The following is a 54,647-nucleotide window of genomic DNA, read 5'->3' as shown; positions in this document are numbered from 1 at the left end:
GTTCCGAGGACCCCTGCTTCAGCCAAGAAGAAGGTCGACGGTGAGGCGGTGAGCCAGCGGCGGACCTCGACTCACAGCGCGGCGGACCGGGGGGTCCTCGGAACAAGTCCGAGGATGACGGTCCTTAGAAATGTTCAGCCTTGGGTGGGCTAAAAATCCACCGCCACGCCCTTGCGCTCCCAGTCGCCGAAGCGGGTCGGCTCGGGGCCGTCGCGGCCGCCTTCCTCGGTCGGAAGCGCGGCGGCGTGTTCGGCCGCGCGGCGGGCGGCGGCCTCCTCCAGGGCGCGGCGGGCGGCCGGGCTCAGCGGTTTGTCGGGGGCCGCGCCGGGCGGAAGGGCTGGGTCCTGGCTCATTCGCTCACCTGCCAAGGTTAACAAGATTTCATAAAACGACGATTGCTGAACGTGGTTTTGTCTATAAGACGTCCCGCCTTCGCGGCTCGCCCGCGAGGGGAACCACATTCAAGGGGGGACGTCATGCCTCGAGTGTCGTACGCGTTTTTTCTCAGCGCCATCGTCTATGGGATCTGCGGCATGGTGCTGGGCATGGTCATGGGCATCTCTCAGGACCATACCCTGATGCCCGTGCACGCTCACGTGAATCTGCTGGGCTGGGTCAGCCTGGCGATCATGGGCGGCTTTTACGCGCTGGCCGGCGACCGCCGTCCGCCGCGCCTGGCCTGGGTGAACTTCGCCCTGTCGAACATCGGCATCCTGCTGGTCGGCCCGCTGCTGGCCGTGCTGCTGGTGAAGGGCGACATGCGCGTCGTGCCGTTCATGGCGCTCGGCGAAGTCATGCTGGTGACCGGCATGGTGGTGTTCGGGATCGCGGTGCTGCGCACCGCCCGGACCGGTCCCCAAGCGACTTCGGGCTCCGTCGCCGCCTGATTTCCGCTTGCGCTCGCCGTCGCCTCGGGGCACGGCGAGCGGGTGACTCAGGAACTCAACGACGGCCTCCCCGCGCGGGAAGGCGCCCTTGCCCTCATCGACGCGGCCCTGTCGCGTCGCGGGGGCCTCGACGAGGCCGCTTCGGCCAACGCTTTCCGCTTTCTCGAACCGCGGGAGCGCGCCTTCGCGCGCGCCCTGGCCATGGCCGCCCTGCGCCACCTCGGCCCCATCGACCGCGCCCTGGCCGGCAAGCTGGCCAAGGAGCCGCCGCCGCGGGTGCGCAACCTGCTGCGCCTGGGCGCGACCCAGGCCTTCTTCCTGGAGGTTCCGGCCTTCGCCGCCGTGGCCACCAGCGTCGAACTGGCCGGCGCCAACAAGGCCAGCCGCCCGTTCAAGGGCCTGGTCAACGCCGTGCTGCGCGGCCTGCTGCGCGAGGGCGGGCTGTCGGACGCCGCCGAACATCTGGCCCCGCCGTGGCTCTACGCCCGCTGGGTCAGCGCTTATGGCAAGGACACCGCCGACGCGGTCGCCGCCCAGATCGGCTTCGAGCCGGCCACCGACCTGTCGCTGAAGCCCGACTTCGATGCGACCGCCCTGGCGGCCGAGCTGGAGGGCGAGATCCTGCCCGGCGGAACCCTGCGCACCGAACGGCGCGGCGACGTCTCGGCCTGGCCGGCGTTCGAGGACGGCGTCTGGTGGATCCAGGACGCCGCCGCCGCCATCCCCGCCCGCCTGTTGAACCTAAAGCCCGGCGAAACCGCCCTGGACCTCTGCGCCGCGCCCGGCGGCAAGACCATGCAGATGGTCGCGGCCGGGGCCCAGGTGGTCGCCGTCGACCGCTCGCCCGCCCGCCTGGGCCGCGTCACCGAGAACCTGGCCCGCATGAACATGCAGGCCGAGGTGATCGCCGCCGACGCCGGCGCGTGGGACGACGCCCGCACCTTCGACGCGGTGCTGCTGGACGCCCCCTGTTCGGCCACCGGCACCTTCCGCCGCCATCCCGACGTGCTGTGGGCCGCCCGCCCCGGCGACGTGGCCAGCCTGGCCGGCGTGCAGGGCAAGCTGCTCGACAGCGCGGCGGGCCGGCTCAAGCCCGGCGGCCGCCTGGTCTATTGCGTCTGCTCGTTGGAGCCCGAAGAGGGCGAGGCCCAGGTCGAGGCCTTCCTCGCCCGCCGTCCGGACATGGCGCTGGACCCGATCGCCGCGGAGGAGGGCGGCGCCCCCGCCGCCTGCCTGACCCGGCGCGGAACCCTGCGGATCCTGCCCCACCACCGCGAAGGCGGGCTGGACGGTTTCTTCGCGGCGCGGTTCGTAAAGCTCTGATCGCCAAGATTTGAGAGGCGAAAGACCTCGTAAACCCTACGCGACAACGGGCTCGCTTGTAGCGCGAGGCCAAGCCCGTTAAGCCATGGGCATGACCGCGCCGCTGATCGCCCCGTCCATTCTCGCCTCCGACTTCGCCAAGCTGGGCGAAGAGGTCTCCGCCATCGAGGCGGCCGGCGCCGACTGGGTGCATGTCGACGTGATGGACGGCCATTTCGTGCCCAACATCACGCTCGGTCCGGACATCGTCAAAGCGATTCGGCCGCACGCCAAGATCCCGTTCGACGTCCACCTGATGATCAGCCCGGCCGATCCGTACCTCGAGGCGTTCCGCGCCGCCGGGGCCGACCTGATCAGCATCCATCCGGAAGCCGGCCCGCACCTGCACCGCTCCCTCAAGCGCATCCGCGAGTTGGGGGCCAAGGCCGGGGTGGTGTTCAACCCCTCGACCTCCATCGATCACGTCGAATGGATCCTGGAGGACGTCGACCTGCTGCTGGTGATGTCGGTGAACCCCGGCTTCGGCGGCCAGAGCTTCATTCCCGGCCAGCTGCGCAAGGTCGAGGCCCTGCGCAGGATGGTCGACCAGCGGGGCCTGGACGTCATCATCGAGGTCGATGGCGGCGTCACCCCGGCCACCGCCCCGCAATGCGTGGCGGCGGGGGCCACGGCCCTGGTCGCCGGCTCCGCGGTGTTCAAGGGCGGTCCCTCCGCCTATGCCGACAATATCCGCGCCCTGAAGGGCGGCTGATCCAGCGGCATGGAGGGGGCTCCCGCGACAGGTTCCGCCCGTAAATCCTCCGCCCTCGCCGGCGGCCCCTCCGCTCGTGCTCTTGGGGCCCGTGGACGCGCCGCGCGCACCAAGGGCGTGGTCCTCAAGGCGCTGGGCGCGTCGATCAAGGGCAACCTCGAACGCGAATGGTTCGGCTCGCCGCCGCACCGCGCCGCCATCAGCCGACCGCGCCCGGTCGGCCTGGCCGCCCATCCCCACGATCCGCGTCCCGTCGATGTCGAGCGCGGCCGCCAACTTCTGGACGGCCTGCTCGTGCTGGACGGCGGCGCCGTGCGGCTGGGCGAGACCGGCGACCCCTTCGACCAGGCCAGCCCGACGCGCCAGTTCGCCACCGCCCTGCACGGTTTCGACTGGCTGCCGCACCTGATGGCGGCCGGGCCCGGCTCGGCCCGCCTGGCCCTGCGGCTGCTGCAGGATTGGCGTCGGGTGTTTGGGGTCTGGAACGCGTTCTCGTGGAGCGGCGAGCGGCTGGAGCGGCGCACCTTCCACCTGGCCTGCGCGGCTCGCGCCCTGTCGCCCGAAGCCTCCGACGCCGAGATCTCGGCCATGGCGCTGGACATCGCCCGCGGCGCCCGCCAACTGCTCAAGGCCTCGGACGCGCCGCACCGCCGGCTCGAGCGGGCCGTGGTCGTCACGATCGCCGGCTGCGCCCTGTCCGGCAAGGCCAGCGACCGGTTGATCACCCAGGGCCTCAAGCGGGTCAACGCGTTGCTGGACGCCGTGGTCCTGCCCGACGGCGGCCACGCCAGCCGTTCGCCCGAGGCGGGGCTGGAGCTGTTGTTCGACCTGCTGACCCTCGACGACGCCCTGGGCCAGCGCGGCCGGCCCCAGCCCGAGTCGCTGACCCGGGCCATCGACCGCCTGAGCTCGTCGGTGCGCTTCTTCACCCTGGCCGACGGCTGCCTGGCCGCCTTCCAGGGCGGCGAGGCGATCGAGCCGCGGCGGATCGCGGCGGCCCTGGCGCATGACGACCCCGGACCGCGCCCGCCCCAGACCGCGCCACATGTGGGCTACCAGAAGATGCAGGGCGGCAGCCTGCAGGTGATGGCCGACGCGGGAGCGCCGGCCGTCGGCGTGCTCAGCGTCACCGCCTGCGCCCAGCCGGCCGCCGTCGAGATCGTCTTCGGCAAGGACAGGCTGATCACCAGCTGCGGCTGGAGCCCGGAGGCTGTCGGCGCCAACGCCTTCCGGCTTTCCGGCGCCGCCTCGACCGTATCGGTGGGCGACGGCTCGGCCGGACGACCGCTTTCGGGCTGGCGCTCCGACGCCCTGGGCCCTTGGCTGGTCGACGGCGTCACCGAGGTCGAGGTCAAGCGCCACGACGCCGACGTCGGGGTGTGGCTGGACATCGTCCACGACGGCTGGCGACGCCTGGGCCTGACCCACGCTCGGCGGCTCTATCTCGACCTCAAGGCCGACGAGCTGCGCGGCGAGGACAGCCTGATCCCGATCGGTTCAGCCAACCCCGACGGCCCGCGCCGCTACCTGCCGTTCTCGGTCACCTTCCACCTGCATCCGGACGCCCGCGCCTCGCTGGCCCGCGACGGCAAGAGCGTGCTGATCAAGGGGCCGTCCAATGTCGGCTGGTGGCTGCGCAACGACGCGGTCGACGTGGCCATCACCCCCTCGGCCCATTTCGACCACGGCCAGTCGCGCCCCGCCGGCGCCATCCTGCTCAAGAGCCAGGTCCGCCCCGAGAAGGGCGCCAAGATTCGCTGGAAGCTGGCCCGGGCGGCGGATCACTAGGGGCTGTTGAGCGCCCCTCGCGGAGCTCGTCAGGCCGCCGGCGGCGTGCCCGTCGGCTGCACCAGGCTCGGCGCCAGGTTCACGCCGGTCTTGTTGAAGATCACCCAGCCGATCAGCTTGAACGTCGCGTCCAGCAGCTGCTGGGCCAGGACCAGGGTCATGAACTTGGTGAACTGCAGGGTCTGGTTGAAGGCCAGCTGCTGGTTGCGCATGATCATGTCGGCCGCCTCGGCCGGGATCTGGTTGTTGGCCAGGGCCAGCCGCGTCTGCATCGTCGCCTCGGCCAGGCTGCGCAGATAGCCGGCGACCACCGACTTGTTGGCGTTCCACCACTTGGTGGACACCCCGCCCAGCTCGTCCTCCAGCGCCGAGACTAGCTCGTCAACGTTGTCGATGTTCAGGTTCGCGAAGTCGACCATAGGTTCTCGCCCCTTAGTTCTTCATGGCGCCGACGGCCTTGGCCGCCTGGTCGCAGCTGACCATCATGGCCGTGGTCGCCCCGGTTCCGGGGACGACGCCGTAGGTCTTGTGCAGCGTCGCCAGGCCCGAGACCTGGGCGCTGCAGCCCTTGATGAAGCCAACTGTGGCGTCGCGCGCGTCCGCGGCCCGCTTGCCGGCCACCGGCGCCGAGGCGGCGCGCACGGCGACCACCGCCAGGGCTCCCTGGATGGTGGCGTAGGTGTCGACCGCGCCCGGATAGGTGGCCTTGTCCTGGTAGAGGCCCATCTCGGCCTGGGCCGCCAGCTTGGCCACGCTCTCGTAGGCGCTGGTGGTCTTTTCGTCGAGGGTGGCGTCATAGGGCGGGGCGAACAGCGCGCAGGCGCTCAGGACCAGCGCCAGGCCGGCGACGCTCGCGCCGCGGCCCATGGTGCGGATTGCGTGGACAAGGTTCATGTGATGTCTCCCCCGGGGCCAACCATGGGCTGTAATCGCGCCCAGCTCAAGCGGCCTTCGCTACTTGGCCTCGCCCGGCCGGTAGGCGCGCTCGACATGGCCCGTCAGCTGGTCGGGATAGAAGTACACCGTCCGCAGCTCGCCGTTCGCGTAGCGCTGGGTCTGGTCGGTGAAGTGCCTGGACGCCGGGTCGCCGCTTTCGCCGCCGGCCGACACCGCCAGGGCCTTCACCTTCGGCCCGAACTCGACCACGGCCACGAAGCTGTTGCCGCTGGTCCCGTAGTACTTCTTCGTGCCCGGCCAGCGCTTGGCCCCGAACGAGGCCAGCGAGCCCCACTGGCCCGAGGCGAAGGGCACCGGGATCGAGGGCTTCTCGTCATCGAAAGTCTGGACGATCGCGCCGTCGTTGCGCTGGAAGCGGTTGATCCGGCCCCAGGGCGTGCGCCAGTCGCCGAAGTCGGCGGTCAGCCGATCGGAAGCCTCGGCCAGGGCCTCCAGCTTCTGGGCGGGGGTCGTGGTCTCGGCCATGTACCTGTAGACCGACACGCCCTGCTTCTTGGCCTCGCCCGCGGACTTGGCCCACAGGGCCTCGCCCCAGAACACCGCCAGCGAGGTCTCGGTGGAGGCCGCCGACCACTTCAGGTCCCAGGCCTTCAGCGCCGCCATCTGGGGCGCGAGCCGCGCCTTGGCCGGGTCGCCGTCGGGCGTCTCGTCATAGGCTTTCGACAGGGTCGGGATCAGGTCGGCGAAGGCGGTCAGATAGGGGTCGTAGGCCGCCGCGATCAGGGTCGAGGGGGTGAAGTCCTTGCGCGCGCTCAGCACCCGCGTGGCGTGGATCCCGCGCGGCGTCTCGCCGACGCTGTCCATGTAGCGCGGGAAGTCGGCCTGTTTGGGGCTGTAGGGACCGGCCGCCGAATAGGGCCAGTTGTTGGTGTTCATCAGCCAGCCGTTGGGCGGGTTCTTCAGGTGGGGCGCCTCGGAAAGGGCGTGCAGGCCTTTCCAGTCGGTGGCTGGGTCCGAACCATCGACCGGCTTGGTGTAGTCGAAGCGATCGTCGCGCCGGGGGATGAACTGCGGGTGCAGATAGGCCACCTCGCCCTTGTCGTCGGCGAACAGGGTGTTGTTCGAGGAATTGGCCTTCAGCTCGGCCACCTTCAGGAAGCCGGCGTAGTCGACGGCCTTGGTGCGCAGGAACGACTGCTCCAGCGCCTCGACCGGCTTGTACATCATGGCGAAGGCCACCCACTTGCCGCCCCCTTGGCCGTCCGCGGCCCGAACGATCGGGCCGTGGTGGGTGCGGTAGACGGTGAAGGTCTTGCGGGCCAAGGCGCCGTCGGCGGCCTTGTAGGGAACCTCGACCGTCGAGACGGTCACCGGCCGCTCTTCGGTCCCGTACTTGTAGAACAGCTTGCCGTCCTTGCGGGTAATCGTCTCGGCGAACTCGTCGACGACGTCGACCGTGCTGGAGGTGTGCATCCAGCCGGCATGGGCGTTGAAGCCCTGATAGACGAAGAACTGCCCCCAGGTCGCCGCGCCATAGGCGTTCAGCCCCGCGTCGCTGGTCATCTGCAGCTCGGAGCGGAAGAAGAACGAGGTGTGCGGGTTGATCAGCAGCAGGGCGTGGCCGTCCTGGGTGTTGGACGGGGCGATGGCGAAGCCGTTCGAACCCGTCGGTTCGCGAAACGCGACGGCCTGGGCGAACTCGCGGGCCTTGACCTCGACTGAGGCCTGCATCTGCGGCTTGCCGTAGAACGCCTCCAGTTCGCCCAGCGAGATCCGCTCGACGTCGCCGCCGATGCTGCCCTCGGTGAAGCTCAGCGCCATCCAGGGTTCGAAGCGCGTGATGATCTTCGGCTTGGTCGCCGGATGGGTGGCCAGGTAGAAGTTCAGGCCGTCGGCCCAGGCGTCCATCAGGGTCTTCAGCCAGGCGGGGCTCTGGGCATAGCGGGCCTGAAGGTCGGCCGGATCGACGAACAGCTTCATCCGCAGGTCCTGCCAGACGGCCTTCTCGCCCTCAGCTTCCGCGGTACGCCCCAAGGCCGTCAGGTAATTGGCCTCCACCCGATTGAAGTCGTCCTCGGCCTGGGCGTAGACCATGCCGAACACAGCGTCGGCGTCGCTCTTGCCGTGGACGTGGGCGATGCCCCAGTCGTCGCGGACGATCTGGACGCGCGCCGCGGCGGCGCGCTGGCGGGCCAGGTCGGCGGCGGGCGAGGCGGCCAGGGCCGGCGCGGAAAGCGCCGCGCAGGCGGCCGACAGCAAAAGCAGGTTTCCGATACGCAAGACACGCCCTCCCGATCCAGGGAGCGGACCGTCGGGCGCCGCCGGCGCCTTGTCCAGACCCGCGCGAGCGCCAGACGCGATCAGGCGGACCTCGCGCGAAAAGCGGGCGCGGCGGCGGTCAATGGATGTCTGGAAGGTCCTTGGTGGAGCCGAGGGGAATCGAACCCCTGACCTCCTCATTGCGAACGAGGCGCTCTACCATCTGAGCTACGGCCCCAAGGAAGCGCGGAAATACGTTGGGGCGGCGGGCTCGTCAAGCGTCCGGTTGGCTCTATCGGCGGCCATTGCTTGCCAGCGCCGTCAAGGCGCGGCAAGAAGCGGTGCACTTGGACGGGAAGCTCATGGTCGACATCCTCAAATTCGTCTTCTTCATCCTGGATGCGCTGCTCGGCCTGCTGTGGTGGGCGATCATCATCTCGGCCGTGCTCAGCTGGCTGGTGGCCTTCGACATCATCAATCTGCGCAACCGGGTAGTCTATCAGATCAGCACCGTCCTCGACCGGGTGACGGCGCCGGTGTTGCGGCCCTTCCAACGGATCATTCCGCCACTGGGCGGCGTCGACATCAGCCCGATCATCGTGCTGCTGATCATCACCGGCGTGCGAGCCTTCCTGTTGCCGGGCCTGCTCCGGTTCCTGATCGGCCTGACCGGCGGCGGCTACTATTAAGCCATGCGCCTGGCGGTCCGCCTCACCCCGCGCGGCGGGCGCGAGGCGATCGACGGCTGGGCGGTCGACGGCGACGGCCGGCCCTATCTGAAGGTGCGGGTCGCCGCCCCGCCGGTCGAGGGCGCGGCCAACGCCGCTTTGCTGGCCCTGCTGGCCAAGACCCTGGGCGTGCCCAAGTCGTCCCTGTCCATCGTCTCGGGGGCCGGCGCCCGACTCAAGCTGGTCGATCTGGGCGGCTGCGACGCGTTGTCGCTGGCCCGCGCCCTGGGACCGCCCCCCGAGACCGCTTCGTGACCCGTCCAGACAAGGCGTGATCGTGAATCTCAACACGCCGCCGCCCGCGACCTGAAAATACCTGTTCCGATCGGGAACGGGGGCAGGTTCGATCCGTGGTCCGAGAAAAAGACGTCAACGAATCAGGTTTTTCACCCCCTCTTAGCGACACTGTTTCATGCTATGGGCTTCGGCGCGCGGTGGGGACCGCGCGGCACGGGGGGCTGTGTGGGCGACGTACGACATCAGTCGGGAGAGGTGAGGGCGGCGCTCGCGCGTCGCGGCAATCTCCATCTGCGCGTCCTCGCCACGGTGATGATCGCCCTGATGCTGCACGTCTTCATGGGCGCCGCCTGGACTTGGCTGTGGGCCGGGACCTATGCGGCCGCCCAGCTGCTGGAGCTGCTGCTGATCCGCCGGTTGCTGCGGCAGCCCCATCCCGGTCGCGCCCTGCGGTGGGCCGTGGCGGCCATGCCGGCGATCACCTCGATCATCTTCGGATCCCTGTCGCTGCCGCTGTTCGGCTCGGCCGTGCGCTTCGCGCCGACCCTGGGCGGCATGCTGCTGGCCGGCGCCCTGCTGAACGTCATCGTCGTCAATTCCAGCCTGAGGTCGGCGACGATCTCGGCCGCCGCCCCGCACGTCGTCTATCTGCTGATCGTGCCGTTCGTGGCCCGGGCGGCCAATCCGAACGCACCCCTGGCCAGCGCCCTGTGGTGCGGCGTGTTGCTGCTGATCGTCTCGGTGGCCGTGGCCGCCCGCACGCTGGAAAAGGCCCTGACCGCCGAGGCCGCCGCCAAGGAGGAGGCCGAGCGCCGCCGCCACGAGGCCGAGGAAGCCGTCGCCGCCAAGTCGGCCTTCGTGGCCATGATCAGCCATGAGCTGCGCACGCCCATCAGCGCCATCCTGGCCGGGGCGGCGCGCCTGCACAGCGACGTGCCCGACGCCGCCTCCAAGATCCACGCCCAGCTGATCGGCGACGCCGGCGCGATGATGCGCACCCTGCTCAACGATCTGCTGGACCTGTCACGCCTGGACGCCGGGCGGATGGCGGTCGAGCAGGCTCCGTTCGATCTGCGCCAGGCCATGGCCGACACCCTGCGTCTGTGGCGGCCAGACGCCAACAAGAAGGGCCTGCGCCTGCGGGTCGAGGGCGCGGCGCACCTTCCTCGGTGGGTTGCAGGCGATTCCATGCGCCTGCGCCAGGTGCTCAACAACCTGCTGTCCAACGCCATCAAGTTCACCGAGCGCGGCGCGGTCACCGTGCGGCTGTCGACGCGCGAGGCCGGCGACCACCTGGTGTTCGAGGCGATCGTCGCCGACACCGGGCGCGGCCTGGCCGAAGAGCAGCTGGCGCGGCTGTTCACGCCGTTCGACCAACTGGCCTCGAACGTGGCGCGCGAGCACGGCGGCTCGGGCCTGGGTCTGGTGATCAGCCGCGAACTGGCCCGGCTGATGGGCGGCGACCTGACGGTGACCAGCAAGCCCGGCAAGGGCGCGCGCTTCCGGCTGGAAGTCCGGGTCGAGGCCGCCGAAGCGCCGGACGCCCGAGCCGGCGGGGCCGTCATCGAGGGCGCGCGGGTCCTGGTGGTCGACGACCACGTGGTCAACCGCCGGGCCATCGAGCTGGTCCTGCAGTCGTTCGGCATCCAGCCCACCCTGGCCGAGTCCGGCGAGCGGGCCCTGGAGCTGCTGCATTCCGAGGTGTTCGACGTCATGCTGATGGACGTCTACATGCCGGGCATGGACGGCCGCGACGCCACGCGCCAGCTGCGCGCCGCCGACGGCCCCAATCGCGACATCCCGGTGATCGCCGTCACCGCCTCGGCCACCGCCAAGGACTGGGAGGCCTGCCACGCGGCCGGCATGAACGCCCACGTCGCCAAGCCGATCGATCCCAGCCAGCTGCACGCGGCGCTCAGCGAAGTGCTGCCGGCGGCGGCGGCGAGGGCGGCGGCTTAGGTCCTCCCCCCGTGGGGGAGGTGTCGGCGCAGCCGACGGAGGGGGGAGTAATGGGATCTTCCCGCCCGCAGGATCGAACGGCCTAAGACACCCCCCACCGGCCTTCGGCCGCCTCCCCCACAGGGGGAGGGCTGTCGAGCACCTTCGCCAGCCTCTCCTTCAGCGCCGCCTGATCCTTCATCTGACATTCCCACACCGTCTCCACCCGCCAGCCGGCGGCGGTGAGGTCGGCGAGGTTCCGCGCGTCCCGGGCCGTGTTGCGCGCCACCTTGGCCAGCCAGTAGTCGCGGTTGGCCTTGGGCACGCGGGAGCCGCGCGGGCAGTCGTGGCCGTGCCAGAAGCAGCCGTGCACGAAGATCGCCAGCCGCCGGCCCGGCATCGCCACGTCGGGCGAGCCGGGCAGGTCCTTGCGGTGCAGGCGGTAACGCGCGCCGAGATCGGTCAGCAGGCGGCGCAGCAACAGCTCGGGCTTGGTGTCCCGGCTCTTGATCCGGGCCATCACGGCCGAGCGCTTGGCGGGGTCGAAGACGTCGCTCATGGCGTCGTAACGTCCCCGCCGCCCAAAGGGGAGCAGGTCGGGATCAGAGCCCTTCGAACAGCGCCGTCGACAGATAGCGCTCGGCGAAGCTGGGGATGATCGCCACGATCAGCTTGCCGGCGTAGTCGTCGCGCATGGCCAGGTCGAAGGCCGCGGTCAGGGCCGCGCCCGAGCTGATGCCGACCGGTAGGCCCTCGGTCGAGGCCGCCTTTCGGGCCATGGCGAAGCTGTCGTCGTTCGACACCTGGATGATCTCGTCGATCACCCCGCGATCGAGGATGCCCGGCACGAAGCCGGCCCCGATGCCCTGGATCTTGTGCGGGCCCGGCGCGCCGCCCGACAGCACGGCCGAGGCCTCCGGCTCGACCGCGACCATCTTCACCGACGGCTTGCGGGCCTTCAGCACCTGGCCGACGCCCGAGATGGTGCCGCCGGTGCCGACGCCCGAGACCACGGCGTCCACGGCGCCGGCGGTGTCGTTCCAGATCTCCTCGGCCGTCGAGACGCGGTGGATCAGCGGGTTGGCGGTGTTCTCGAACTGCTGGGGCATCACCGCGCCGGGCGTGGCGTCGATGATCTCCTGGGCCCGGGCGACGGCGCCGCGCATGCCCTTCTCGGCCGGGGTCAGCTCCAGCTTGGCGCCCAGCAGCAGCAGCATCTTGCGACGCTCGATCGACATGCTCTCGGGCATGACCAGGGTCAGCTTGTAGCCCTTGGCGGCGGCCACGAAGGCCAGGGCGATGCCGGTGTTGCCGCTGGTCGGCTCGACGATCACGCCGCCCGGCTTCAGCAGGCCCTTGGCCTCCAGATATTCGATCATCGCCACGCCGATGCGGTCCTTGACCGAGGCCAGCGGGTTGAAGAACTCCAGCTTGGCCACGACCGTGCCCTTGGGCTTCAGTTCGGCGGTCAGGTTGGGCAGGCGGACCAGCGGCGTGTCGCCGACCGTGTCGAGGATCGAGTCGAAGATCTTGCCGCGCCCGGCGCGCTTGAACCGCGCGGCGTCGTAGATCGAGGAGGCGTCGTCCATGGGAAGTCTCGCTTGGCTGGATTGGTCGGCCCCCAAAAGGGGGGTTAGTTCGGGAAGCGCGATAACCGCCGAAACCGGCAACCACTTTCGGCTATCGCGCTTCCGAGTCTAATCCACCTTAGGCCGTGGGTTTTGGCGTGTCAGCGGCTCATTCGGCGGCGAGCGGCGCAGATTTCCTGAGGGCGAGCGGAGTCAGAAGCCGCTCCGACAGCCAGCGCACCACCGGCGCGGCCACCCCGTCGCCGATCACATGCAGGCCGGCGGTGGCGCTCCCGGGCAGACGATAGGCCTCGGGCAGACCCATCAGCCGAGCGCCCTCGCGGGGGCTGAGCAAGCGCGAGCGGACCTTGCCGTCGTCGATCACCAGCAGGGTCTGGCGCGAGGAGCCGCCGCGCGGGGTGCGCAGGCAGCCGGCCAGGCCGTCGAAGCGGATCTCCGCCCGCTGCTCGCCGCTGCGCATCCGCCGGAAGACCGCGCCGACCGCCCGCTCGCCGCTCTGGACGCGGGCCTCGACGGCGGCGCGGTGGGCGGGGGCCATCATGTCCAGCAGGGTCGTCGTCGCCTCGTCCGTCCGCCAGGTCATCTGGTCGTCGGGTTCGAGCAGGGCGGCCAGATCGGTGTTTCTGGCCGGCGGGGCGGGCAGGCCCCACCAGGTCCAGGCAGCCGCCAGCTCGGCGGGCAGGCGCGCGTGGGCCTCGCGCACGGCGCGGGTCTGGAACGGGCTGGTCCCCGTCAGGCCGTCGACCGGCAGGCGCGTGGCGATCACGAACACTCGGGGCCGCGACTGCGGGACAAAGCGGGCGGCGTCGATCTCCAGGGCGCCGAAGCGGTAGCCCTGGCCGGCCAGGGCGCGGCACAGGGCGGTGAAATCGGCGCCGCCGTGCGAGGTCAGCAGACCCACGACGTTCTCGACCACCACCGTGTCGGGGCCGCGGCCTTCGGCGGACAAGGCCTCCATCAGCTTCCAGAAGCCGAAGAAGGCCGAGGACCGGCCGCCTTGCAGGCCGGCCCGGGCCCCGGCCAGGCTGAAGTCCTGGCAGGGGCTGGAGGCCCAGGCCAGATCCGCCTGTCCGGGCAGGTCGGCGGGAGCGATCTTCCAGACGTCGCCCTGGTGGAAGTGAGACGCGGCGTCTTGGTGGTTGTCGCGATAGGTCGCGGCCTTGACCGGGTCGAAGTCGTTGGCGAAGGCGCAGGTCCAGGCCTCGCCCAGGCCGAGGCGCGCCATGCCGCCGCCGGCGAAGAACTCGTAGAAGACGGGAGGGGCGTTCCGATTCATCGCGCGGGAGTCTAGCGTGAGCCGCCCATCCGAGGATAGCGCCGCCATGCTTCGTCCCGCCGCCGCTCTTTGCCCGACCCTGGGCCTGACCCTGGGCCCGACCCTGGGCCTGATCCTGATGCTCGCCGGTTGCGGCGAGGCGCCGATGGGCGCGTCCGAGGGGGCCTCGACCGCCCCGGCCGACGCCCCGGCCTCGGCCCCGCCGGGACCGGACTTCTCCGGCGACTTCCGGCTGGTCGGGACCGAGCCGTTCTGGGGCGGGCGGATCCAGGACGACGGCCTGACGCTGTCGCGGGCCGGCCAGCCGGACGTCGGCGCGGCCAACACCGGCGTCCGGCTCGAGGGCGACGCCGGCGTCTGGGGCGTGGGCGGTCTGGTGTTCAAGCTGCGGCCCGAGCCCTGCTCGGACGGCATGTCGGACCGGCGGTACGGCTATCGCGCCGAGGTGACGATCAACGGCCAGGTGCTGAAGGGCTGCGCGGCGCGGCCAGCCGAGCTGGACGCCCAGCCGAGGCCGTAAAATTCCAACAATGCTTTGTCATCCCGGCCGTAGCGTAGCGAAGAGCCGGGACCGACGCGTGAGCGCCGCGCTTGCGGCGGTCCCGGATCTTCGCGCTGCGCGCTTGTCCGGGATGACAGGTCGCTAGTTCCCCACGTCCATCAGCTCGTAATGGCCGCGCGCGTCGAGGTTCTGGCGCACGGCGCCGGGGACGGGCAGCAGCAGGCCGATCGAGACGGCGGCGACGGTGGCGAGGGCGAAGAGGGCCTTGACGGGGGCGGCCATGACGGCGGGTCCTGTTGAACGATCTCCGCCGAGGAGCGGCTGATCAGCAACAAAGATGGTTGCGGTTCGTGGGCGTTCAAGAGGGCGCCGTCCCGCATCCCTGAAATTCGTTGATCACCGTTCTCGACCTTGCCGAATCCGGCCCCGCGCGCGAACCATGCTGGCGCTTCAGCTGGACCTTGGGGGGAGGGGACGTGACCGCCGAAGAGACGCTGCAAGCCGGAGCGCGGGGCGCGCGCCGCTTCCTTCGCAACCCCGTCGCCGGATGGATGGCCTTCGCCGGGCTCGGCGCCGCGTTCTGCGTCGGGGCCCTGGTCCTGGCCTCGCGGCTGACGGCGATCCCCTATTGGCAGATCCCCTTCATCACCTCGATCGCCCTGGTGATGGGCGCGCCGCGCTCCGAGCCGGCCAAGCCCAAGGCCCTGATCGGCGGACACCTGACCGCGGCCCTGGCCGGCTATCTGGTCCTGCTGGTCGGCGGCTCCTCGCCGACCCTGGCGGCGGTCGCGGTGGGGCTGGCGGTGATCGCCATGCTGCGGCTGAAGGTCTTCCACCCGCCGGCGGCGGTCGACGCCTTCCTGGTGGTGAATCTGGGCTTGAAGATCGGCTACCTGTTCAGCGTGATCCTGCTGGGCGCGATGCTGCTGGCTGGGTTTTCGTTCGTCTGGCGAAAGCTGACCGACCGGGTCGTTCCCCGGCCGGAACCCGAGCGCGAGCCTTAGTTTCCGACGTCCATCAGCTCGTAATGGCCGCGCGCGTCGAGGTCCTGACGCCCGGCGCCGGGGACGGGCAGCAGCAGGCCGATGACGACCGACAGGACGGCGGCGAGGGGGAAGAGGGCCTTGGCGGCCATGGTCTTGATCTTTGTCTGGCGGCGCGCTGGTGGGGGAGGCCGTGTTCCGGACGGCTTAAATAACGGCGTTCCGCGGGGGATCAACCGGGCTCATCATTAATTCGGCGCAACCTTCGGGCGGTCCGCAACCAGAACGATAACGCATCAAGCCGCTGAATTCGTGAAGAATTCAGCGGCTTGGCAAGTAAGTTTCGACTTAATCCGCGCGGTGGATGGGGACAGGCGCATGCGCCTGTCCCCAGCTGCTGTCAGAAGATCTCGAACAGACCCGCCGCGCCCATGCCGCCGCCGATGCACATGGTCACCACGCCCAGCTTGGCCTTGCGGCGCTTGCCTTCCAGCAGCAGGTGGCCGGCGCAGCGGGCGCCGGTCATGCCGAACGGGTGGCCGATGGCGATCGAGCCGCCGTTGACGTTGTACTTCTCCGGATCGATGCCCAGGCGGTCGCGGCTGTAGAGGCACTGCGAGGCGAAGGCCTCGTTCAGCTCCCACAGGTCGATGTCGTCGACCTTCAGGCCGTGGCGTTCCAGCAGGCGCGGCACGGCGAAGACCGGGCCGATGCCCATCTCGTCGGGCTCGCAGCCGGCGACGGCGAAGCCCTTGAACAGGCCCAGCGGCTCGAGGTTGCGGCGGGCGGCTTCCTTGGCGTCCATGATCACCACGGCGGCGGCGCCGTCCGACAGCTGGCTGGCGTTGCCGGCGGTGACGAAGTTGCCCGGGCCTTTGACGGGCTCCAGCTTGGCCAGGCCCTCAAGGGTGGTCTCCGGACGATTGCATTCGTCCTTGGAGACCACGTAGTCGACCAGGCTCTCTTCCTTGGTCTCCTTGTTGACCACCTTCATCTTGGTGGCCATCGGCACGATCTCGTTGTCAAACAGGCCGGCGGCCTGGGCGGCGGCGATCCGCTGCTGGCTGCGCAGCGAATACTCGTCCTGGTATTCGCGGCTGACGTTGTAGCGCTTGGCCACGATGTCGGCGGTGTCGATCATCGCCATCCACAGGGCCGGATGGGTCTTGAGCAGCTTTTCCTCGGTGATGTGGAAGCGGTTCATGTGGCCGCCGGCGTTCACCAGGGAGATCGACTCGACGCCGCCGCCGATGGCGACATTGGCGCCGTCGTTGCGGACATAGTTGGCCGCGGTGGCGATGGCCTGCAGGCCCGACGAGCAGAAGCGGTTGATGGTCTGGCCCGAGACGGTGATCGGCAGGCCGGCCCACATGGCGGCGTTGCGGGCGACGTTCATGCCGGTGGCGCCCTCGGGGCCGCCGCAGCCCAGGGCCACGTCTTCGACTTCGCCGCCTTCGAGGCCGGCGCGCGACACGGCGTGCTGGATGGCGTGGCCGGCCATGGCCGCGCCGTGGGTGTTGTTGAACCCGCCGCGGACGGACTTGGCCAGGCCGGTCCGGGCGTAAGAGACGATGACCGCTTCGCGCATTTGGGCGCACTCCCCTTTAAAACGTTAGTTTGAATTGGCGGCCACCCTAGACCGGGATTTCCCTCCGCGAAAGGTCACGCGCACGTAAAGCAGATCAGGTCGTGATAGCGGTAACATTCGCCAGGCAAAGCTTTAGAGCTTGACCATTGCGTTACGCTGTCACGAAGAGAACTCGGGACATTGTTGCCCGTAATCCACTCGTCCTCGGAAAGATCCGTGCATCCGCGCCACGGTTTAGTTTCGCGTTGACTTTCATTGATTCGAGCAAGAACGCTTAGGTTGTGGCCAATAACTATAATCAATGGCCGCTAAAAAACATAAGCGGGAGGAATTCATGCGCCCCACGACCCTTGGCTCAATCCATCGTCGGCACGCCTTGCTGGCCGCGACCGCCTTGGCGGCGTCGATCGCCCTGCCGGCGGTCGGCTTCGCCCAACAGTCCAACACCGTCGAGGAACTGATCGTCACCGCCACCAAGCGCGACGCGACGATCCTGGACGTGCCGTTCTCGATCAACGCCCAGACCGAGGCCGACATCCAGAAGTCGGGCGCGGTGACGCTTGAGGACCTGTCGCGCAACGTCGCCAGCCTGACGATCCAGAACCTCGGCCCGGGCCAGAGCCAGGTGTCGGTGCGCGGCGTCTCGGCCGGCCAGGTGGTCCGCGACCAGCCGGGCGTCAAGGAGCAGGTCGGGGTCTATCTCGACGAGTCGGTGATCTCGCTGTCGCTGTTCACGCCCGACGTCGACCTGTTCGACCTGAACCGCGTCGAGACCCTGCGCGGCCCGCAGGGCACGCTGTTCGGCTCCGGCTCGGTCGGCGGCACCATCCGCTACATCACCAACCAGCCCAAGCTGGGCGCCCAGGAGGGCGTGGTCGAGGCCAACTTCAACGTGCTGCAAAGCAGCGACGTCGGCGGCTACATCAAGGGCGCGGTCAACCTGCCGCTGTCGGACAAGGCGGCCCTGCGGGTGGTCGGCTACGACACCCAGTACGCCGGCTTCGTCGACGCCCTGGGCGAGGGCGGCACGCGCAAGAACAACGTCAACGACGGCTATCGCCGCGGCGGCCGGGTCTCGCTGCTGTTCCAGCCGACCGACGCCATCAGCATCACGCCGCGCCTAGTCTATCAGGAGATCCACGCCGGCGGCTTCAACCGCCAGGAGGCGTTCAACCTGTTCGCCAACCCGTTCACCACCACCCGTCCGGCCATCACGATGGGCGAGCGCGAGCAGTACCTGCTGCTGGACGAGAGCTTCGGCGACAAGACCTTCCTGGGCGACCTGACCGCCTCGTTCGGCTTCGACGCCGTCGAGCTGACCTCGGTCACCAGCTATATCGACCGCAAGATCGACGTGAATCGCGACGCCAGCGCCCTGACCGGCAGCGTGTCGGTGGACCTGGGCTTCCCGGACGCGGCCGTCACCCTGCCGTCCAAGCTGGTCGACACCACGGACCTCGAGCAGTTCACCCAGGAACTGCGCCTGAGCTCGGACAACGACAGCCCGTTCCAGTGGCTGGTCGGCGCGTTCTATTCGAAGGTCGACCGGGTCTATAACCAGCGGCTGCCGACGCCCGGCTACGACGCCTATACCGACGCGACCCTGGGGGCAGGCACCTCGGCGGCCGTGGCCAACGGCTTCCCGCTCAACTCGCCCTACAACGCCTCGCTGCCCTACGACATCGAGCAGAAGGCGGTCTTCGGCGAGGCCAGCTACGAGTATCAAAAGCTGACCGTGACGGCCGGCGGACGCTATTACGACTTCAACGAGGAGCGCCGTTTCACCTCCGGCGGCCTGTTCGCCAACGGCGACGACCAGGTCGACAACACCTCGTCCGACGGCTTCACCCCCCGCCTGCTGCTCAGCTACAAGGCCACCCCGGCCCTGACCTTCAACGCCCAGGCCTCCAAGGGCTTCCGGCTGGGCGGGGTCAACGACCCGCTGAACCTGCCGCTGTGCTCGCCGCAGGACGCGGCGATCTTCGGCGGCTTCCAGTCGTATGACGACGAGACGCTGTGGAACTACGAGGGCGGGGTGAAGTCGCGGTTCGGCGGCGTCACCTTCAACGGCGCGGTGTTCTACACCGACATCAAGAACCTGCAGACGACGCTGGACGCCGGCTCGTGCTCGTCGCGCGTGGTGTTCAACGTGCCCAAGGCCCACACCAAGGGGATCGAGGGCGAGCTGTCGGCCCGCCTGGCGCCCGGTTTCGACCTCAGCGTCTCGGGCAGCCTGCTGGAGGCCGAGTTCGACTCCACGGTGCGCGACGGAACAGGGACGGTGATCGGCGGCATCCGCGAAGGCAACCGCCTGCCCTCGGTGCCCAAGTTCCAGATCTCGATCAACGCCACCTATACGCGGACCCTGACCGACACGATGGACGGCTATGTCACCGCCTCATACCAGCATGTCGGCGACCGCTACACCCAGGCCAGCGACCAGGAGAACAACCCGCGCTCCTTCGTCTCGGGCCTGCCGTTCGGCGGGGCCTCGGGCAACGACGCCACCGTGCTGGACCTGCAACTGCCCAGCTACGACATCGTCAACTTCAGCGCCGGCCTGCAGATGGACAACGGGCTGGACCTGATCGCCTATGTCAACAACGCCTTCGACGAGAACCCGCTGTTGTCGTTCGACCGCGAGCGCGGCGGCCGGGCCCGACTGGGCTACACGATCGGCCAGCCCCGCACCGCCGGTCTGACGATCCGCAAGTCGTTCTAAGTGGAGCCGGGGACATGCCCTCGCGGCGTGTCCCCATTTCAGCCGCGGCGCTTGTTTTTGGGGACACGCCGCAAGGGCGTGTCCCCGATCCTACTTGGGCTCTGACAGGAAATCGGCGTGCCGGTGGATCATCTTCCAGTCGCGGTCCTCGCGCCGGAAGATCTCGGTGACGCGCAGGCTCATCCGCGCCGGTTCGTCCTTTCCCACGAAGCGGACGGACGCGTGTTGCAGGCCGGTCCAGTAGGCCAGGTCGCCGCTGGCCTGGCTGTGCAGGATCTCCAGCGTCGTCTCGCCGCCGGCCGCCATGCTTCGGGCGCCGCGGACGTTGACGGCGGTGACGTGGCCGGCGCCCTGCTCGCACCCGCCGCCGGGCGGGAAGAAGGTGGCCGGATTGGCTTGGGCGGCGATCTCGGTCAGCGGGTCGGCGTCGCCGTTGACATAGGCCCGCGCGACCTTCCGACGCTGGTCGAGGAAGGCGGTGAAGTCGTCTTGATCGGTCATCGAAACCTCCTGATCACCCGCCGAGAACGCGCGACGGCGCTGGAGGTTTGTTTCAGCGCGGCAGCACGGTCAGGCCGTCGGGCAGTTCGTTGGCGTCGTCGGGGCGCGGCGGGACGTGGGCGGCGAGGATGGCCCCGGTCCGGGCGATGGCGGCCACGAAGCCGTCGGCGATGCGGCCGTTCTTCAGTCCGGCCACCATGTCGGCCACCACCTCGTCCCAGACCGCCTTGGGCGCGGCGGCGTGGATGCCCTCGTCGGCGATCACCTCGACCCGGTGCTCGGCCAGGGCGGCGAAGATCAGCACGCCGGTGCGGTGGCGGGTCGTGTGCAGATCCTTGGCCAGGAAATAATCCAGGGCCGCCTGGCGCACCCGGGCCGTCTTGACGGCGCCGGGGATCAGCCCTCGGCGCACGGCGGGGATCCAGACCAGGGCGGCGACGACGGCGAAGATCGCCGCCTGCAGGCCGACATAGGTCAGCAGGGCCGAGAGGATGGCGACGTCCTGGGCGGCGGCGTGGCCGATGCTCCAGCCGCCGAACAGCCGGCTCAGCATCTCGGGCCGGAAGCCGGCCAGCAGGGCCAGGGCCGGGACCAGCAGCGCCGCGCTGGCCGCCCAGATCAGCGGAACCGAGCGGTCGTCGCCGACCTCGGGGGCTAGCACGCAATAGATCTCGCCGGCGGTGGTCTTCTCGGCGTCGGCCACGGCCTTGGCGATGCGGTCCTGGTCGGCTTGCGAAAGGCTTTTCATCACCAGCTCCCTGAAGATCCGCCGCCGCCGAACGAGCCGCCGCCGCCGGAGAAGCCGCCCCCTCCGCCGCCGCCCCCGTGGCGGCCGCCGCCGCCGCTGAGCATCCCGTTCAGGATGATCCAGGGCAGGGCCGAGCCCAGTCCGCCGCCGCCCCGCCGCCCGCGACGTCCGAACATCTGGCTCAGCACCACGATGACGACGAACAGGATCAGCAAGGCCAGGATCGGCGAGGGGCCGGTGTTGCGATCGGCCTCCTGCGAGACCTTGAACGCTTGGGCCGCCTTGGCCTTGGCCTCCTCGTCGGGCAGGGCCAGCTGCGCGATGACCGCGTCGGTCCCGGCCGTGACCCCGCCTTCGAGGTCGCCGGCCTTGAACTTCGGCAGCACGGTCGTCTGGATGATCAGGCTGGACAGGGCGTCGGTCAGAATCGGCTCCAGGCCGTAGCCGACCTCCAGGCGCACCTTGCGCTCGGTCGGGGCGACGATCAGCAGGGCGCCGGTGTTGGTCCCCTTCTGGCCGATGCCCCAGGTGCGGCCCAGCTGGTAGCCGTAGTCCTCGATCTCGTAGCCCTGCAGGTCGGGCACGGTGGCCACCACCAGCTGGCGGCCGGTGGTCTTCTCCAGGTTCTCCAGCTTGGTCGTCAGCTCGGCCTCGACCTGGGGCGACAGGATGTTGGCGTTGTCGACCACCCGGCCGGTCAGGGCCGGGAAGGCGGGGGCGGCGGCCAGGGCGGGGGTGGCGAAGAGCAGGATGAACGCCGCGAGCAGCCAACTCCTCACCCGTGAAACGGGGGAGGTGGCATGGCGCGGATACGCGACATGACGGAGGGGGCGTCGTGCGGTGACCGGAGCGCCCCCTCCGTCACGTCGCCGATGGCGACGCGCCACCTCCCCCGCCTCGCGGGGGAGGAGAAGGGAAAGAGCGGTCGCGCCCACCTAGTTCGCCGGGCCGGGCTGGGTGTTCGCCGCCGGGGCCGGCGGGGCGCTGAAGTCGATGCTGGGCGCCGACTGGGCGTTGGCCGTGGCCTGGAACAGCTGGGCCGGCTTCTGCGAGCCGTACAGCGTCTTGGCCCAGATGATGCTGGGGAAGGTCCGCAGCGTGGTGTTGTAGACCTGGGCGGTGTTGTTGTAGTCGCGCCGGGCGATCGAGATCCGGTTCTCGGTGCCTTCCAACTGGCTCTGCAGGGCCAGGAAGTTCTGGTTCGACTTCAGCTCCGGATAGCTCTCCTGGATCATCATCAGCCGACCCAACACGCCCGACAGCTTGTCCTGGGCGGCGGCGTACTGCTGGAACTGGGCCGGGTCGGTGATGGTCGAGGCGTCGACCTTGACCTGGGTGGCGCTGGCCCGGGCCTGGGTGACCTCGACCAGCACGCCCTTCTCCTGGGCCGCGTAGCCCTTCACCGTCGCCACCAGGTTGGGGATCAGGTCGGACCGCCGCTGATACTGGTTCTGCACCTCGGCCCAGGCTGTCTTGGTCGCCTCGTCCTGGGTGGGGATGGTGTTGATGCCGCAGCCGGCCAGGAACAGGCTCACGGCGATAACGGGGGCGAGACGGGTGAGGGTTCTGAGCATCCGCATGAGGAGTCCCTTCAGGCCTGATTGGATCCGGTGGATCGTTCTGACGGCGGGTGGTTCTATGGGTGGACGCACACTAGCGAGGAGCGTCCCGCCGATGCAAACGCGGTGACGACCTGAGCTTGCATTTTCGCGCAATGCGCGCGTTTGTCATCCCGGAAACGGCAGAGGTGTGGTCGGGGCCCTTGTCCGGTCCCAAGTCCAGCGCGAGTCAGGCCTCTTCCGCCGCGAACGCCGCCTTGCGCGGACCCATGTAGCCGAACAGCCAGGCCGCCACCTTGCGGATCTGGATCTCCTCGCTGCCTTCGGTGATCCGATAGCGGCGGTGGTGGCGATAGATGTGCTCGAACGGCTTGTGGCGCGAATAGCCCAGGCCGCCATGGATCTGCATGGCCCGGTCGGCGGCCTCGCAGACCAGGCGGTTGGACCAGTAGTTGCACATCGACACCTTGTCGGAGAGCCGCTTCTCGACCTCCGGCTTGGTCATCTGGTCCATCTCCCAGGCGGTCTTGCGGATCAGCAGGCGCAGCATCTCGGCCTGGGTCGACAGCTCGACGATCGGGAACTGGATGGCCTGGTTCTCGGCCAGGGCCTTGCCGAACGGCTTGCGCGTCCGCGCGTACCTGATGCTTTCCTCGATGCAGAAGGTCGCCGCGCCGAGGCTCGACGCCGCCTGGCGGATGCGGTTCTCGTGCACGAAGTGCTGGGCCAGGGCCAGGCCGCCGCCCTCCGGCCCGAACATCGCCTCGTCCGGAACCCACACCCCCGTGAAGCTGACCCGGGGGTGGTCGGTGGGCATGTTGAAGGTCCAGAGATACTCCTCGATCTTCACGCCGGGCGCGTGGGCGGGCACCAGGAAGCAGGTGATCCCCCTGGCCGAGCCGTCCTCGCCGCTGGTGCGGGCGAACAGGGCGCAGTGGGTGGCCGCGTGCATGCCCGTCGTCCACATCTTCTCGCCGTCGATCCGCCAGCCGCTCTGGCCGTGGTGCTCCGCGCGCACCGCCCGGGTCTCCATGAAGGTGGCGTCCGAGCCGTGGTTGGGCTCGGTCAGGCCAAAGGTCGGGCGGAAGGCGTGACGGTCCAGCATGTCGGGGATCAGGTGCTGCTGATCGGGCCGGCCGAAGTCGCGGATCATCAGCACGAACGGATTGTTGCCGACGATCGAGTGCTCGTTCTGCAGGTCGTTGAACAGGCCCAGGCCCTTGGCCGCCAGGTGCTCGCGGATCACCGCCATCCAGAGGTTGGAGCCGTCCTGGCCGCCGTACTCTTTAGGAAGGGCGAAGCGGTAGTGGCCGGCGGCGTCGGCGATGCCCCGGGCCTTGGCCAGCAGTTCCTCCCACTCGCGGCGCGGCAGGCCGCCGCCGTCCCAGTCGGTGCGGGCCCATTCGCGGCGGTGGTCGAAGAAGCGCTCGTTGTCGTGCTCGGCCTGCAGCGGCGCGATCTGGTCGGCGATGAACGCGTCGAGCGTCGCCAGATAGGCCGTCAGTTCCGGCGGCAGGTTGAAATCCATGGCCGCGTTCTCCCTATGGCTGGCCCCGTTCGGGCTCGTCTCAGGCGAATATGGACCGCCCTTCGGCCTCGCCAAGTCTGACGTGACGGAACGCGGGCCCAGCCTGCCTTCCAGGCGGGCAGGGCGGACGCGTCTCCGATCCCGTCGCGGCCATGGCTTGGCGCGGCGGAGCTCGGACCGCTAGGGTCCCGAGGCGATCATGACCCGGAGGAACGCGCGTGGGCGAGACGAGACTGAGCAACCGCCGCGCCGTGCTGGCGGGACTGGGCGGTCTGAGCGCGACCAGCCTGGCCGGATGCGTGACCCAGGGGGGAGCCTCCGGCCTGATCGCGCCATCCCGTCCGGCCTTCGTGGTCCCGCCGCTCGCCCCGCTGCGGATGAGCGCCGACCGCATCACCAAGATCACCGTCTGCCTGCGGCCGTTTCGCGCCGCGGGGCCCCGCCTCGACGTCGAAACCGTCGGCGACAAGCGGGTGGTGCACAACTACGGCCACGGCGGCAGCGGCTGGTCGCTGTCGTGGGGCTCCAGCACCATCGCCGCCGGCAAGGCGCTGGAGGGCGGAACCAAGGCGGTGGCGGTGATCGGCTGCGGCGCCCTGGGCCTGACCTCGGCCCTGCTGCTGCAGCGGGCCGGCGCCAAGGTGACGATCTACGCCAAGGAGCGCACGCCCCAGACGCGCTCGTTCCGCGCCACCGGCACCTGGTCGCCGGACTCGCGCGTCGCCGACGCCGACAAGGTCGCGCCCGGCTTTCCAGCCCTGTGGGAGGAGATGGCCCGCTCTTCCTACGCCACCTACCAGACCCTGCTGGGCCTGCCCGGCGAGCCGGTGTCGTGGAGCGACCGCTACACCCTGTTCGACGGCGCGGGCGGCGGTCCGCGCGGCTCCCATCCCGCCGGAGCGATCCACTTCGCGGAATACGGCGATCGCCTGCACGACATCGTGCCCGGCTTCCAGGACCTGCCCGCCGGCTCGCATCCGTTTCCCGTGAGCCGGGTGCGGCATGGGACCTCGATGCAGTTCAACGTCACCGACCTGGCCCACATGCTGACCAGCGACTTCCTGGCCGAGGGCGGCAAGATCGTGGCCATGACCTTCGACACCCCGGCCGACCTGGCGCGGCTGAGCGAGCCGGTGGTGGTCAACTGCACCGGCTATGGCGCGCGGGCGTTGTGGAAGGACGAAACCATCACCCCGGTGCGCGGCCAGATCGCCTGGCTGGCCCCGCAGCCCGAGGTTCGCTACGGACTCTATTACAAGCATGTCTCGGTCCTGCCGCGGCCCGACGGCATCGTCGTGCAGCAGGTGGGCGACAGCGACATGTGGGGCTACGGCGTCGACGTCGAGCAGCCGGACCGGGCGGAGGCGGAGAACGCGGTGGCGACGATCGCCGGACTCTACGCCAGGGCGTCCAGCGGGGGCTGACAACCGTCGCCTGAAACAAGCGTTTCATTAAAAAATGCTCATGCGAAATACTTTTCGCTTGCGATAATTCTGAACGCTGATATCTAAGCAGTGCTTAGTTCTGACCCGAAGCATCGGTGGGGATACCGATGCTGAACATCCCCCGGGTTTGAACGACCAGTACAGCTTTTCGCCGATCATCGATCATTCCCACTCCCTGAATTCGCTGGAGGGCTTTCCATGAAGCTCCAATCCCTGGCGGCTGTCGCCGCCCTGTCCGTCTCTCTGTTCGCCGGCTCGGCCTTCGCCGACGGCCGCATCGCGGTCGCCCTGGAAAACCCGGTCGCCGCCAAGACCAAGGTCGTCGCCGGCGGCGCGGTCTTCATCTGCGACGGCGCCGAGTGCGTCTCGACCGCCGCCCCGTCGCGGGCCCTGACCGCCGTGGCCTGCAAGGCGCTCGCCAAGGAAGTGGGCCCCGTGGCCGCCTTCGGCGGCGACGCCAAGTCGCTCGACGCCGACGACCTGACCCGCTGCAACGCCTCGGCCAAGGCCGGCGTGCAAACGGCCGCGAAGTAGGCGCGCCCTTTCAGTACCCGGACGCTTTTGGGGCTCCCCCGCCCCGTCCGGCTGTTTCCTCGAACATTCGCCTGATGGGGCGGCGGGCCGGTCCCGCCGCCTTTTTTCTTGGTCCCCATTATCATGGGGCCCCCTTTATTGTTGGGCGGGGTTCGGACTAAGGGACCTTCCATGACCTCCTCGACCGCCGCCCTGCTGGAAGCCGCCCTGCGCGAGATCGCCGGGCCCGACGCCGAACCCACCTCGATGACCGTCGACTACGGTCCGGTCGCCGAACCCGTTGCCGCCAAGGCCTGGATCGAGCGTTCGACCCGCAGCCTGGTCTTCGCCCAGGCCGAGGCCCGAACGACGGACGGCGCGATGGTCGCGGCGGCCTCGGCCGTGTTCCGCAGGGTCAGCCCGACCTAGCGGCCACGGTTTTCGCAAAACCCCGGCAAACCTTACGCATCGGCCTCGGTTGCGACTGCGAAGGACGCGTGTTATCAGGCACGCGGCTTCGGACGGGGCGGCGCGAGAGCGCCCGCCCTCCTTGCGCTTTTCTAGAGCGCGTTCAAGCCTTTAAGCCGGGATGAGAGTTAAACTTCTTGTCCGCGGCGATTGCAACGCACCGGGCGGAACAAGTGGCGGACGAAACCAAGGCGACGGATGCGGGACAGCGCTATGCGCAGTCCCTGTTCGAACTGACGATCGAAAATAACCAGCTGACCAAGGTCGAAGCCGATCTCAAATCGCTTCGCGCCATGGTCGCCGCCAGCACCGACCTGCGCCGCCTGCTCGATAGCCCGGCCTTCAGCGCCGAGGACAAGGCCAAGGGCCTGACCGCCGTCGCCGTCAAGGCCGGCTTCCAGCTGCTCACCGCCAAGTTCCTGGGCCTGGTGGCCAGCAACGGCCGCTCCGGCGACCTGATGGGCGCCATCACCGCCTTCATCGAAATGTCGGCCCAGCATCGCGGCGTCGTCACCGCCGAGGTGGTGACCGCCAGCGCCCTGAGCGCCGCCCAACTGAAGGGCGTCTCGGCCGCCGTGGCCTCGGCCCTGGGCAAGACCCCCGAAATCTCGACCCGCGTCGATCCGTCCATCCTGGGCGGCATCAAGGTGCGTGTCGGTTCCCGCCTGTTCGACGCTTCGCTCCGTTCGAAGCTCGATTCCCTGAAATTCGCCCTGAAGCGCGCCTAAGCGTATAAGCCGCCTCAAAGATAAAACGCAGAGAGCCCAAGACAGCCATGGACATCCGCGCCGCCGAGATTTCGGCCATCCTCAAGTCGCAGATCGCCAATTTCGGCGAAGAAGCCGCCGTCTCGGACGTCGGTCAGGTGCTGTCCGTCGGTGACGGCATCGCCCGCATCTACGGCTTGGACAACGTCCAGGCCGGCGAAATGGTCGAGTTCCCGAAGGCCGGCGTGAAGGGCATGGCCCTGAACCTCGAGCGCGACAACGTCGGCGCCGTGATCTTCGGCCAGGACCAGGCCATCAAGGAAGGCGACGAAGTCCGTCGTCTCGGCGAGATCGTCGACGTTCCGGTCGGCCGCGGTCTGCTGGGCCGCGTCGTCAACCCGCTGGGCGAGCCGATCGACGGCAAGGGCCCGATCGTCTCGACCGAGCGTCGCCGCGTCGACGTCAAGGCGCCGGGCATCATTCCGCGCAAGTCGGTGCACGAGCCCGTGCAGACCGGCCTGAAGTCGATCGACACCCTGATCCCCGTCGGCCGCGGCCAGCGCGAGCTGATCATCGGTGACCGTCAGACCGGCAAGACCGCCGTCGCCATCGACACCATCCTGAACCAGAAGGCCGCCAACGCCGGCAAGGACGAGAGCGCCAAGCTCTACTGCGTCTATGTCGCCATCGGCCAGAAGCGTTCGACCGTCGCCCAGATCGTCAAGACGCTCGAAGAGCACGGCGCCCTAGAATACACCATCGTCGTCGTGGCCTCGGCCTCCGAGCCGGCCCCGCTGCAGTACCTGGCTCCGTTCTCGGGCTGCGCCATGGGCGAGTGGTTCCGCGACAACGGCCTGCACGGCCTGATCATCTATGACGACCTTTCCAAGCAGGCCGTCGCCTATCGCCAGATGTCGCTGCTGCTGCGCCGCCCGCCGGGCCGCGAAGCCTATCCGGGCGACGTCTTCTATCTGCACTCGCGCCTGCTGGAACGCGCCGCCAAGCTGAACGAAGACAACGGTTCGGGCTCGCTGACGGCTCTGCCGATCATCGAAACCCAGGCCAACGACGTGTCGGCCTACATCCCGACCAACGTGATCTCGATCACCGACGGCCAGATCTTCCTGGAAACCGACCTGTTCTACCAGGGCATCCGCCCGGCCGTGAACGTCGGCATCTCGGTGTCGCGCGTCGGTTCGTCGGCCCAGATCAAGGCCATGAAGCAAGTCGCCGGCGCGATTAAGGGCGAGCTCGCCCAGTATCGCGAAATGGCCGCCTTCGCCAAGTTCGGCTCGGACCTGGACGCCTCGACCCAGAAGCTGCTGGCCCGCGGCGAGCGCCTGACCGAGCTGCTGAAGCAGCCGCAATACGCGCCGCAAGCCGTCGAAGAGCAGGTCTGCGTGATCTACGCCGGCACCCGCGGCTATCTGGACGGCATCCCGACCAGCAGCGTCCGCCGCTTCGAAAGCGAGCTGCTGGCCCGTCTGCACAGCCAGCACAAGGACCTGCTGGACAACATTCGCACCAAGAAGGCCCTCGACAAGGATCTGGAGAACACGCTGAAGAGCGTGCTCGACAGCTTCTCGGCGACCTTCGCCTAAGGCGATCGATGGCCAACGCACCCAAATCCTTGGACGCATGGTCCGGCGAATTTGGCGACCGCTACACGCAACGTAGCGGCGCCAGCGCCGAGGCTGTTCGCGGCCGCGCGCGGGTTTGGGGCGAGGTTCTTCGACGCATGACCGGCGACATGCCCAAGAGCGTCCTGGAGGTCGGCCCGAACGTGGGCCTCAACCTGCTGGGCATTCAGGCGCTGTCGGACATGGAGCAATGGGCCATCGAGCCCAATGCTTCAGCTCGAGCGAAGTTGGTCGAGAACGGCGTCCTGCCGACCGAGCGGTTGTTCGAGGGTTTCGGTCACAGCATCCCGCTGGCCGACGGCGCGGTGGACATGGCCTTCACGGCCGGCGTCCTGATCCACGTCGATCCCAGCCAGCTGGAGGCGACGATGCGCGAAGTGCACCGCGTGGCTTCCAAGTACGTCTTCTGCTCCGAGTATTTTTCGCCGAAGGCCGAAACGATTACCTACCGTGGCGAACAAGATCTTCTGTTCAAGAACGATTTTGGCTCGCTCTACATGGATATGTTCCCAGATCTGCAGTTGGTCGATTACGGGTTCTTCTGGAGAAGAACGACCGTGATGGACGACAGCACCTGGTGGTTGTTTAGGAAGGTCTGATAGGCGGATGGCAAGCCTAAAGGAAATGCGCAATCGGATCGCAAGCGTCAAGGCGACGCAGAAGATCACGAAGGCGATGCAGATGGTGGCGGCCGCGAAGCTGCGCCGGAGCCAGGACGCGGCCGAGGCCGCCCGTCCTTACGCCCGGCGTCTGGCGGCGGTGATCGCCAACCTGGCGGCCGGCGTGTCCGGCGACGGCGCGCCCGCGATGCTGGCCGGCACCGGCCGCGACGATCGTCACCTGATCATCGTCGCCGCCGCCGACCGCGGCCTGGCCGGCGGCTTCACCTCGTCGATCGTCCGCGCCGCGCGCGAGAGGATCGACAGCCTGGTCCGCGAGGGCAAGGACGTGAAGATCATTTGCATCGGCAAGAAGTCGACCGCCCAGCTGCGCCGCCTCTACAGCGACCGCATCGTCGAGAACTTCGACCTGTCGGCCTATCGCCAGTTCACCCTGACGGTCGCCCAGCCGATCGCCGACGTCGTCACCCAGCTCTACGAAGCCGGCGACGTCGACGTGGTCACCCTGTTCTACAGCCGCTTCAAGTCGGTGGTTCAGCAGATCCCGACCGCGCTGCAGCTGATCCCGGCGACGGTCGACGGCGGCGGCGCCCCGGCCGCGGCCCAAGGCGGCGCCCAGGCGGTCTACGAGTACGAGCCCTCGGAAGAGGCCATCCTCGAGACCCTGCTGCCGCGCAACCTGACGGTCCAGATCCTGTCGGCCCTGCTCGACAACATGGCCGGCTTCTACGCCAGCCAGATGACGGCGATGGACAACGCCACGCGCAACGCCGGCGACATGATCAAACGCTACACCCTCGAATATAACCGCTCACGTCAGGCCCAGATCACCAAGGAGCTGATCGAGATCATCTCCGGCGCCGAAGCCGTCTGATCCTGAACCTCACCATAAAACGCCCGCAGAAGACGCACGAAAGACACTGAACGCCATGGCCAAGACCCCCGCTAAGGCTCCCGCCGCTGCCAAGCCGGCCGCCGTGAAGACGCCCGCCGCTCCGAAGGCTGCCGCCGCTCCCAAGGCCGCCGCCGCGACCGCCGCCGCCAAGAAGCCCGCCGCCCCCAAGGCCGCACCCGCTTCGAAGGTCGCCGGAACCCGCGAAAAGCCCGACACCATCGGCGCCGGCACCGGCAAGCTGGTGCAGGTCATCGGCGCCGTCGTCGACGTCGAGTTCACCGGCGAGCTGCCGGCGATCCTCAACGCCCTGGAAACCGTCAACATCGCCTCGGGCCAGCGCCTGGTGTTCGAAGTCGCCCAGCACCTGGGTCAGAACACCGTCCGCGCCATCGCCATGGACGCCACCGAAGGTCTGGTCCGCGGCCAGGAAGTTCGCGACACCGGCGAGTCGATCCGCGTTCCGGTCGGTCCCGGCACCCTGGGCCGCATCATGAACGTCATCGGCGAGCCGATCGACGAGCAGGGCCCGATCAAGTCGGACATCTACCGCACCATTCACCGCGACGCCCCGTCCTTCGCCGAGCAGACCAACACGGCTGAAGTGCTGGTCACGGGCATCAAGGTCATCGACCTGATGTGCCCCTACACCAAGGGCGGCAAGATCGGCCTGTTCGGCGGCGCCGGCGTGGGCAAGACCGTGACCATGCAGGAACTGATCAACAACATCGCCAAGGCTTACGGCGGTTATTCGGTTCTGGCCGGCGTGGGCGAACGCACCCGCGAAGGCAACGACCTCTATCACGAGATGATCGAGTCCAACGTCAACGTGGACCCGAAGATCAACGGCTCGACCGAAGGCAGCCGCTGCGCCCTGGTCTACGGCCAGATGAACGAACCCCCGGGCGCCCGCGCCCGCGTGGCCCTGACCGGCCTCTCCATCGCCGAGTACTTCCGCGATGAAGAAGGCAAGGACGTGCTGCTGTTCGTCGACAACATCTTCCGCTTCACCCAGGCCGGCGCCGAAGTGTCGGCTCTGCTGGGCCGCATCCCCTCGGCCGTGGGCTATCAGCCCACCCTGGCCACCGAGATGGGCAACCTGCAGGAGCGCATCACCTCGACCAACAAGGGCTCGATCACCTCGGTCCAGGCCATCTACGTGCCCGCCGACGACCTGACCGACCCGGCGCCCGCCGCCTCGTTCGCCCACTTGGACGCCACCACCGTTCTGAGCCGCGACATCGCCGCCCAGGCCATCTTCCCCGCCGTCGATCCGCTGGACTCGACCTCGCGGATCATGGACCCGCTGATCATCGGCCAAGAGCACTACGACGTGGCCCGTTCGGTCCAGGAAGTGCTGCAGCAGTACAAGGCCCTGAAGGACATCATCGCCATCCTGGGCATGGACGAGCTGTCGGAAGAGGACAAGCTGACGGTCGCCCGCGCCCGCAAGATCCAGCGCTTCCTGTCCCAGCCGTTCCACGTCGCCGAGCAGTTCACCAACACGCCCGGCGCCTTCGTCCAGCTGAAGGACACCATCCGCTCGTTCAAGGGCATCGTGGACGGCGAGTACGACCACCTGCCGGAAGCCGCCTTCTACATGGTCGGCCCGATCGAGGAAGCGGTGGCCAAGGCTGAAAAGCTGGCTGGCGAAGCGTAATGACCGACGAACTCGAGCTGATCAACTTCTGCTGCGAAGAACTCGAGGATGCGGTGTCTTCGGATCCCGAAGCCTCGCTGATCGAGCATGACAGCGGTCTGATCCTGCTCAATCTGGGTCATCGGGAAGAGGATGGTGAAACCGGCGTCGTGCTGGCCACCATCCGCTTCTGCCCGTTCTGCGGGACCGAGATCCAGACCGACGAAGACATCGAGGCGGCGCTCGGCGCCGTGGAGATCGTGGAATAATGGCTAAGCTGCACTTCTCCCTCGTCGCGCCCGAGCGCGAACTGTTCTCGGCCGAGGTCGACCAGGTCGACGCCCCGGGCGCGGAAGGCGACTTCGGCGTCCTGCCGGGCCACGCCCCGTTCATGACCACCCTGCGCGAAGGCCGGGTCACGGTCCGCGACGGCGCCAAGGTCCGCCTGTTCGACATCCAGGGCGGGTTCGCGGACGTCGGTCCCGACGGCTTCACGATCCTGGCCGAACACGCGGTCGAGGCGGCTTAAGGCCGCGAAGACCCGCCTTCGGGCTCGAGACATGACGGCCCGGGCGTGAAAGCGTCCGGGCCGTTTTGTGTTTGGCGGCGCGGATATCGCCGACGGCCTCCGGGCCCTCTCAGGCCACCGGCGGCGTCGCGCGCTGGATGTCCAGGTACCGCGAGAGTTCGCCGACCAGCCGGCGCGAGGCGGCCAGGTCGGCGTCCTCGGCGGCCTGCTCGAGGCTCGCGCCGAAGTCGGTGATCGCCAGGAAGCCGAACGCGCCGCCGGACCCCCTCATGTTGTGCCCCAGAAGGATCACCGCCTCGAAGTCGTCGCGGTTCAGCGCGTCGCCCATGGCGACGACATGCTCGCGACAGCTCTCCAGATAGGCCGGAACGCGGGCCGCGAGCCGCGCGCTCGGCCGCCAGGGCTTGGGGGCCTCGACAACGTCCGTAGACGGATCGGCGCCTTGCGGGAGGGGCGGCGAGACGGCCGAATAGTCCTTGATCGCCTGCAGCAGCACGTCCTGCTTGATCGGCTTGGTCAGATAGGCCGTGCAGCCCGCCGCCAGGCAGGTCTCGCGGTCGCCCTTCAGGGCCGAGGCCGTGAGCGCGATGATGGGGGTGGGCTGACGGTCATGGGCCTTTTCCCAGGCGCGGATCGCCCGCGTCGCGGTCAGGCCGTCCATCACCGGCATTTGCCGGTCCATCAGCAGCAGGTCGTAGTGTCCGGCCTTGAACATCTCGCAGGCGATCAGCCCCGTCTCGGCCACGTCGATCAGGTAGGGCGTGTCCTCGAGATAGGCCAGGGCGATCGTGCAGTTGTCGGCGGAATCCTCGGCCATCAGGATACGGAGCGGCGGCAAGGGCGCTTCGGGGCCATGGCCCACGGGCGCGCTGACCGGCCGGTTGGCGGCCGCCCAGACCTCGAACGGCACCGAGAATTCGAAGACGCTGCCCTGGCCTACGACGCTGGTCACCCCGATCCGTCCGCCCATCAGCTCGACCAGGCGCTTGGAGATCGTCAGCCCCAGGCCCGAACCGCCAAAGCGCCGGGTCGTCGAGGAATCCGCCTGGGTGAAGCGCTCGAACACGCGGCCAAGCTTGTCGTCGGCGATCCCGATGCCGGTGTCGGACACCGAGAATCTCAAGGCGGTCGGCACGCGGCCGTCGAGATCCCGTTCGACCTTCAGGGCGACCTCGCCGGCCTCCGTGAACTTGATCGCGTTGCCCAGCAGGTTGAGCAGGACCTGGCGCAGACGGGTCGGATCGCCGACCAGGTCGTTGCTGACACCGGGGGCGATCGCGCAGGTCAGGGTCAGGCCCTTCTCCTGCGCCTTGGCCGACACCATCTCGATCGCCTTCTCCAGGTGATCGCTCAGCGAAAAGCCGGTCTGTTCGAGATCGAGCTGCGAGGCCTCGACCTTCGACAGGTCCAGGATGTCGTTGATCAGGTTGAGCAGGTTGTCGCCCGAGCGACGGAAGATCTGGACGTACTTGTCCTGCTCCGGCGTCAGCGTGGTCTTGGCCAGCAGATCGGCGATGCCCATGACCGCGTTCATCGGCGTGCGGATCTCGTGGCTCATGCTGGCCAGGAAGTCGGACTTGGTCGCGCTGGCGCTCTCGGCGTGGGCCTTGGCCTGCTGCAGCTCGGCCTCGACCCGCTTGCGCTCGGTGACGTCGCGCGCGGCGGCGAAGACGCCCTGCAGCGTTCGGCCGCGATCGTAGAAGGTGGTGGCGTTGTAGGAGACCACGGTCTGTTTGCCGTCGCGGCTTCGAACCGTCAGCTCGTAGTCGGTCAGCGACTTCTCGGCGAGCACGCGCTTGATGCCCGCCTCGGCGCGCTCGGGATCGGTGAAGCAGTCCTTGAACGGCGCGCCGATCAGCTCGTCGCGGGTCGAGCCGGTCAGGGCCTCGGTCTGCTTGTTGACGTCGGTGATGATGCCCGCCGGATCGGTCGTGATCAGAGCGTCGATATTGGATTCGATCAGCGAGCGCGTGTAGAATTGCTGGTCGCGAAGGCGTTGATCCGACCGCTTCTGCTGCTCCTCGACCAGCTTGCGCGCGGTGTTGTCGGTGCCGATCAGCAGGTAGCCGATGATCGCGCCGGCCGCGTCGCGCAGGGCCGTGACCGACACGACGGCCGGAAACCGCGTGCCGTCCTTGCGGATGTAGGTCAGCTCGTAGATGTCCTCGATCCCGCGCGAGGCCTTGAACACCAGGGCCTCGAAGCCCGGCTCGATCGAGGTCGCCAGCTCGGCGCTGAGGGCCCGGGCGCGGGCGACCAGTTCCTGGGGATCGGAGATGTCGGCCGGCGTGATGGTGTTCATCACCTCGGCGGCCGTGTAGCCCAGCATCCGCTCGGCGCCGACGTTGAAGATCTGGATCACGCCCTTGGCGTCGGTGGCGATGCTGGAGAAGTTGGCGCTGTTGAAGATGGCGCTCTGCAGGGCTCCGGCCTTGAGCAGCGCTTCCTCGGCCTCCTTGCGCGCGGTGTTGTCGGTGCCGATCAGCAGGTAGCCGATGATCGCCCCGGCCGCGTCGCGCAGGGCGGTGACCGAGACGACGGCCGGAAACCGCGTGCCGTCCTTGCGGATGTAGGTCAGCTCGTAGATGTCCTCGATCCCGCGCGAGGCCTTGAACACCAGGGCTTCGAAGCCGGGCGTGATGTCCGTCGCCAGCTCGGCGCTCAGGGCCCGCGCCCGGGCGATCAGCTCCTGTGGATCGGAGATGTCGGCCGGCGTGATGGTGTTCATCACCTCGGCGGCCGTGTAGCCCAGCATCCGCTCGGCGCCGACATTGAAGATCTGGATCACGCCCTTGGCGTCGGTGGCGATGCTGGAGAAGTTGGCGCTGTTGAAGATGGCGCTCTGCAGGGCGCCGGCCTTGACGATGGATTCCTCGGTCTGACCCGCCGCGGGGCTCTTCGCGGTCTGAGTGCGTGACTGCCGGTCGCTCGGCGCCGCCTTGGGGCTTGAGATGACGTTTCCTGACTCGGAACAGACCGACCATGCCCTCGACTTGAAGGATCACGGAGTCCTAGTGCAGCAGCTTGCCCACGGAGATTTCAAGCTGCTCGGGAGAATAGGGCTTCTGGATGAACTGGCCGCCGCCGACGAACAGATCGCTCATCTCGGGGGTCAAGGGGCGGCCCGAAGTGTAGAGCACCCGCAGACCCGGCCGCAGGGTGATGGCTTGATTGGCGACCTCGTATCCGCCGAGCGACAGCGCGTTCAGGCGAATGTCGACGAACAGAACATCGATGTGGTCGGCGGTGGAGAGGTGGGTCAGCGCGCCGGCCAGATCCTCCGCCATCAGGGGCGTATGACCGAGATCCTCGATCGCCCACTCCGCCGCCTGGCGAATGAAGACTTCATCTTCGACGACGAGAACGACCGCCATCAGACGCTCGAACGACTTGACTGCTTCAAGAGAACGCACCTTGCCCGCTTCCGACAGACCGCGCGCTCGACACCGAGCATGGGGGCTGGAGAAATACCGAGGACGACAAATGCGTCCTGGGCGCGGAACCCGCCTTGAATAGCACCGAACCCCTGTCGGGTTGCACGGAAAGTAAATTCGGCGCGCCGGGCGGTGACGCCCACCGCGTCCGGCCCAAGGTCGCGGCGTCACATAACGTTGTTCTGCGACGCCGCGATTGCGCTTAAGCTGCCGACCGCGCCGTCCGGGCGCCGGGGAAACACCGATGCGGGCTTTGGCGACCATCCTCATTTCGACGGCCTTGCTGGCCGCCGGTTCGGCCCAGGCCGCTCCGACCTATCGCCAGGAGGTGGTCGACGTCTTCAAGTCGGTCTGCCTGCCCGCCGGAACCAACGCCGCGGCGGTGGCTGTCTCGGCCGCCAAGCTCGGCTGGAAGCCGGCGCCCGCCTCGATCAAGGCGATGTGGCAGGGACCGGCGACCAAGGTCTGGGTGTCGCCGGCCAACGCGCGGTTCTACCTGGCCCAGTCGCCGCAGGGCGGCTTCTGCCAGGTCGGCTACTACGACGGCGCCCAGCCGGTCACCAGCGACCCCGCCGCCTTCGCCCAGCTGCTGCGCGCCATCATGATCCACGCGGGCATCGCCGTCGGCTCCGGCTTCGTCAAGATCAGCGAGAGCGATCAGTTGATGCAGCAGGGCCACTATGTGTCGCCGGCCTATCCGGGCCTGAAGATGGACGTCGTGGCGGCCAATTTCCCCGACGCCCCGAATTTCCTGCTGAACACCGCCAAGCCCTGAGCGGCTTGGCGGCCTCTGACTTTCGCCCCTGAGACGTCACGCCGCACCCGTGGGGCGAGAAAATTACACCTGTGACCCATTCTCCGCCTTAATCCGTCACCATAAGGGTTGCGAGGGAACGCCTGTCGGTTTTAATGCCGACCTCTTGCCTAACGGGGATAACTCGACCATGCGCCTTGCGCTCGCCAGCCTGATCGCCCTCGGCGCGGTCTCCACCGCCGTCGCCCAGGAGCAGACCGCTCCGACGGCTCCGACCGCGCCCGCCGCCGCGCCCGCCGCGACGCCGGCGCCGGTCGCCGACCCGGCCGCCCAGACCCCGGCTGCTCCGGCCGCCCCCGCCGCCCCGGCCGACGCCATGATGGCGACGCCCGCCGTGGCCGCGCCGCCCGCCGGCCAGGCCCCGGAATATGTCGCGCCGACCCGTGGTCCGCCCACCACCGACCCGGTCTCGCTGCAGCTGCTGGGCGTGCTGGACAAGGTCTGCAAGCCGGCCGTGGTCGGCGGCGACGTGCCGTCCCTGGCCAAGGCCGCCGGCATGAAGAAGAAAAAAGAGCAGTGGGTGATGGATATCGGCAAGCCGTATCTGATCGCCGTCGACAACCCCGGCTCGAACAAGAACGTCTGCACCGTCACCATCCAGTACGCCCAGGGCGACGCCCAGGCCCAGCAACTGGCCAACGCCCTGCACGACTGGGCGACCTGGGAGAACAAGCCGCAGCTTCGCCTGATCCGCAACGACCTGACGGTCAGCGACGTCAAGCGCCTGACGGTCTCGTGGGACGACGCCTGGGCCGACGGCCACGCCGGCCTGGTCTACATGCGCCTGAAGAAGCTGGACGACAGCTCGATCGGCAAGAACTTCGAGCAGGCCCAGATCCTGTACAGCACCACCAGCCGCTAAGCGGCGTCGGAGCCGGGGGCTTGCTCTCCGGTCCGGTGGTCCTATCTAGTCAAAGGCGCGGGGACGACCCCGCGCCTTTTCCTATTCTTCCGGGGACGACCCCGCTCGCCCCTTTTTGGGGCGCGTTTTCTCCACGCGAACCGGTTTCCACTTCGCTTGAAAACGCTTGCCGCAGGAGCCGGTCTTGGCCTGGGTCATCCTCTTCGTCGCCGGTCTGTTCGAGATCGGCTGGGCCGTGGGCCTGAAGTTCACGCAAGGCTTCACGCGCCCGATCCCCACTGTCCTGACCGGGATCAGCCTGGTCGCCTCGATGGGCCTGCTGGGCTGGGCGGTGAAGTCGCTGCCGCTGGGCACGGCCTATGCGGTGTGGACCGGGGTCGGCGCGGTCGGCACGGCCATCGTCGGCATCTTGCTGTTCAAGGAGCCGGCCACGGCGGGGCGGCTGGTCTGTCTGGCGCTGATCGTCTCGGGCATCCTGGGGCTGAAGCTGTTCACCCCGGCCCACTGAACACGGAACGTGGCCTCAGGCGGCCGCGCGGTTCTCGTCGGCGATGAAGTCGAGGCACGCCTCGGCGACGGCCTCCCAGCCCGGCTCGCCGGGCAGCCAGTGGCTCATCGCCGGGAAGACCTCGCAGGATCCACCCAGCCGCGCGGCGGTCTGGCGAACGGTGGCCGCCGGATGGATCACGTCCTTGCCCCCGGCGATCGCCAGGGTCGGAACGCCCACCGGTCCGGCGTGGGTGGTCATGAACGGGTCCATGAACCAGTTCAGTGTCTCCCACAGCGCCCGGCCGCTTTCGGCGACCATGCGGCCGTAGAGCGCCTTGCGCTGGTCACGGGGCAGGCGGTCCAGGGTGTAGCCTTCGACCACGCCGTAGTCCGGCGCCACGGCCTGGAGCCAATAGGGGCCCAGGGCGTAGAGGCTGACGGCCGAAGCCGCTTCCTCCAGCGACGATCCGGTGATTCCCCAGGGCGGCGAGGGGGCCAGCAGGATCAGCCGCGACACCGGCGCCCGTGCGGCGGCCATTTGCGCCACCAGTCCACCCATCGAGTGGCCGATCAGGATCGGCGGCCCGTCGCAGGCCTCGCAGAGCGCGGCGACCTGCTGGGCGTAGTCGGCCATCGAGCGGCCGGCGACCAGGGCCCCGTCGCCATGCCCCAGCAGGTCAGGGGTCTGGACGACGTGGCCGGCGGCCTCGAACGGTCGGCGGAACGCATCGAACGTCCAGCCGCCGCAGAAGGCGCCGTGCACCATGATCACCGGAGTCGCCACGCGTCCCGCCCGTTCGTTCGGCCAAAGCGCCGAGGGTTCAGCCTACACGCTACTTCTTCGGCGCGGGTGAAGATTTGGCGGTCGACTTTGCCGCAGGGGCCTTGGCTGGCTTCGGGGCCGGTTTCGGGGCGGGCTTCGAGGCCGCCGCCTTCGCCGGAGCCTTGGCGGCGGCGGGCTTGGCCGCGGTCTTCGGCTTGGCGGCCGGCTTCGGAGCCGACGTCGCCTTGGGGGCGGGCGCGGCCTTGGCGGGCGCTTTCGCCGCCGCGGCCTTGGGCTTGGCGGCCGGAGCGGTCTTGACGACCTTCGGAGCCGGAGCGGCCTTCGGCGCGGCGGCCTTGGCGGGGGCCTTCACGGGGGCGGCGGGCTTGGGCGCGGCCTTGGGAGCGGCGGTCTTGGCCGGAGCCTTCGCGGCCGGGGCGGCCTTGGCGGCCGGCTTCGGCGCGGCGGTCTTGGCCGGAGCCTTGGCGGCGGCGGGCTTGGCCTCAGGCTTGGCGGGGGCCTTGGGTTTGGCCGGGGCTTTCGCGGCCGCCGGCTTCGGGGCCGGCGCGGCCTTGGCGACCTTGGGGGCCGGCGCCGCCTTGGGCGCGGCCGCCTTGGCCGGAGCGGGCTTGGCGGCGGCCTTCGGTTTGCCCGGGGCCTTCGGCGCGGCGACGGACTTCACCCGAACCTTGGCGGCCGACCTCGGGGTGGGTTCGTCTGGCTTGGGACCCTTCGTGCCCGGGCCAAACCGTTCGACGGGGGCGCCGGCGTTCTTGGCGGGCGCGGCCTTGGCCTTCGGCGCGGCCTTCGGGGGCGCGGCCTTCGCGGCGGGGGTCGTGGCGGCCGGGGTCGGCACGGGTTTGGCCGGAGCCGGGGCGGGAGCCGGCGCGGGCTCAGCGGCCTTCACGGGTTCGGGCCCCGGCGTCGAAGCGGGCTTGGGAGCCGCGGGCGGGGCCGGTGCGGCTTTCGGTTTGCCCGTCAGCCAGGCGATCACGTCGTCGAGAATGCTCATCGTGTTTGGCTCGTCTATGAGGTAATGGGCGTTGTTGGGGTAGATCTTGAAGTCGGCGGCCGGATATTTCCGGCCGACCTTCTGCACGTCCTCGAGAGGCGTGGTGCGGTCCAGGGCGCCGGCCAGGACCAGCACGGGGACGGTCACTTTCGCGGCGTCGACATGGGCGGCCCTGTTCGGATCCTTGTGCGGCCAGGCCAGGTCGGCCAGCACCTGCCCGCTGTCGTGGACCATGGTCGCGTACAGCGCGTCGTGGCGCGGGGCCGGCACGACGTTCATGACGCCGAACTTGAAGCCCGTCTTCCACATCTTGCCCGCCCTGGTCTCGGGCTTGGACTGTAGGGCCATGTTCAGGAACGTAAAGACAGGCGAGAGCTTGGGTTTGCCGCGGGCGTCGGCCGGCGAGGCGGGGGCGAACAGCACCAGGCGATCGGCGTGGCCGGCCTCGGCGACCTTCTGGGCGATCAGTCCGCCCATGGAGTGGCCGAAGACGATCGGCCGCCTGCCGTCCTCCTTGGCCAGGGCCTGGGCCAGGGCGCTCATCTCGGCGACATAGTCGGCCAGGGTCAGGCCGGCCAGGCCCGCCCGGGGGCCGTCGACCGTGCGCACGGCCGAGCGAATGGTCGGCGCCACGACACGGTAGCCCTCGGCCCGCAGCCGCGCGGCCATGGGATCCCAGACGTCCCCAGCACAACCGTAGCCGTGGATCAGCAGGATCGTGTCCGCCATGCCCTACCCCTCCAGCGCGGCAAGATTTCAGCCGCCGCGCGCGAACCCACCAAACGCGGAAACGACCTGTTCGTATACCGCTCGTTTGAAAGGTACGATCAGTTCGGGCGTTTCGTCGAGAGCGCCCCATTTCCAGGCGTCGAACTCGACATGGGCGTCGGCCTCCAGATCGATCTCGGACTCGTCGCCGAGGAACCGAAAAGCGAACCAGACCTGCTTCTGACCCTTGAATCCACGGGCTTTCTTCGAGGCGGCGAAGTCGGCGGGAAAGTCGTAGATCAGCCAGTTCTCGGTGCGGCCCAGATATTCGATCGAGGTGACGCCGGTCTCTTCGGCCAGCTCGCGACGCGCCGCGGCCAGCAGATCCTCGCCGTCGTCGACGCCGCCCTGCGGAAATTGCCAGTTGTAGGGCGGCGGCTGGTTGTGACGCTTGCCCAGCCAGACGCGGCCGTCCGGGTGGAACAGCACGACGCCGACATTGGGGCGATGATCGGGATGGGTCTCGCCCAAAGGCGAAGACGGGGGCGTGTGGCCGGCGCTCATCGCTTGGCCATGGCCGAGGCGGGGGTCAGTTGCAAGCCCCTCCCGGCCAGGCCGGCGGCCCAGAGGCGCACCTGGTTGATCGTCACCGGATAGGCGAAGCCCGAACCCAGGGCCTGGCCGCGACCGGCGGCGCCGACCTCCAGCATCTTCAGCTGGCCGTCGATCGAGCCGGCCGCCAGTTCGTCGTCGATGATCCGGTCGGCCGAGGCGCGGGGGATCGGGCCGCCGCGCAGGGACGCCTGGCCGTCGTCGATGAAGGCAAGCCCCCGGGCCTTCAGGGCCAGGGTGAAGGTCGTCATCGCCGTGTCGCTGGTGACGAAGCGCGAGCCCAGATAGTTGGTCAGGCCGTAATAGCCGGTGGCGCGCGACATCAGCCACTCCAGCTTGCGCACGGTGTCCTCGGGCCGGTTGGCGGCGATCAGGGTGTAGGGGCCCGGATCGTTGGCGGGATAGTCGACCGGCTCCATCGGCGCTTCCAGCAGCACCTCGTGGCCGTGGCTGCGGGCCAGGTCGATCCAGCCCTGCAGGCCCTCGGCATAGGGCGCGAACGACAGGGTGATCTCGGGCGGCAGGGTCTCGATGGCCGCGCGGGTGGTCTGGGGGTTCAGGCCCAGGCCGCCGATCACCAGGGCGACGCGCGGACGGCCGTCGGCGGTGAACGGGCGGGCGTAGGCCTCGGCCGCCGTGCGGCCGTCGGCGGCGATCACCGGCAGGACGCCGCCGCCGGGACCGGGCGCGTAGAGGCCGGCCAGCGGCGCGGCCGGAAGCGGGCCGGTGACGGCGGCGATCGGCGAGGGGGCGGCGACGGCGTCGGCCTGGGCGGGCTCGTCGGCGTGGCCCAGGAACGGCAGGTTCGACAGGTCCAGGGCGCCGGGCAGCAGCGGCGCCTCGCGGTCGCCTTCGGGGACCAGGGCCTCGCGCCAGCCCTGGGGGATGTTCTTGGTCGTCCCGATCTTGTCGAGGGGCGCGCGCACCAGGGGCGAGCCCTTGTTGGGATCGCCGGTCACCAGAACCAGCAGGGCCAGACTCAGCAGGAACAGGAAGGCCGCGGCGCTGGCGCCGATGAAGGGATTGGCCGCCGCCGCCAGGATCCTGGCGCGCAGATCGCCGGGCTCGCGGTCGTCCGCGGACACGGCGACGCTGTAGGCGGGCTTGCGAGAGAAGGTCACGGCCATGGGAGCCAGATAGCCGGCAAGCTTCGAACATATGGTTAACGAGGGGTGCGACGGACTGGCGCGCGACCCTCCAAAAACGCCCTGAAAGCCCGGGACGAGGGGCCAGGGCGAGGGCGGTCGATCTTCATCATTGATCCGACCATTCGCATGGGATCATCTGACCTCCGATGCGATCCCTCCTCCCGATCCTTGGCGCGCTGGCGCTGTCCGCCGGCCTGCTGGCCACGCCCGCCGCCGCCGAGGACATTCCGCGCCTGGCCCGCCAGGGCGACACGACCCAGTTGCTGGTCGACGGCAAGCCGTTCCTGATCCTGGGCGGCGAGCTGGGCAATTCCAGCGCCTCGAGCCTGGACTATCTGGCGGCCCAATGGCCGACCCTGAAGGCCCTGAACCTCAACACCGTGCTGGCCCCGGTCAGCTGGGACCAGATCGAGCCGGTCGAGGGCCGGTTCGACTTCACGGTCGTCGACGGCGTGATCGCCCAGGCCCGCGCCCATGACACGCGGCTGGTCCTGCTGTGGTTCGGCAGCTGGAAGAACAGCATGTCCAGCTACGCCCCGGCCTGGGTCAAGCGCGACACGACTCGCTTCCCGCGGGCCCGCACGACCGAGGGGACGGCGCTGGAGATCCTGTCGCCGGTCAACCCGGCCAACCAGGCCGCCGACGCCAAGGCCTTCGCCGCCCTGATGGCCCACCTGAAGGCCGTCGACGGCGAGCGCCGCACGGTGATCATGGTCCAGGTCGAGAACGAGGTCGGCATGATCCCCCAGGCCCGCGACCACGCGGCCCAGGCCGAGGCCGAGTTCAAAAAGCCAGTCCCGCCGGCCCTGCTCAAGGCGCTGGGCAAGACCGGTTCGGGCGACTGGGAGACGGTGTTCGGCCCAGGTCCGGCGACCGACGAGCTGTGGCAGGCCTGGTCGTTCGGCCGCTATGTCGAGGCCGTGGCCGCCGCCGGCAAGCGCGCCTATCCGCTGCCGATGTACGTCAACGCCGCGCTGAACAGGCCGGGCGCGGCGCCGGGCGGCTATCCCAGCGCCGGCCCCCTGCCGCACCTGTTCGAGGTGTGGCGCGCCGCCGCCCCGTCGATCGATCTGCAGGCCCCGGACATCTACTTTTCCGACTTCACCCGTCGGGCGGCCCCCTATGATCGACCGGGCAATCCGCTGTTCATCCCCGAGGCCAACAACGCCGGCAAGCCCGAGGCCCCGGCCAACGCCCTGTGGGCGTTCGGCGAGCACGACGCCATCGGCTTCTCGCCGTTCTCGATCGAGTCGGTCGACCAGCCGGAGAACAGCCCGCTGTCCAAGGCCTACGCCCTGCTGGACACGCTCTCGCCGGTCATCCTGGCCCACCGGGGGCAGGGGACGATGCGCGGCTTCCGCCCGCCCGTGACCTTCGACGGCGTCGTCGACGACAAGACCCAGGAGGCCGTGTTCGGCGACTGGAAGCTGACGGTCGGCTTCGTCGATCCCTGGACCCCGCGCGACAAGCAGGACGTCAAGACGCATGGCGGGCTGGTGATCCGGCTGTCGCCCGACGAGTTCCTGGTGGCGGGCGCGGGGATCACCCTGACCTTCGCCTCGACCCGGCCGGGCGAGATCGCCGGCATCGAGAGCGTGCGCGAAGGCCGCTACGAGAACGGCGTCTGGCGCGAGGGCCGCTGGCTGAACGGCGACCAGACCCACCAGGGACGGCATGTGCGCCTGGCCCCGGACGGCTTGGACCTCCAGCGGGTGCGGCTCTACCGGTATCGGTGAGGGGCGGCCTTGGAGCGCATCGGCATCCAGCGTCTGGGGTGAAAATCTCGTCCTTCGACAAGCTCAGGATGAGGTTTTTCTACGACTCCGACCTATAAATGGTCCTCATCCCGAGCTTGTGGAAGGACGAGGACCACGCACTCAGCGTGAATGTCGATCGCCCTAGACCAAGGTCCCGCAGGCCGCGCGGAACGCCGCCAGGTCCGCCTCGTCGTGATAAATCGAAAGGCCGACCCGCAGCACGTCGTCGCGCACGTCCACCACCACGCCCTGGGCCGCCAGGGCCAGTTTCCAGGCCTGGGCGCTGGGGTGGCGCAGGGCCAGGAAGCGGGCCTGCGGCCCGTCTCCGGGCGGGTTGAGGACGACGGCGTCCTTCAGCGGCCCGGCCGCGCCGGCGGCGATCCGGGCCAGCAGGCTCCGCCGCAGGCCGGCCACGTGCTCGGCCACCACCGTCGTGGTCAAGCCCTCGGCCTCCAGCATCCGTCCCGCCCCCACGAAGCGGTAGAGACCCGACGGGTCGAAGGTCGCGCCCAGGAAGCGGCCAGCGTCGCGCCCATAGCCCACCCCGCCCGGCGGGCCCTCCAGGTCGCCGAACTCGGCGTACCAGCCGGTCAGGGCCGGGCGCGGGCCAAAGCCCGGCGGCGCGTGCAGGAACGCCGCGCCCTCGCCCGCCATGGCGTACTTGTAGCCGCCGGCCAAGTAGAAGATCCGGTCGGCCACGGTCGACAGGTCGGTCGGAACGGCCCGGAAGCCGTGATAGCCGTCGACCACCACCCACGGTCCCTCGGGCCTGGCCAGGTCGGCCAATTCCCAGACGCGATCGAAGACCAAGCCGCTCTTGAAGAACACATGGCTGACGAAGATCAGGTCGAACTGACCCTCACGCGCGGTGGCCAGGAACCGTTCGGCGAAGTCTGGGCCGTCGCTCTCCACCAGGGTCAGCGCGATCTCGCCGGCCTCGACCCAGCGCTGGGCCTGGCGGCGGAACGAGTGGAACTCGCCGTCGGTCGACAGCACCCGGACGGGCCGCCTGCCGACCGCCGACACCAGCACCGCCAGCAGGGTGTGGGTGTTGGGCGCGAAGACGACGCTGTCGGGCGAGGGCAAGGAGAGCTCGCGGGCGACCAGGCCCTGGGCGGCCGGATAGACCTGGCCCAGCGCCTTGTCCCACTTATGGTCGGCCAGGATCGCGGCGTCCTCCCACGCCTCGACCTGTGCGGCCAGGGTGACGTCGGGCCACAGATGATGGCTATGGGCGGCCATGTGCAGCCGATCCGGAACGCTCAGCGCGCGCGAGAACAGGTCCTTGCGCGCCAGGCTCACAGCTTGGTTCTCAGTGACCATAGCTCGGGGAAGCAACGCCGGCGCAGGGTCGAGGCCAGGTAGCCGATGCCGTCGGTGCCGCCGGTGCCCGGCCGCCCGCCGATGATCCGCTCGACGGTCAGCACGTGCTTGTGGCGCCAGGTGACCAGGGCGTCGTCCAGGTCGACCAGCTTCTCGGCCAGCTGGTACAGCTCCCAATAGCGCGGGGTGTCGCGATAGACCTCCAGCCAGGCGGCCTCCACCTCGGGCGAGGGCGCGTAGGCCTGGGCGAAGTCGCGGTTCAGCACCGCGTCCGGCACGGCCAGGCCCGCCTTGGCCAGCTGGGCGATGGCGACGTCATAGAGACTGGGCGCCTCTAGGGCCGCTTGCAGCTGCGCCAGGGCGTCCGAGCCCTCGGCGTGGAACTTCAGGAAGCTCTGGTCCTTCAGGCCCAGCAGGTATTCCAGGGTGCGGAACTGGTGCGACTGGAAGCCGGAGCTGGAGCCCAGCTCGCCCCGGAAACTGAGATAGTCGGCCGGCGTCATCGTCGCCAGCACATCCCACGACAGGGTCATCACCGTCTGGATCCGCGAGACCCGGGCCAGGGCCTTGTAGGCCGGCTCGACGTCGCCGTCCGCGATCAGCCGCATGGCCAGGAGCACCTCGTGGATGATCTCCTTGAGCCACAGCTCCTTGACCTGGTGGATGACGATGAACAGCATCTCATCGTGACGGTCGCTCAACGGCTGCTGAGCCGCGAGCAGTTGGTCCAGCGCGAGGTACCGCGCGTAAGTCATGTCTTGCGCCATGAGGGCGACCCTAGGCGGTTCGGGGCGGCACATTTGTCCTCGTTTGCACGGGGATCGCCTCGGGCGCGAAACGATGTTTCGCGGCGCCCGCGCAAAGCAGAACAAGCGGCCGCTTCGGGATCTCCGAAGGCGGTCGGGCGAGGGGGCGGAGAACAGAAACGCCGCGACCAGCCTTTCGGCTGTCGCGGCGTTTTGCGTCCGTGCGCCCCCTCATCCCGCAAGGGAGGAAGGAAACGGGTCTACTTCTTCTCGATCGGCGGGCCCTTGCCGGCCGCGGCGGCGGCCTTGGCGGTGACTTCGGCGATCTTGGCGGCCGGCTTGGGCAGTTTCGGCACCGACTGGACCGAGCCGGCCTGCAGCACGGCGATCGCGCGCTGCAGCTGGAAGTCGCCCTTCTTCTCGTCGAAACCGGCGGGCGGGGCCTCGGCGGGCGTGTGCACGCCCTGGCGGCTCTTGCCCTCGTCGGCGTTCAGCGCGTTCTTGAAGCTGGCCTCGCTGAACCACACGCGGTTGGCGATGTCCTGGGCCTGGTCCTTGGTCTGGGCCACTTCCAGGTCGGGCGCGATGCCGGTCTTCTGGATCGAGCGGCCCGACGGGGTGAAGTAGCGGGCCGTGGTCAGCTTCAGGGCGCCGTCGGCCCCGCCGCGCAGCGGGATCACCGTCTGCACCGAGCCCTTGCCGAAGCTGGTGATGCCCACCAGTTCGGCGCGATGGCGGTCCTGGAGCGCGCCGGCGACGATTTCAGCCGCTGACGCGGAGCCTTGGTTGATCAGCACCACCACCGGCAGACCGTTCAGCAGGTCGCCGGGCTTGGCGTTGTAGCGCTGGATGTCGCGCGGGTCGCGGCCGCGCTGGCTGACCACCTCGCCGCCGTCCAGGAACACGTCCGAGACGCCCACGGCCTGGTCGAGCAGGCCGCCGGGATTGTTGCGCAGGTCGAAGATCAGCCCCTTCATGTTGGGGTTCTTGGCCTTCAGGTCGGTGATCGCCGTGGTCAGGGCGTCAGTGGCCTTCTCGTTGAAGCCGGGCAGGCGCACATAGCCGTAGTCGCCTTCCATCCGGGCGATGGCGGCCTTGGGCTTGATGATCTCGCGCGTCAGCTTGACGTCGAACGGGTCGGTCTTGTCGCGGGCGATGGTCAGGGTGACGGACTCGCCGGCCGGGCCGCGCATCTGCTTGACGGCCTCGTTGACGGTCAGGCCCAGCACCGACTGGCCGTTGACCGAGGTGATGTAGTCGCCGGCCTGGATGCCGGCTCGCGAGGCGGGCGTGCCGTCCATCGGCGAGATCACCTTGACCACGCCGTCCTCGCTGGTGACCTCGATGCCCAGTCCGCCGTATTCGCCGCGGGTGGTGTCCTGCATGTCCTCGAAGCTGTCGGGCGACAGGTAGCCCGAATGCGGATCCAGGCTGGTCAGCATGCCGTCCAGCGCCGCCTCGATCAGCTTCTTGTTGTCGACCTCGGAGACGTACTGGGCGTCGACCGTCTGCAGGACGTCGCCGAACAGCTCCAGCATCTTGTAGGTCTGGCCCTTGGTCGAGCTGGTCGCCTGGGCGATGGGGCTGACATAGGCCATGGTCCCCGCGCCGAGGACGAAGGCCGAAACACCGATGAGCAGGTACTTGCGCATGTGGCCTGGAAGGCTCCCTGACGACGCCAAGCGTCGCATTAAAACTTGTCGCTCCGCCCGTTACTGAGGCCGAGCTTTGTTCATTTGACGGCCATCATCGCTGAAAAAGCCGTTTACCGCGATCCCTGTTTCAACCAACGCTCGGGATCGACCGGCGCACCATCTTCCCTGACCTCGAAATAGAGTTCTGGCTCCGAAGATCCATGGTCCGCCATCCGACCAACGGTCGCGCCGGGTGCGACAGATTGTCCGGGTCCGACGGAAACCTCGTCCATTCCCGCCAGCACCAGATGGTAGGCGCCCTGGGCGCGCAGGATCAAGACCGTGCCCCAGCCGTTCAGCGGTCCGGCGTATTCGACCACGGCGGCGGCGGGACTGGCCACGACGTGACCTTTTTCCGTGCGGATCGTCAGGCCGGCCGCGCGGCCGCCGGCCGGCATCACCTGGCCGAAGCGCCGGGCCAGCGGTCCGGGGGCGGGCGATCTGAGGCTCAGCGGGCCGGTCGCCGGCTTGGGCGACAGGGCGTCGGTCAGCGCGCCCAGCGTGCCCTGGTCGTCGCCGGTCAGGGCCTCCTGGGCGTAGGCGCGCTCGAGCCGGGTCTTCTCGACGATCATCCGTTCCAGCTCGCCCTTGCGGTCGGCGACCAGGCTTTCGGCGGTGAACAGTTGCTCGGAGGCCGCGGCGGCCTCGCGGCGCAGGGCGGCGACGGCGCGGGCCTGGCGGGCGTAGCCGTCGGCGCGGGCCTGCAGCTCGGGGGTCATGGCGCGGATCAGGATCGCGGCCCGCACCGCGTCGCGGGCGTCGCCGGGGCTGACCAGCAGGGCCGGCGGCGGGTCGCGGCGGAAGAGCTGCAGGGCGCTGAGCAGCCGGGCCAGCTGGCCCCGGTCGCGGCCCAGCTCGGCGGTCAGGGCCGACTCGCGCTGGTGCAGGGCCTCCAGCCGGGCGCGCTTGAGGTCGACGTCGTCGCCGGCGTCGACCCGCTGGCGGCCCAGGGCGTCCAGCTCGCCGCGCAGATCGACGATTTCGCGGCGGGTCTCGGCGGCGGCCTGCTCGTCCCGGGCCTTCTGGCTTGGAGGGGCTTTCGGGCTGATCGACCCGCGCTGGCCGACCTGGGCCGCGACGAGGCCGCCCGCGCCCAGCAGGGCGACCAGGAGGCTGGCGGTGATCAGGACGACGCGACGCGACATGGGGCGATCAATGCCTGCATTGAGTTTCAGCGACAACCCAAACCCATCCCCCACCGGTCGTCATCCTCTCACTGCCCGTCATCCTCGGACTTGTTCCGAGGACCCCTGTTTCAGCCGAGAGAACGATGGGCCGTAGAGCTGTGAGATTGCGGCCTCGCGCCAACGGGCAGCGCGGCGGGCCTAGGGGTCCTCGGAACAAGTCCGAGGATGACGGGCGTTAGGATGCGAACCCTAATCCCGATGGTACGGCGAGCCCGCCAGGATGGTGACGGCGCGATAGACCTGCTCGGCCAGCATGGCGCGGGCCAGGGCGTGCGGCCAGGTCTGGGGCCCGAAGGCCAGCCTCTCGTCGGCCGCGTCCAGGATCGAGGGATCCAGGCCGTCGGCCCCGCCGATCAGGAACACGATCCTGCGGTGTCCGTCGTCGCGCAGCCGGCCCAGGTGCTCGGCGAAGGCCCGGCTGGGCCGCACCTTGCCGTGCTCGTCGCAGGCGACGACGTAGGCGCCCTCCAGGTGCGGACGCAGCACCTCGGCCTCGGCGGCCTTGCCGGGCTTGCGGGCCTCGACCTCGACGATCTCGACCGGTCCCAGCGCCAGGGCGCGGCCGGACGCGGTGGCCCGGGACGCGTAGTCCACGGCCAGCTGCGCCTCGACCATGCGGCCGAGCTTTCCGACGGTGAGGAGGATGATCTTCATCAAGGCCCTGCGTTGAAACCCCGTCTCCCCCGGATCGGCTAAGCCGATCCGAAGCAAGAATGGGCGACCAGCTCAGGATGAGGTTTCAAGGGTGACGCAGACTATAAATAGCCCTCATCCCGAGCTTGTCGAAGGACGAGGGCGGCCCCGCGAACGCCTAGTTCGACGCCATCCGGTGCGGCGCGTCGACGGCCCAGATCTTCTCGATGTTGTAGAACGAGCGGACTTCGGGGCGGAACAGGTGGACCACCACGTCGCCGGCGTCGATCAGCACCCAGTCGCAGTGCGGCAGGCCTTCGACCCGCGCCTTGCCGAAGCCGCTCTCCTTGAGCGCCCGGATGATGTGGTCGGCCAGGGCGCCGACGTGACGATGCGAACGGCCGGACGCCACGATCAGGCTGTCGGCGACCGAGCTCTTGTCCGTCAGGTCGATGTGGACGATGTCCTGGGCCTTGTCGTCGTCGAGACGCGACAGGATCAGGGTCTCGAGCGCCTTGATACTCAGGTCCAGCTCGGACTCGTTCTTGGTCGAGGTTTCGGGGGAAACCGTTCCCTCGTGCGCCTGGGGCGCGGGGTCGCTACGCAGCGGAAATGCTCCTTGATGGGGTTCGCGCAATAGCTCCCATAGCATGGAAGACTCGAAAAGATGAGGGGGAACGTGGACGTGCGCGATTTCGACGGCCTCGCGCGTTCGCCGAGGTCCGTCGACGAACGCGCTATCGATGGCTTTTCGCCGAGCGCTCGCCGACTCCGAGTCTCTAAAATGTTCTCTTTATGTTCACGTTGCGACCGAATCTGGCGTGGCTCTCGGCGATCCTGTCCTGGTCAAATTCCACACCAACGAGGACATTCGAAATGCCTACCGAAACCTTCGGCCTGATCCGCCACGACATGAGCCCCAACGGGGACGTCCAGGGCTCGCCCCGCGCGTTCTCGGGGACCGTCACGACCGCTCGCGACGCGAACGAGATCGCCTCCAACTGCGACGTGAACTTCTTCGCCAGGACCAATCGCGACACCCACAACGACTTCTTCAACGGCCTGCGCTACGACCTGATCGCCGACGGCTCCAACAACACCGGCGCCCGTCAGGCCGTGTTCGGCAGCTTCCAGATGGACCAGCCGACCTCGACGTCGAACCTGAACCGCAACTATGTGGGCGTCACCGGCTTTGGGACGGCCTTCAGCTCGGACAACGGCACGGGCCTGGCCGTGACGACCGCCAAGGGCGCCTTGTTCGGGATGTCGGCCGCCGCCTACATGGGCGCCGGGGCCACCAACTGGCTCAACGTCTCGGCCATCGAGGCGGACGTCTTCTCCTACGCCGGCTCGAGCTACGCCTATGCCAGCGCGGCCAGCCTGATCTCGGGCCTTCACCACGCCGCGGCGATCGTCGACGCCGCGTGCTGGATTGGCGCCCAGGGCGGGGCCGTGGGCTGGCGCTACGGCGTGCTGTTCACCGACCGCAGCGGAAGCGATCCCGTCGGGAGCTCCACCACCCTGTTCGGCAGCGAATGGGCGGCGGGCGGGCCGCGACAGGTCGCCAACGGCGTGGATCTGCGCGGCTTCACCTTCTCCGACGCCGCCTTCGCCGCCCCCAACTTCAAGGTCGACGTCAACGGCAACGTCCAGATCACCGGGGTGTCGTCCCAGGTTGAGCTGGGCTCCAAGACGGTCGCCGGCAACGCCCTGGTCGACTTCAACTCGTCGGGCAACGGCAACGACTTCGACGTCCGACTGATCGCCGGCGGCGGCACGACCACCAGCGGGCGCGGCCACCTGACCGCCATCGCCGAGAGCTTCTATGTGGGTGGACACCTGACGTTCCAGCCTTCGTCGAACCCGACCTTGGTCAATGCTGGCGACATGACGTTCGAGATCGCCGACAACACCCACCTGAGGCTCTGGCTCAAGGGGGGCGACGGCGTCGCGCGGTCGGTGACCCTCGCGCTGGCCTAGAGGCCGGCTCGCCGCTCTCGAGCGGAGCGGCGAGCTACCCCTTCGTCTGCCGCCCGCGCAGCGCCGTCGACGAGGCGAAGTTCAGCGGGCCGGTCAGGTAGACCCAGGCCGGGGCGGTGGCGTCGGCCAGGATCGCCGCGGCGCTGGCGGGCCGGCGGGCCCAGGCGAAGCGGCGGGCGGCCGGCGAGGTGCGGGCCTTCAGGGCGATCCAGGGCCGCGAGATCACCGCCACCGGAACCTCGCGCATGATCTGAGTCCAGCCCCGCCAGCGATGGAAGGTGGCCAGGCTGTCGGCGCCCATCACCCAGACGAACTTCACGCCCGGATAGCGGGCCCGCAGCACCCGCAGGGTGTCGATGGTATATTGCGAGCCCAGCCGCGTCTCGGCGTCGGAGACGATCATGCCGCCGCCCCGCGCCCAGCGGCGCGCCCCGGCCATGCGCTCGACCAGGGGCCGGGTCTCGTGCGCCGACTTCAGCGGGTTCTGCGGCGAGACCAGCCAGATCACCCGGTCCAGCTCCAGGCGTCGAAGCGCCGTCTCGGCGACGTGGGCGTGGCCCTCGTGCGCCGGGTTGAAGCTGCCGCCGAACAACCCGACGCGCATGCCCGGCTCCAGATGGAGCCCAAGACGCTGCGCGGCGGGCCGGCCGGCCTCAGGGACGAGTCTGGCCGGTCCCGCGAACCACATATTTGAATGTCGTCAGTTGCTCGGCCCCGACCGGACCGCGGGCATGGAGTTTGTCGGTGGCGATGCCGATCTCGGCCCCGAAGCCGAACTCGCCGCCGTCGGCGAACTGGGTCGAGGCGTTGACCAACACGATGGCGCTGTCGACCAGGGCGACGAACCGCTCGGCGGCGGCCGCGTCTTCCGTGACGATCGCGTCGGTGTGGCCCGAGCCGTAGGCGGCGATGTGGGCGGCCGCGCCCTCCACCCCGTCGACCACGGCCACCGAGATCACCGGCGCCAGATATTCGGTCGACCAGTCGGCCTCGACGGCCGCTTTCATCGTGGGCTCGATGGCCCGCGAGGGACCGTCGCCGCGCAGCTCGCAGCCGGCCTTGATCAGGGCGTCGGCGATGGTCGGCAGCAGCTTGTCGGCGATCGCGCGGTCGACGAGCAGCGTCTCGGCCGCGCCGCACACCGACACCCGGCGCATCTTGGCGTTCAGCACGATGTCGACGGCCTTCCTCGGGTCGGCCGCCGCGTGGACGAACACGTGGTTCAGGCCCTCCAGGTGGCCCAGCACGGCCACGCGGGCCTCGCGCTGGACCCGGGCGACCAGGCTCTTGCCGCCCCGGGGGATGATCAGGTCGATCGTGCGGTCCAGCCCGCCCAGGATCGCGCCCACCGCGTCGCGGTCGGGGGTGCGGACGATCTGCACCGCGTCGGTCGAGATCCCCGCCGCCTTCAGCCCCTTGGCGATGGCCGCGTGGATCGCGAGGTTGGACTGGAGGCATTCGGACCCGCCGCGCAGGATCACCGCGTTGCCCGAGCGCACGCACAGGGCCGCGGCGTCGGCGGTGACGTTGGGCCGGCTCTCGAAGATCATGGCGATCACGCCGATCGGGGTGCGCACCCGGGCGATGTCCAGGCCGTTGGGACGCGTCCAGCGGGCGGTCTCGACGCCAAGCGGGTCGGGGATGGCGGCCACGGCCTCGACGCCGGCGGCCACGCCTTCCAGGCGCTCGGGGTTCAGCATCAACCGCTCGACCATCGGCGCGGTCAGACCGCCGGCCCCGGCCTTTTCAAGGTCGCGGGCGTTGGCGGCCAGGATGGCGGGCGCGTCGGCGCGGATGGCGGCGGCCATGGCGCGCAGGGCGGCGGTGCGCTGGTCCGGCGTGGCCACGCGCAGGGCCTGCGCCCCGTGCCGAGCCGCCTGTCCCATCGCCGTCATCGTCGCCTGCAAGCTCATGCCCGCGTCGTCCATGCCATCCTTCCGATCCCGGATATGCTCAGAGTGAGGCTTACCTAGGCGCTTTGGGGCGTGTGGGGAATGGGGAAAGGGTGGTGGGGGTGTTAGCGGGGCTGGGGGTTAAGGGTGGCGAAGCCAAGTATAGACCTTGGCATGGGGGACAAAGGGGTAGGTCATCTGACTTTGCCACGTGTCCATCCGCATCAGTTCCCGGGCGCCCGGAGCGATCAACTGCAGAACGATGGCGATCACGCATAGGGTTCTGCGCCTTGTCGCATGAGCCGCCCACATGGCGGCCAGGCCGCAGGCGCCGACTACGCACTCGACGACGCTGAAGGCGAACCAGATGTCGAAAAGGCCAAAAACACGCGGCATTGAAACGATCTGGGCGCTGCCGATCAGCCGAAGCGCCATGAACAGGCTAACGAGGCACACCAGCAGCAGCCAGGCGCGTGATTGACCGCGAAAAGCGTGGGCTGAGAGTCGGGGGCCTTCGCCGTCGCGACGCGTGAGGGCGCGACGGATTATGTGACCGCCATAGACGAAAGCCGTAAGTCCAACCAGGAGCCCAATGACCGGCGGCCAGGGCAATGGAATGGGTGATAGGGACTGCTCGTAGAGAAACGAAAGTTGCCGACGCGTGGCGGCGATTTCCACGCCTTCGACGCTGAGCGTGCCGCGGTATGCGCCATAGGCGCCCTTCGGATCGGCGTGAAATGTGCCCGACGCGTGGACGTAGTGGCGAGCTAGCGAACGCCGAGCGCTTCGGTCCATCCTGGGGACGCTGAACCAGACGCCGTTCTGAGTTTGGAACGCGTCGAAATCGTCCTTACCCACATAGAGAGCGTCACCCTCGAGTTCGAGGTTCAGGTAACCGGAGGTTTCGACATGGCGGCCGTCATAGAGTGACGGGTTCGCGATGATCGCGACCAGTGGAACTCGATCGTCAGGAGAAGGTTCGGACGGCGCGGGCAGCGTGGCCGCCCCCATCTGTGTCAGCGCCAGAAGCGCTATCAGCCAAGCTTTCATGTCTGAGGTCAGCACGGCTTGAGGTGGCGTGCAACGCTCAGGTTCCAGTCAGGCGACCCATCCGCCCCGGATGGGGCCGCACCTTAAAGCCTTGGTGGATCGGAGCTCTGGCGTCTGGCCGTGTCAAGGACGGCCCCGCAGGGGCCGCCGCGGGGCGGCCGGCCGGAGGCCGGTCCTTGACACGGCCAGACGCCAGAGCAGGCTCGCCATCAAGGTTTCAAGGCGCGGCCTCGCCGCTGGCGATGACGTCAGGGGCTTTTCCGACAAACGCCCAGTCCCTCCCCTT

55 protein-coding genes and 1 tRNA gene are annotated in these 54,647 nt (G+C 69.0%); 25 read left to right on the top strand and 31 right to left on the bottom strand.

What is annotated here, in order from left to right; genetic code table 11:
* Positions 1 to 149: 149 nt before the first annotated feature.
* The gene (locus ASD38_RS12385) at positions 150 to 353 is read right to left on the bottom strand and encodes a DUF1674 domain-containing protein (RefSeq protein WP_156390686.1); all 204 of its coding nucleotides are present in this window, start codon (positions 351 to 353) and stop codon (positions 150 to 152) included.
* 123 nt (positions 354 to 476) lie between these two features.
* Here ASD38_RS12385 and ASD38_RS12380 point away from each other — a divergent pair, with 123 nt between their 5' ends.
* The 4 genes from ASD38_RS12380 to ASD38_RS12365 all read left to right on the top strand — a co-directional run bounded on the left by ASD38_RS12380 (position 477) and on the right by ASD38_RS12365 (position 4,749).
* A complete protein-coding gene (locus ASD38_RS12380) occupies positions 477 to 887 on the top strand; it encodes a hypothetical protein (protein ID WP_156390685.1) in 411 nt (136 codons plus the stop codon).
* A gap of 42 nt (positions 888 to 929) precedes the next feature.
* Positions 930 to 2,210: an RsmB/NOP family class I SAM-dependent RNA methyltransferase gene (locus tag ASD38_RS12375; RefSeq protein ID WP_056460372.1), complete on the top strand. Its 1,281-nt coding sequence runs from the start codon at positions 930 to 932 to the stop codon at positions 2,208 to 2,210.
* 91 nt (positions 2,211 to 2,301) lie between these two features.
* On the top strand, positions 2,302 to 2,961 hold the full coding sequence (rpe, locus tag ASD38_RS12370) for a ribulose-phosphate 3-epimerase (protein ID WP_056441102.1): 660 nt from the start codon (positions 2,302 to 2,304) through the stop codon (positions 2,959 to 2,961).
* 9 nt (positions 2,962 to 2,970) lie between these two features.
* Positions 2,971 to 4,749 carry a heparinase II/III family protein gene (locus ASD38_RS12365; protein WP_082560745.1) on the top strand — a complete coding sequence of 593 codons (1,779 nt, stop codon included), beginning with the start codon at positions 2,971 to 2,973 and terminating at the stop codon, positions 4,747 to 4,749.
* 29 nt (positions 4,750 to 4,778) lie between these two features.
* Here ASD38_RS12365 and ASD38_RS12360 read toward each other — a convergent pair whose 3' ends face one another.
* The 4 genes from ASD38_RS12360 to ASD38_RS12345 all read right to left on the bottom strand — a co-directional run bounded on the left by ASD38_RS12360 (position 4,779) and on the right by ASD38_RS12345 (position 8,143).
* A complete protein-coding gene (locus ASD38_RS12360; protein WP_056460370.1) occupies positions 4,779 to 5,168 on the bottom strand; it encodes a hypothetical protein in 390 nt (129 codons plus the stop codon).
* 13 nt (positions 5,169 to 5,181) lie between these two features.
* Positions 5,182 to 5,643 carry a hypothetical protein gene (locus tag ASD38_RS12355; RefSeq protein WP_056460369.1) on the bottom strand — a complete coding sequence of 154 codons (462 nt, stop codon included), beginning with the start codon at positions 5,641 to 5,643 and terminating at the stop codon, positions 5,182 to 5,184.
* A 60-nt stretch (positions 5,644 to 5,703) separates the two neighbouring features.
* Positions 5,704 to 7,926 (bottom strand): penicillin acylase family protein, encoded by a 2,223-nt coding sequence (locus tag ASD38_RS12350; RefSeq protein ID WP_235523829.1) that lies wholly within the window; start codon positions 7,924 to 7,926, stop codon positions 5,704 to 5,706.
* 141 nt (positions 7,927 to 8,067) lie between these two features.
* A tRNA-Ala gene (locus tag ASD38_RS12345) sits at positions 8,068 to 8,143 on the bottom strand.
* A 124-nt stretch (positions 8,144 to 8,267) separates the two neighbouring features.
* Between ASD38_RS12345 and ASD38_RS12340 the strand changes: the two genes are divergently transcribed.
* The 3 genes from ASD38_RS12340 (at position 8,268) to ASD38_RS12330 (ending at position 10,829) form a co-directional block, all read left to right on the top strand.
* Positions 8,268 to 8,594 (top strand): YggT family protein, encoded by a 327-nt coding sequence (locus ASD38_RS12340; protein WP_156390730.1) that lies wholly within the window; start codon positions 8,268 to 8,270, stop codon positions 8,592 to 8,594.
* Between the two features lie 3 nt (positions 8,595 to 8,597).
* Positions 8,598 to 8,888 carry a DUF167 family protein gene (locus ASD38_RS12335; protein WP_056460367.1) on the top strand — a complete coding sequence of 97 codons (291 nt, stop codon included), beginning with the start codon at positions 8,598 to 8,600 and terminating at the stop codon, positions 8,886 to 8,888.
* Between the two features lie 162 nt (positions 8,889 to 9,050).
* Positions 9,051 to 10,829 (top strand): ATP-binding protein, encoded by a 1,779-nt coding sequence (locus ASD38_RS12330; protein WP_442857030.1) that lies wholly within the window; start codon positions 9,051 to 9,053, stop codon positions 10,827 to 10,829.
* A gap of 82 nt (positions 10,830 to 10,911) precedes the next feature.
* Here the strand turns inward: ASD38_RS12330 and ASD38_RS12325 are convergent, their stop codons facing one another.
* The 3 genes from ASD38_RS12325 to ASD38_RS12315 all read right to left on the bottom strand — a co-directional run bounded on the left by ASD38_RS12325 (position 10,912) and on the right by ASD38_RS12315 (position 13,673).
* Positions 10,912 to 11,367 (bottom strand): very short patch repair endonuclease, encoded by a 456-nt coding sequence (locus ASD38_RS12325; RefSeq protein ID WP_056460366.1) that lies wholly within the window; start codon positions 11,365 to 11,367, stop codon positions 10,912 to 10,914.
* Positions 11,368 to 11,410: 43 nt separating this feature from the next.
* Positions 11,411 to 12,397, bottom strand: a complete 987-nt coding sequence (gene cysK, locus ASD38_RS12320; RefSeq protein WP_056440105.1) for a cysteine synthase A — start codon at positions 12,395 to 12,397, stop codon at positions 11,411 to 11,413.
* A 148-nt stretch (positions 12,398 to 12,545) separates the two neighbouring features.
* A complete protein-coding gene (locus tag ASD38_RS12315; protein WP_056460365.1) occupies positions 12,546 to 13,673 on the bottom strand; it encodes a DNA cytosine methyltransferase in 1,128 nt (375 codons plus the stop codon).
* A 46-nt stretch (positions 13,674 to 13,719) separates the two neighbouring features.
* Here ASD38_RS12315 and ASD38_RS12310 point away from each other — a divergent pair, with 46 nt between their 5' ends.
* Positions 13,720 to 14,193: a COG3650 family protein gene (locus ASD38_RS12310; RefSeq protein WP_235523828.1), complete on the top strand. Its 474-nt coding sequence runs from the start codon at positions 13,720 to 13,722 to the stop codon at positions 14,191 to 14,193.
* 123 nt (positions 14,194 to 14,316) lie between these two features.
* Here the strand turns inward: ASD38_RS12310 and ASD38_RS24310 are convergent, their stop codons facing one another.
* On the bottom strand, positions 14,317 to 14,457 hold the full coding sequence (locus tag ASD38_RS24310; protein WP_200946006.1) for a hypothetical protein: 141 nt from the start codon (positions 14,455 to 14,457) through the stop codon (positions 14,317 to 14,319).
* A gap of 194 nt (positions 14,458 to 14,651) precedes the next feature.
* On the opposite strand from ASD38_RS24310, the gene ASD38_RS12305 reads away from it, so the two are divergent.
* The gene (locus ASD38_RS12305) at positions 14,652 to 15,179 is read left to right on the top strand and encodes an HPP family protein (RefSeq protein ID WP_235523827.1); all 528 of its coding nucleotides are present in this window, start codon (positions 14,652 to 14,654) and stop codon (positions 15,177 to 15,179) included.
* Here ASD38_RS12305 and ASD38_RS24895 read toward each other — a convergent pair.
* A complete protein-coding gene (locus tag ASD38_RS24895; RefSeq protein ID WP_268760966.1) occupies positions 15,176 to 15,310 on the bottom strand; it encodes a hypothetical protein in 135 nt (44 codons plus the stop codon). The genes ASD38_RS12305 and ASD38_RS24895 overlap by 4 nt on opposite strands.
* A 248-nt stretch (positions 15,311 to 15,558) precedes the next feature.
* Entirely contained in the window at positions 15,559 to 16,746 is a 1,188-nt protein-coding gene (locus ASD38_RS12300) for an acetyl-CoA C-acyltransferase (RefSeq protein ID WP_056460364.1), read from the bottom strand.
* A 334-nt stretch (positions 16,747 to 17,080) separates the two neighbouring features.
* Here ASD38_RS12300 and ASD38_RS12295 point away from each other — a divergent pair, with 334 nt between their 5' ends.
* Complete coding sequence (locus ASD38_RS12295) at positions 17,081 to 19,468, top strand: TonB-dependent receptor (protein ID WP_056460363.1); 2,388 nt, start codon at positions 17,081 to 17,083, stop codon at positions 19,466 to 19,468.
* A 90-nt stretch (positions 19,469 to 19,558) separates the two neighbouring features.
* Here ASD38_RS12295 and ASD38_RS12290 read toward each other — a convergent pair whose 3' ends face one another.
* From ASD38_RS12290 to ASD38_RS12270, 5 genes are all read right to left on the bottom strand, one after another.
* Positions 19,559 to 19,969: a YybH family protein gene (locus ASD38_RS12290; protein WP_056460361.1), complete on the bottom strand. Its 411-nt coding sequence runs from the start codon at positions 19,967 to 19,969 to the stop codon at positions 19,559 to 19,561.
* A gap of 52 nt (positions 19,970 to 20,021) precedes the next feature.
* Positions 20,022 to 20,717 carry a TPM domain-containing protein gene (locus ASD38_RS12285; protein ID WP_056440117.1) on the bottom strand — a complete coding sequence of 232 codons (696 nt, stop codon included), beginning with the start codon at positions 20,715 to 20,717 and terminating at the stop codon, positions 20,022 to 20,024.
* Entirely contained in the window at positions 20,717 to 21,496 is a 780-nt protein-coding gene (locus ASD38_RS12280) for a TPM domain-containing protein (protein WP_156390683.1), read from the bottom strand. The genes ASD38_RS12285 and ASD38_RS12280 overlap by 1 nt, the downstream gene beginning before the upstream one ends.
* A gap of 156 nt (positions 21,497 to 21,652) precedes the next feature.
* Positions 21,653 to 22,312, bottom strand: coding sequence for a LemA family protein (locus ASD38_RS12275; RefSeq protein WP_156390729.1), 660 nt, complete (start codon positions 22,310 to 22,312; stop codon positions 21,653 to 21,655).
* A 193-nt stretch (positions 22,313 to 22,505) separates the two neighbouring features.
* Entirely contained in the window at positions 22,506 to 23,804 is a 1,299-nt protein-coding gene (locus tag ASD38_RS12270; RefSeq protein WP_056440122.1) for an acyl-CoA dehydrogenase family protein, read from the bottom strand.
* A gap of 218 nt (positions 23,805 to 24,022) precedes the next feature.
* Here ASD38_RS12270 and ASD38_RS12265 point away from each other — a divergent pair, with 218 nt between their 5' ends.
* The 10 genes from ASD38_RS12265 (at position 24,023) to ASD38_RS12220 (ending at position 32,257) form a co-directional block, all read left to right on the top strand.
* On the top strand, positions 24,023 to 25,228 hold the full coding sequence (locus ASD38_RS12265) for an FAD-dependent oxidoreductase (protein ID WP_056460352.1): 1,206 nt from the start codon (positions 24,023 to 24,025) through the stop codon (positions 25,226 to 25,228).
* 219 nt (positions 25,229 to 25,447) lie between these two features.
* On the top strand, positions 25,448 to 25,783 hold the full coding sequence (locus tag ASD38_RS12260) for a CC_3452 family protein (RefSeq protein ID WP_056440126.1): 336 nt from the start codon (positions 25,448 to 25,450) through the stop codon (positions 25,781 to 25,783).
* 171 nt (positions 25,784 to 25,954) lie between these two features.
* On the top strand, positions 25,955 to 26,191 hold the full coding sequence (locus tag ASD38_RS12255; protein ID WP_056460350.1) for an acyl-CoA thioesterase domain-containing protein: 237 nt from the start codon (positions 25,955 to 25,957) through the stop codon (positions 26,189 to 26,191).
* Positions 26,192 to 26,403: 212 nt separating this feature from the next.
* Positions 26,404 to 26,958, top strand: a complete 555-nt coding sequence (locus ASD38_RS12250; protein WP_056440129.1) for a F0F1 ATP synthase subunit delta — start codon at positions 26,404 to 26,406, stop codon at positions 26,956 to 26,958.
* Between the two features lie 47 nt (positions 26,959 to 27,005).
* Positions 27,006 to 28,538 (top strand): F0F1 ATP synthase subunit alpha, encoded by a 1,533-nt coding sequence (gene atpA / locus ASD38_RS12245; protein WP_056440131.1) that lies wholly within the window; start codon positions 27,006 to 27,008, stop codon positions 28,536 to 28,538.
* An 8-nt stretch (positions 28,539 to 28,546) separates the two neighbouring features.
* Positions 28,547 to 29,176, top strand: a complete 630-nt coding sequence (locus tag ASD38_RS12240; protein WP_056460348.1) for a pseudaminic acid biosynthesis-associated methylase — start codon at positions 28,547 to 28,549, stop codon at positions 29,174 to 29,176.
* 7 nt (positions 29,177 to 29,183) lie between these two features.
* The gene (locus tag ASD38_RS12235; protein ID WP_056460346.1) at positions 29,184 to 30,071 is read left to right on the top strand and encodes a F0F1 ATP synthase subunit gamma; all 888 of its coding nucleotides are present in this window, start codon (positions 29,184 to 29,186) and stop codon (positions 30,069 to 30,071) included.
* 55 nt (positions 30,072 to 30,126) lie between these two features.
* Positions 30,127 to 31,749, top strand: coding sequence for a F0F1 ATP synthase subunit beta (gene atpD, locus ASD38_RS12230; RefSeq protein ID WP_056440137.1), 1,623 nt, complete (start codon positions 30,127 to 30,129; stop codon positions 31,747 to 31,749).
* On the top strand, positions 31,749 to 31,997 hold the full coding sequence (locus tag ASD38_RS12225) for a hypothetical protein (RefSeq protein ID WP_056440139.1): 249 nt from the start codon (positions 31,749 to 31,751) through the stop codon (positions 31,995 to 31,997). Before atpD ends, ASD38_RS12225 begins: the two co-directional genes overlap by 1 nt.
* Complete coding sequence (locus tag ASD38_RS12220; RefSeq protein ID WP_056440141.1) at positions 31,997 to 32,257, top strand: ATP synthase F1 subunit epsilon; 261 nt, start codon at positions 31,997 to 31,999, stop codon at positions 32,255 to 32,257. Before ASD38_RS12225 ends, ASD38_RS12220 begins: the two co-directional genes overlap by 1 nt.
* A gap of 109 nt (positions 32,258 to 32,366) precedes the next feature.
* On the opposite strand, the gene ASD38_RS12215 is transcribed toward ASD38_RS12220, so the two are convergent.
* Both ASD38_RS12215 and ASD38_RS12210 read right to left on the bottom strand, forming a co-directional pair.
* Positions 32,367 to 35,093 (bottom strand): PAS domain S-box protein, encoded by a 2,727-nt coding sequence (locus ASD38_RS12215; protein WP_268760999.1) that lies wholly within the window; start codon positions 35,091 to 35,093, stop codon positions 32,367 to 32,369.
* 175 nt (positions 35,094 to 35,268) lie between these two features.
* Entirely contained in the window at positions 35,269 to 35,631 is a 363-nt protein-coding gene (locus ASD38_RS12210) for a response regulator (protein ID WP_056440145.1), read from the bottom strand.
* A gap of 304 nt (positions 35,632 to 35,935) precedes the next feature.
* On the opposite strand from ASD38_RS12210, the gene ASD38_RS12205 reads away from it, so the two are divergent.
* From ASD38_RS12205 to sugE, 3 genes are all read left to right on the top strand, one after another.
* Positions 35,936 to 36,466, top strand: coding sequence for an NMCC_0638 family (lipo)protein (locus tag ASD38_RS12205; RefSeq protein WP_056460344.1), 531 nt, complete (start codon positions 35,936 to 35,938; stop codon positions 36,464 to 36,466).
* A gap of 169 nt (positions 36,467 to 36,635) precedes the next feature.
* Positions 36,636 to 37,367, top strand: coding sequence for a hypothetical protein (locus ASD38_RS12200; protein ID WP_056460343.1), 732 nt, complete (start codon positions 36,636 to 36,638; stop codon positions 37,365 to 37,367).
* Positions 37,368 to 37,551: 184 nt separating this feature from the next.
* On the top strand, positions 37,552 to 37,875 hold the full coding sequence (gene sugE, locus ASD38_RS12195; protein ID WP_056461397.1) for a quaternary ammonium compound efflux SMR transporter SugE: 324 nt from the start codon (positions 37,552 to 37,554) through the stop codon (positions 37,873 to 37,875).
* A 15-nt stretch (positions 37,876 to 37,890) separates the two neighbouring features.
* Here the strand turns inward: sugE and ASD38_RS12190 are convergent, their stop codons facing one another.
* The 4 genes from ASD38_RS12190 to ASD38_RS12175 are packed head-to-tail and all read right to left on the bottom strand — an operon-like array spanning position 37,891 to position 42,078.
* Positions 37,891 to 38,640, bottom strand: a complete 750-nt coding sequence (locus ASD38_RS12190) for an alpha/beta fold hydrolase (RefSeq protein WP_156390682.1) — start codon at positions 38,638 to 38,640, stop codon at positions 37,891 to 37,893.
* 49 nt (positions 38,641 to 38,689) lie between these two features.
* Positions 38,690 to 40,360 carry an alpha/beta hydrolase gene (locus tag ASD38_RS12185; RefSeq protein WP_056460341.1) on the bottom strand — a complete coding sequence of 557 codons (1,671 nt, stop codon included), beginning with the start codon at positions 40,358 to 40,360 and terminating at the stop codon, positions 38,690 to 38,692.
* Positions 40,361 to 40,387: 27 nt separating this feature from the next.
* Complete coding sequence (locus ASD38_RS12180; protein WP_156390681.1) at positions 40,388 to 40,903, bottom strand: RNA pyrophosphohydrolase; 516 nt, start codon at positions 40,901 to 40,903, stop codon at positions 40,388 to 40,390.
* Positions 40,900 to 42,078, bottom strand: coding sequence for a divergent polysaccharide deacetylase family protein (locus ASD38_RS12175; RefSeq protein WP_056460339.1), 1,179 nt, complete (start codon positions 42,076 to 42,078; stop codon positions 40,900 to 40,902). The genes ASD38_RS12180 and ASD38_RS12175 overlap by 4 nt, the downstream gene beginning before the upstream one ends.
* Before the next feature lie 167 nt (positions 42,079 to 42,245).
* On the opposite strand from ASD38_RS12175, the gene ASD38_RS12170 reads away from it, so the two are divergent.
* Positions 42,246 to 43,835, top strand: a complete 1,590-nt coding sequence (locus ASD38_RS12170) for a GH35 family beta-galactosidase (protein ID WP_056460336.1) — start codon at positions 42,246 to 42,248, stop codon at positions 43,833 to 43,835.
* Between the two features lie 162 nt (positions 43,836 to 43,997).
* Here the strand turns inward: ASD38_RS12170 and ASD38_RS12165 are convergent, their stop codons facing one another.
* From ASD38_RS12165 to rsfS, 6 genes are all read right to left on the bottom strand, one after another.
* Positions 43,998 to 45,179 carry a class V aminotransferase gene (locus ASD38_RS12165; protein ID WP_056460335.1) on the bottom strand — a complete coding sequence of 394 codons (1,182 nt, stop codon included), beginning with the start codon at positions 45,177 to 45,179 and terminating at the stop codon, positions 43,998 to 44,000.
* Positions 45,155 to 45,946, bottom strand: coding sequence for a tryptophan 2,3-dioxygenase (locus ASD38_RS12160; RefSeq protein ID WP_056440164.1), 792 nt, complete (start codon positions 45,944 to 45,946; stop codon positions 45,155 to 45,157). Before ASD38_RS12160 ends, ASD38_RS12165 begins: the two co-directional genes overlap by 25 nt.
* A gap of 239 nt (positions 45,947 to 46,185) precedes the next feature.
* Complete coding sequence (locus tag ASD38_RS12155; protein ID WP_056440166.1) at positions 46,186 to 47,577, bottom strand: S41 family peptidase; 1,392 nt, start codon at positions 47,575 to 47,577, stop codon at positions 46,186 to 46,188.
* Positions 47,578 to 47,690: 113 nt separating this feature from the next.
* Positions 47,691 to 48,764 carry a murein hydrolase activator EnvC family protein gene (locus tag ASD38_RS12150; protein ID WP_056460333.1) on the bottom strand — a complete coding sequence of 358 codons (1,074 nt, stop codon included), beginning with the start codon at positions 48,762 to 48,764 and terminating at the stop codon, positions 47,691 to 47,693.
* 231 nt (positions 48,765 to 48,995) lie between these two features.
* On the bottom strand, positions 48,996 to 49,460 hold the full coding sequence (rlmH, locus tag ASD38_RS12145; protein WP_056460331.1) for a 23S rRNA (pseudouridine(1915)-N(3))-methyltransferase RlmH: 465 nt from the start codon (positions 49,458 to 49,460) through the stop codon (positions 48,996 to 48,998).
* A 157-nt stretch (positions 49,461 to 49,617) separates the two neighbouring features.
* A complete protein-coding gene (gene rsfS / locus ASD38_RS12140) occupies positions 49,618 to 50,046 on the bottom strand; it encodes a ribosome silencing factor (protein WP_162250233.1) in 429 nt (142 codons plus the stop codon).
* A gap of 269 nt (positions 50,047 to 50,315) precedes the next feature.
* Between rsfS and ASD38_RS12135 the strand changes: the two genes are divergently transcribed.
* Positions 50,316 to 51,419 (top strand): hypothetical protein, encoded by a 1,104-nt coding sequence (locus ASD38_RS12135; RefSeq protein WP_056460329.1) that lies wholly within the window; start codon positions 50,316 to 50,318, stop codon positions 51,417 to 51,419.
* 34 nt (positions 51,420 to 51,453) lie between these two features.
* On the opposite strand, the gene ASD38_RS12130 is transcribed toward ASD38_RS12135, so the two are convergent.
* The 3 genes from ASD38_RS12130 to ASD38_RS12120 form a co-directional block, all read right to left on the bottom strand.
* A complete protein-coding gene (locus tag ASD38_RS12130) occupies positions 51,454 to 52,107 on the bottom strand; it encodes a nicotinate-nucleotide adenylyltransferase (protein WP_056440174.1) in 654 nt (217 codons plus the stop codon).
* Complete coding sequence (locus tag ASD38_RS12125; protein WP_056460328.1) at positions 52,073 to 53,347, bottom strand: glutamate-5-semialdehyde dehydrogenase; 1,275 nt, start codon at positions 53,345 to 53,347, stop codon at positions 52,073 to 52,075. The genes ASD38_RS12130 and ASD38_RS12125 overlap by 35 nt, the downstream gene beginning before the upstream one ends.
* Positions 53,348 to 53,452: 105 nt before the next feature.
* A complete protein-coding gene (locus ASD38_RS12120; RefSeq protein ID WP_156390680.1) occupies positions 53,453 to 54,361 on the bottom strand; it encodes a hypothetical protein in 909 nt (302 codons plus the stop codon).
* Positions 54,362 to 54,647: the final 286 nt, after the last annotated feature.

Source organism: Caulobacter sp. Root487D2Y, from assembly GCF_001427165.1.
GTDB lineage: Bacteria > Pseudomonadota > Alphaproteobacteria > Caulobacterales > Caulobacteraceae > Caulobacter.
The sequence above is the reverse complement of the archived record's forward strand: the minus strand, read 5'-3'. Positions and strand labels throughout refer to the sequence as shown.

Excerpts from the sequence above, each read along its gene's own strand:
- ASD38_RS12125 (WP_056460328.1), bottom strand. The coding sequence starts at position 53,347 with ATGGACGACGCGGGCATGAGCTTGCAGGCGACGATGACGGCGATGGGA.
- ASD38_RS12285 (WP_056440117.1), bottom strand. The coding sequence starts at position 20,717 with ATGAAAAGCCTTTCGCAAGCCGACCAGGACCGCATCGCCAAGGCCGTG.
- ASD38_RS12355 (WP_056460369.1), bottom strand. The coding sequence starts at position 5,643 with ATGAACCTTGTCCACGCAATCCGCACCATGGGCCGCGGCGCGAGCGTC.
- ASD38_RS12210 (WP_056440145.1), bottom strand. The coding sequence starts at position 35,631 with ATGGCGGTCGTTCTCGTCGTCGAAGATGAAGTCTTCATTCGCCAGGCG.
- ASD38_RS12360 (WP_056460370.1), bottom strand. The coding sequence starts at position 5,168 with ATGGTCGACTTCGCGAACCTGAACATCGACAACGTTGACGAGCTAGTC.
- ASD38_RS12260 (WP_056440126.1), top strand. The coding sequence starts at position 25,448 with ATGAAGCTCCAATCCCTGGCGGCTGTCGCCGCCCTGTCCGTCTCTCTG.
- ASD38_RS12225 (WP_056440139.1), top strand. The coding sequence starts at position 31,749 with ATGACCGACGAACTCGAGCTGATCAACTTCTGCTGCGAAGAACTCGAG.
- ASD38_RS12270 (WP_056440122.1), bottom strand. The coding sequence starts at position 23,804 with ATGGATTTCAACCTGCCGCCGGAACTGACGGCCTATCTGGCGACGCTC.
- ASD38_RS12135 (WP_056460329.1), top strand. The coding sequence starts at position 50,316 with ATGCCTACCGAAACCTTCGGCCTGATCCGCCACGACATGAGCCCCAAC.
- ASD38_RS12200 (WP_056460343.1), top strand. The coding sequence starts at position 36,636 with ATGCGCCTTGCGCTCGCCAGCCTGATCGCCCTCGGCGCGGTCTCCACC.
- ASD38_RS12185 (WP_056460341.1), bottom strand. The coding sequence starts at position 40,360 with ATGGCGGACACGATCCTGCTGATCCACGGCTACGGTTGTGCTGGGGAC.
- ASD38_RS12340 (WP_156390730.1), top strand. The coding sequence starts at position 8,268 with ATGGTCGACATCCTCAAATTCGTCTTCTTCATCCTGGATGCGCTGCTC.
- ASD38_RS12150 (WP_056460333.1), bottom strand. The coding sequence starts at position 48,764 with ATGTCGCGTCGCGTCGTCCTGATCACCGCCAGCCTCCTGGTCGCCCTG.
- ASD38_RS12325 (WP_056460366.1), bottom strand. The coding sequence starts at position 11,367 with ATGAGCGACGTCTTCGACCCCGCCAAGCGCTCGGCCGTGATGGCCCGG.
- atpD (WP_056440137.1), top strand. The coding sequence starts at position 30,127 with ATGGCCAAGACCCCCGCTAAGGCTCCCGCCGCTGCCAAGCCGGCCGCC.
- ASD38_RS12300 (WP_056460364.1), bottom strand. The coding sequence starts at position 16,746 with ATGCGCGAAGCGGTCATCGTCTCTTACGCCCGGACCGGCCTGGCCAAG.
- rlmH (WP_056460331.1), bottom strand. The coding sequence starts at position 49,460 with ATGAAGATCATCCTCCTCACCGTCGGAAAGCTCGGCCGCATGGTCGAG.
- ASD38_RS12380 (WP_156390685.1), top strand. The coding sequence starts at position 477 with ATGCCTCGAGTGTCGTACGCGTTTTTTCTCAGCGCCATCGTCTATGGG.
- ASD38_RS12205 (WP_056460344.1), top strand. The coding sequence starts at position 35,936 with ATGCGGGCTTTGGCGACCATCCTCATTTCGACGGCCTTGCTGGCCGCC.
- ASD38_RS12315 (WP_056460365.1), bottom strand. The coding sequence starts at position 13,673 with ATGAATCGGAACGCCCCTCCCGTCTTCTACGAGTTCTTCGCCGGCGGC.
- ASD38_RS12170 (WP_056460336.1), top strand. The coding sequence starts at position 42,246 with ATGCGATCCCTCCTCCCGATCCTTGGCGCGCTGGCGCTGTCCGCCGGC.
- ASD38_RS12155 (WP_056440166.1), bottom strand. The coding sequence starts at position 47,577 with ATGCGCAAGTACCTGCTCATCGGTGTTTCGGCCTTCGTCCTCGGCGCG.
- ASD38_RS12240 (WP_056460348.1), top strand. The coding sequence starts at position 28,547 with ATGGCCAACGCACCCAAATCCTTGGACGCATGGTCCGGCGAATTTGGC.
- ASD38_RS12385 (WP_156390686.1), bottom strand. The coding sequence starts at position 353 with ATGAGCCAGGACCCAGCCCTTCCGCCCGGCGCGGCCCCCGACAAACCG.
- ASD38_RS24895 (WP_268760966.1), bottom strand. The coding sequence starts at position 15,310 with ATGGCCGCCAAGGCCCTCTTCCCCCTCGCCGCCGTCCTGTCGGTCGTC.
- ASD38_RS12295 (WP_056460363.1), top strand. The coding sequence starts at position 17,081 with ATGCGCCCCACGACCCTTGGCTCAATCCATCGTCGGCACGCCTTGCTG.
- cysK (WP_056440105.1), bottom strand. The coding sequence starts at position 12,397 with ATGGACGACGCCTCCTCGATCTACGACGCCGCGCGGTTCAAGCGCGCC.
- ASD38_RS24310 (WP_200946006.1), bottom strand. The coding sequence starts at position 14,457 with ATGGCCGCCCCCGTCAAGGCCCTCTTCGCCCTCGCCACCGTCGCCGCC.
- ASD38_RS12330 (WP_442857030.1), top strand. The coding sequence starts at position 9,051 with ATGGGCTTCGGCGCGCGGTGGGGACCGCGCGGCACGGGGGGCTGTGTG.
- ASD38_RS12175 (WP_056460339.1), bottom strand. The coding sequence starts at position 42,078 with ATGGCCGTGACCTTCTCTCGCAAGCCCGCCTACAGCGTCGCCGTGTCC.
- ASD38_RS12290 (WP_056460361.1), bottom strand. The coding sequence starts at position 19,969 with ATGACCGATCAAGACGACTTCACCGCCTTCCTCGACCAGCGTCGGAAG.
- ASD38_RS12180 (WP_156390681.1), bottom strand. The coding sequence starts at position 40,903 with ATGAGCGCCGGCCACACGCCCCCGTCTTCGCCTTTGGGCGAGACCCAT.
- ASD38_RS12160 (WP_056440164.1), bottom strand. The coding sequence starts at position 45,946 with ATGGCGCAAGACATGACTTACGCGCGGTACCTCGCGCTGGACCAACTG.
- ASD38_RS12235 (WP_056460346.1), top strand. The coding sequence starts at position 29,184 with ATGGCAAGCCTAAAGGAAATGCGCAATCGGATCGCAAGCGTCAAGGCG.
- ASD38_RS12255 (WP_056460350.1), top strand. The coding sequence starts at position 25,955 with ATGACCTCCTCGACCGCCGCCCTGCTGGAAGCCGCCCTGCGCGAGATC.
- ASD38_RS12165 (WP_056460335.1), bottom strand. The coding sequence starts at position 45,179 with ATGGTCACTGAGAACCAAGCTGTGAGCCTGGCGCGCAAGGACCTGTTC.
- ASD38_RS12130 (WP_056440174.1), bottom strand. The coding sequence starts at position 52,107 with ATGTGGTTCGCGGGACCGGCCAGACTCGTCCCTGAGGCCGGCCGGCCC.
- ASD38_RS12220 (WP_056440141.1), top strand. The coding sequence starts at position 31,997 with ATGGCTAAGCTGCACTTCTCCCTCGTCGCGCCCGAGCGCGAACTGTTC.
- ASD38_RS12365 (WP_082560745.1), top strand. The coding sequence starts at position 2,971 with ATGGAGGGGGCTCCCGCGACAGGTTCCGCCCGTAAATCCTCCGCCCTC.
- rpe (WP_056441102.1), top strand. The coding sequence starts at position 2,302 with ATGACCGCGCCGCTGATCGCCCCGTCCATTCTCGCCTCCGACTTCGCC.
- ASD38_RS12120 (WP_156390680.1), bottom strand. The coding sequence starts at position 54,361 with ATGAAAGCTTGGCTGATAGCGCTTCTGGCGCTGACACAGATGGGGGCG.
- ASD38_RS12335 (WP_056460367.1), top strand. The coding sequence starts at position 8,598 with ATGCGCCTGGCGGTCCGCCTCACCCCGCGCGGCGGGCGCGAGGCGATC.
- atpA (WP_056440131.1), top strand. The coding sequence starts at position 27,006 with ATGGACATCCGCGCCGCCGAGATTTCGGCCATCCTCAAGTCGCAGATC.
- ASD38_RS12310 (WP_235523828.1), top strand. The coding sequence starts at position 13,720 with ATGCTTCGTCCCGCCGCCGCTCTTTGCCCGACCCTGGGCCTGACCCTG.